The organism is Candidatus Poriferisocius sp., from assembly GCF_965204015.1.
GTDB lineage: Bacteria > Actinomycetota > Acidimicrobiia > Acidimicrobiales > Bin134 > Poriferisocius.
Map to the genome: position 1 here is coordinate 972,774 of NZ_OZ241965.1, position 57,671 is coordinate 1,030,444.

Below are 57,671 nucleotides of genomic sequence, written 5' to 3' on the forward strand. Positions count from 1 at the left end.
TGAGCCCGTCGGGGCCCTCGGCCCCGGGGGTGTGCATCACCTCGAAGGTGAGGTCGCCCACCTCGAGGGTGTGGGAGCGGTCCACCACGATGTCGACCTCGATGGGCGGGGTGGGCTCCACCCGGCCGGAATCGGTGCGGAGGTTCATGGCCGCCCCCCACAGGATCTTGGCCCGGTCTACCCGGAACTGGGTGAGCTGGCGGTACTGCTCATCGCGCTGAATGCACAGGCGGTGGGCCACCACTTGCGCCCCCTCGCGCGACCAGCGCCGGTAACCGCCGATGTGGTCTTCGTGGGCGTGGGTCAAAACGATGTAGCGCACCGGGTTCCCGGGGACCTCGGAGAGCTGGCGATGGAAGCGGCGGGCATCGCCGGCCAGGCCGGCGTCAATCATCACGCTGCCCTCGGGGGTGGCCACCTTGAAGGCGTTGGCCGTGCCCACCGCCATCCAGATCCGTTCGGCGACCTCTATCGCGGTTTCCGGCGCGTCGACCCCGATCAGATTGGAAATCCGCTCATCAGCCATCAGTCTTCAACCCACACCCAGCGGCCCGCCGGCGCCGGTACCCCCTCGGGCCGCACCTGGCACTGCACGTCCAAGTGAATGGGCAGAAGATGGCGGACGTAGAAAGCGTGGACAACCACGGTGGGCATCACCAGATCGTTGTAGCGCTTGATCTCGACCCGAGGGTCTTTCTCCTGCCAGGCGTCGCACTTGGCCAGCGCAGTGTCGACCTCTTCGCGCGTGTCGAACAGCAAGCCGAGATGGTCGAACGGCGGTGGGACCATGGGCTCCTTGTGCTCGGCCAGCAAGATGAACTGGCTGGTTGCGGGATCAGTGGACAACAGCAGCGCAGTCTGTTTGAGGATCTGGGTGTCGATGGCCGTCCAGCCGAACACATCGCCGTAGAACTCCCGCACTTCGGCCCGGTAGTCGTCGGTCAACGTCCCCAGCGGAAGCGTCAATTCCATATGGTTGAAGCGCATTTTGGGCATGCCGCAGCGTAGCCTGAGCCGATGATGCGATCCTCTGCCGTCAAACTGCTCTGGGCCCTGCTGCTGGTTATGGCCCTGATAGCCGGGGCCTGCGGCAACGACGACGGAGGAACCGCCGAACCGCCGGCAACGGCCGCCCCCACTGCCGAGGCCACCCCCGAGGCCACGGCGGCCCCCACCGCCGCGCCTACCGAAGGCCCTACTCCTGCCCCAACTGAGGCACCCGAACCAACCCCCGAGGCCACGGCTGCCCCCACCGAAGCGCCCACGCCCGAAGCCACCCCGGCACCCGAACCAACCGCCGCTCCAACCCCCGAGGCCACCCCGGCTCCCGAGCCCGAAACGCACCCGTCTGGGCTCGACGTGGCCGCGATCAACGCCGCAGCAGCCGACTGGATGGAAAAGGCCCGAATTCCTGGCCTGGTGCTGGCCGTGACCCAGGGTGGAGAGGAGCCGTGGACGTTCGCCTGGGGCGTGAGCGATCTCACCACCGAAGAACCCATCACAGCGGGCGACTACATCCGCATCGGCTCGGTGACCAAGCCGGTCACCACCGTCGCGGTGCTGTCGATGGTGGATGAAGGCCTCCTCGACTTGGACACTCCGGTCACCGCCTATCTGGGCGACGACTGGTACGGCAAATATGAGCACGGACCCCAAATCACCCTCCGGCATCTCATGGGACACACCACCGGGTTCGTGGAGTACGCCTTCGACCCGGGGTTCTTCGTACTGGGCTCCGCCCGACTGGGCGTGCCCATTGCCCCAGAGGAGATCGTTCGGTTCACCACCAACTACGGGCCGGTGGCCGAATTCGAAACCGAGTACAACTACAGCACCGCCGGACACGTCATCGCGGGGATGATCATCGAGGCGGTCACCGGCAATCCCGCCGACGTCGAGATCAGGTCCCGCGTGCTGGAGCCGCTGGGCTTGGAAAACACCTATCTGCCCCCCAATGAGCTTCCGCCTGTGCCGGTGATCGACAGCTACAACGGAGGGCTCTTGTACAGCGCATTCACATCTTTGACAAGAGTTCCCGACAGCGCCCGGCACAACTTCATGGGCACCGACTACCTCTCCACCGACGAGTATCCCCAGGAGTTCTTGCAAACCGCCGGCTGGACCGGCGGAGGCATTGAGACCCTCATCGGCGACGTCCCGACAATGTTCCGCGGACTTTTCACCGGCGGGGTGATCAGCGATGAGTCCTTGACTGAGATGACCACTGCGGGGGTCAACCCCGGATACGGCCTGGGCGTGGGGATAGACGACATCGGCGGCCGGCTGGCCTACAGCCATGGCGGCGGCACTCCGGCATTCCGCACCCGGGCGCTGTACATCCCCGAATTGGATCTGGCGCTAGCCGCAACCACCAACGTTTTGCCTCCTGACCCCGACCTCCAAGAATTCGTCGACGCCCTGCTCCCAATCGTGATGGAGAGCTGGGGGCTCAACTAACTGTGTCCCTCGCCGCCTGGAATGAGGCCGCGGCCCAGGTCACCGCGCCGGGCCAGCTCTTCTCCTGGTCGACGCAAGAGGTCAACGGCATCCCCATGCGGGTCTTCGACAACGCTCCCGGTTCGCTGCGGGACCTGTTCGCCGGCACCGCGGCCCACGGAGAGGCCGATTACCTGGTTTACCGGGACGAGCGCATGTCCTACGCCGAAGCGCACCGCCAAGTGCGGGCCCTGGCCGCGTGGTTGGCCGAGCACGGCGGGGTGGGTCCGGGCGACCGGGTGGCCATCTCCATGCGCAACTACCCCGAGTGGATCATCTCCTACTGGGCGGTGGTGTCGATGGGTGCGGTGGTAGTGGGCATGAACGCCTGGTGGACCGCAGCGGAAATGGCCTACGGCCTCGAAGACAGCGCGCCCAAAGTGCTGGTGATCGACGGCGAGCGCTGGGAGCGCCTGGCTTCACTCGAAGACCGACCAGAGATGCCGGTGGTGGTAACCCGGTGCGACGAGGAACTTCCACCCGAGGTAATCCGCTGGTCCGACACGGTGGCCGACCCCGACCCGCCTGGTCTGCCCGACGTGGCCATCGATCCCGACGACGACCTGTGCGTGTTCTACACCTCGGGAACCACCGGCTTCCCCAAGGGAGCGGTGATGACCCACCGGGCCGCGGTACACAACGTGATGAACATGGGCTTTTATTCGACGGCCCTGGGAATGATCAACCAAAAGGAGCCCATGGCCACAGACCAGCGTGATCAGCCGGCCGGACTGGTATGTGTGCCGCTATTCCACGTCACTGGTTGCAATTGCTACCTGCACCCCACCACCACGGTGGGCGGGAAGCTGGTGCTCATGTACCGCTGGGACGCCACCGAGGCCCTCAAGCTCATCGACGCCGAGCGGCCCAACACCCTGGCCGCAGTGCCGGCCATGTCCCGGGAGATAGTGCTGCATCCCGACTTCGACCGCTACGACACCTCCAGCCTGGGCTCGCTGGGGGGCGGGGGCTCGCCGCTTCACCCTGATCTGGTGGACAAGATCTCCCGGTCGATCCCCAGCGGCAACCCCGGCACCGGCTACGGCCTGACCGAGACCAGCGGCGTGGTCACCATGAACGTCGGCCCGATCTACAAGGGCAAGCCCACAACCGTGGGTCCGCCGCTGCCCACCGTCGAGGCCAAAGTGGTGGACGACAGCGGCACCGAGTTGCCACCCGGGCAGCCCGGGGAGCTGCTGGTGCGGTCCCCCATCGTCATCCGGGGCTACCTCAACAAGCCCGAGGCCACCGCCGAGGCCATTGTCGACGGCTGGCTGCATACCGGCGATATTGCGGTGATTGACGAGGACGGCTTCATCGCCATCGTGGACCGGGCCAAAGACCTGGTGATCCGGGGAGGCGAGAACATATCCTGCGCCGAGGTGGAAAATGCCATCTACCAGCACGACGCGGTGGCCGAAGCCATCGTGTTCGCCGTCCCCGACGAGCGCCTCGGCGAAGTCCCCGGCACCGCGGTGGTGCTGCGCCCCGGCCACCAGCTCGACGCCAACGGCCTACGAGCTCACCTCGACGGCCTAATCGCCCCCCACAAGATCCCCGCCCACATCTGGTTCCAAAAAACCCCTCTCCCCCGCAACGCCTCCGGCAAATATCTGAAACGCCAAGTCCGCGATGAACTGCTGTCGCCTTAGGCGATAGAACACGCTGGCCCGGTAGCCTCTAAATCGTGACTACCGCCACCGAAGATCGCTACACCATCATCTCTTCCGACTGCCACGCCGGAGCCAACCACAAGACGTATCGGGAGTACCTGGAGTCGAGTTGGCACGACGAGTTCGACGCCTGGCGGGGCAAGTACCGCAACCCGTTCCGCGACTTGCAAGACGACGGCCGGTCCCGCAACTGGGACAACGACCGCCGCATCTCCGAGCAGCACACCGACGGGGTGGTGGCCGAGATCACCTTTCCTAACACCGTGCCCCCGTTCTTCCCCACCGGCACGCTGATCGCCCCCCAGCCCACCGACAAGGACCTCCCCCGCCGCCTGGCCGGCATCCGGGCCCACAACCGCTGGCTGGCCGACTTCTGCGCCGAGTACCCCGAGCGCCGAGCGGGCATCGGCCAGATATTCCTCAATGACATCGACGAGGCCGTGGCCGATGTGAAGTGGATCGCCGAGCACAACCTGCGGGGCGGAGCGCTGATTCCCAGCATCGCCCCCAACTCCGACCTGCCCCCGCTGTTCCACCCCCGCTACGACCCGGTGTGGGCGGCGTGCGAGGAGCACGACGTGGTGATGACCCTGCACTCGGGCGGCACCGGGATGCCCGACTACGGCGACTCCCCCGCGGCCGGGCCGATGTTCGTGATCGAGACCCCGTTCTTCTCCAACCGCTCCATGTGGCACCTCATCATGGGCGGGGTGTTCGAGCGGTACCCCGGCCTCAAGGCGGTGTTCACCGAGCAGGGCTTCGGCTGGGTGCCCGACATCTTGCGCCGCCTCGACGGGCTCCACGCCCAGATGTCGATGACCGGCCGCACCGGCGAGTTGGGCTTCTCCGCCGACTCGGTGCTGCCCGAGAAGCCCAGCTTCTACTTCGAGCGCAACATCTGGATTGGGATCAGCTTCCCCGGTCCCAACGAGATGCGCCTGCTCGACCGGGTGGGCGACCACAAAGTGATGTGGGGATCGGACTACCCCCACGTGGAGGGCACCTACCCCTACAGCCGTGAGGGCATCCGCTTCGCCCTGCACGACCGCGACGAGGAGTCGATGCGCCGCATCCTGGCCGGCAACGCCGCCGAGGTGTACAACTTCGACCTCGACGCCCTGGCCCCCCTCGCCGCCGAGCACGGCCCCACGGTGGCCGAGATCGCCGAGCCCCTCAGCGACATCCCCAAAGACGCCACCTCCCCCGCCTTCTGGGGCAAGTAGGCAATCCACAGCATTCGCCACTTCTTCGGAAGGCCGATACAAGCTGTCACTCTCCACCCTTACCATGGGCGACCATGCACAAATCGCGAATGCCCAGGGTCTAAGGTGGACCAGTGGACCTGCTAGAGCAATCTTCAACCGATTCTCCTGTCCGCTTCGCCAGTTTTTTCGCTGGAATTGGTGGTTTTGACCTCGGATTCGAACGTGCAGGACTGGAAACCGTATGGCAATGCGAAATCAACAATTTCTGTCAGGATATTTTGGAGCAGCATTGGCCTCACGTCCCCCGTGTCTCAGATATAGAGGAAGTGGAAGCAAATGAAATCCCAGAAGCAGACGTTTGGGCTGGAGGATTCCCCTGTCAAGACGTCAGTCTCGCCAGAATGGGACCCCGAAAAGGCTTGCGCGGACGGCAATCAGGACTCTTCTATGTCTTTGCTCAACTCATTGAAGCACGTCGCCCCACTGTTGTCGTTATCGAAAACGTTGCGGCTCTTCTCTCTTCCAACAAGGGAAGAGATTTCGCGATCGTCGTACGGTCGTTGGCCGAACTCGGGTATGGCATCGCTTGGAGAGTGCTTGACAGTCGATACTTCGGCATCCCCCAATCACGATCAAGAGTCTTCATTGTCGGATCTCTTAGAGGAAGCTCCAGTGCCGGATCGGTACTTTTTGAGCCCGAACGCGGCGACAGGAATTCTGAGAAGAGCCGACAGAATGGGAAGAAACCTGTTTCCCCCTTTAAGATCCGCGCTGGAGATCCTGTCAAAGGATACGTCAAGAAATTAGCTCACTGCCTTTATGCGGAATCTGCTAGACACACGGGAACAGATTGGTCAAGAAATTATGTTTCATACCCTGAAGGTCGAGTTCGCCGTCTCACTCCTATAGAGACAGAGCGCCTGCAGGGGTTTCCAGACAATTGGACATTTCCAAAACGCCATGGTGGAGATACCGACAAGATCGACAGTGCACGTTACCATGCATGCGGGAATGCCGTTTCGGTGCCAGTAGCGAGATGGATTGGTGAGAGACTAGAATTAGCACTCTGAGCGAATTAATACCTCAGAATCGAACTGGGCCTCTAAGAAGTTAACTTTGATACATCAATATCAGTATTAAGTATGTTGATGTACTGCGAACTTGGGCGATTATCTACATTTAAAGGTAACCGACTCTCAGGTATAGGTCCAACTGTCTTTTGCAATTCACTTTGCGTTGAAGAATCAAACGACTCCATTCGAGGAGAGGACTCAACGAAATACTCGTCCCCAACACATCGCAAGGTCAATACTGCCTGATCAAATGCCCAGTGGTGAATCTTACAAAGACAAATTCCATTGTGAACCTTATCTAAGTCGTATTTGCTCCATGGCAAAATATGAGCGGCGTCAACTCCTGAGTCAAACTCCCCAGTACGTCCAGGCAACTTCAGGCCACAAAATGCACAAGTGTGTCTCCAAGCATTACGTACAGCAAGGGAAAAGTTCCTGGCCGAAGACGAACGCGCTCTGACTTGGCGCATTTCAGAAGTAGATTTCACACGCATAGGAATGTCATCTTCCTCTATTTCTTCTAAACCTAAAATTGAAGGATCTCCGGGAGTAATGTGGAATACCTCTTCGATAATCGGAATCACATCACCTTGTTCTTCAAGAAACCTATTTAATTCTTGCGAACACAAGACGATCCTTCGTGAGATATCGCGGGCGTCACAACTATCTTGGTGCTCTTGAAGAATGGATAACAGTTCCACATGATCTTGGTTGACCATATAGCTATCGTGTATCTTCTGCACTCTTTTCCACCGTGAATCAAATACTATGGTGTCACTTGTATCCTGATTCTCCACCACGACATAGGCTGGTTTTGCGACAAGCACTTTGCTGTCCTCGTCAAATTCGCTATCGCTCTTGAATCCTATCTTTGAAAGAAAGTACTTCCGGTCTCTAAGCACCGGAAAGGTAGAAGCAAGACTCCTTCTTTCTCTAACTGGCCTTGGAAGCAATAGGATAGCTGCGATCTGACGACCGACTTGTGGCCGCTCATTTGGCACTTTGCTACGAAGCCGGGGTTTTCCGCTTTCTCCAGGGTCTACCCAAATTCCCGTTTCGCATACACCGATTCCTGGCAAATCCCACTTCAATGTCCAACCAGCAAGATCTGCTGCTCTCAATGGTCCATGTTCACCGACAAGTTCAAACTCGCCGCGACCGCCTCCTGAAGTTCTGAAGCCAATGTGCATCCGAAGAGCATAGAAGAGCGTGGAAGAAATACACAATGCTACTTTTGCAATGTCCAGACCTCATGGCGGGCAAGGTCTAGTTGTTCAAATCATGAGCATTCGGAGAAAAAGCTCTCAAAGAGTCTAGCGACATCCCCAAGCCCTAGAGTTGCACCATGGTAAAAGACATCCGCGACGTGACCTCCGACCAGCATTGGGACACATTTGAGGAGATCTGGACGGGGCTGATGTCCTACCGATATCTCAACAAGACCACCCCGGCGCTGGACACTGGATTCGCCGACGACGAACTGGAATCGATGCCGCTGCGCCACGACATGCGCAACGCCCACGGCGGGATCATGGCCGCCCCCCTGGCCATCGGATGTCCCGAGCCCAGCTGGAACGACGATCTGGTGGTACCGGCCCCGGTCGTGTCGTTCACCCAGATCCTCGATGATGCCCGAGGCGTAGACCGGATCGAGGTGTACCGCGAGGTGATCAACTTTGGCCGCACAATGGGATTCACCCGCTCCAAAGTGGTGGATGCCGCCGATCACTCCCGAGTCATCTCCACCTCCGCGGGCATGGGGGTGAGCCTGGGGGATGTGCCCGACGGCTACGAGGCGGTGGACAACCCGCTCATCCCGGTGGAGGACTCCCCAGATATGCCCCGCCTCCACGAGGTGTTCGGCGTCACCAAGGGCGACGACGGCTGGTACCGGCTCCCCGAGCTCACCAAGGAGTTCTCCGCGCCCCACGCTGCGCTACACCTCGGCCCCATCCACATCGTGTTCGACATCACCGCCCACGAGCTGGCTGAACAGGCGGCCGGCACCGACCGTATCCAAGTGGAGACCTGGTATGTGATGTTCGTGAAGCCCGGCCTCATCGGTCCGTTCCGCTGCGAGGGCGAGGCCATTACCAGCCGCAGCAGCCAGATCAATGTCAACCTCACCCTGTTCGACGAGGGCCGCGACAACCGCACCATCACCACCGGTTCAGGAGTATTCAGGGTGGTCTGAGGCCGCGGCCACAATTGCGGAGCCACCCTGCGCCCCGCCCGGTACCGTGAAGGCCAAGCCCGGGTGGCGGAATAGGCAGACGCAGGGGGCTTAAACCCCCCAGCCCTCAAAGAGGGCGTGTGGGTTCGACTCCCACCCCGGGCACCATTTCGTCTGTATTGGTCTACCCGCAAAGGATGTCTGAGACCGCCCCGCACGCCGCAGCTACCTGGTTGCGAGCATCACCGTCAGTCTTAATGAGCGTGCGGACAGCCCGCTCGTACTGTTTCTTGTCCTTGTAGCCCAGACACGTCGCGACAGCCTGGGGGATGGTGCTTTTCCCAATCGGGAAGTCGGCCACGATGCCCTCTGCGTCCTGTCTTTCAACTAGCTCCGAGAGCGCCGATTGTTGGTCCGCTGGGAGTTCCTTCATGCTCTCAACGTTTTCAAGCACGGCATGTCGGGCCTTGGCCACCAGCTCCTCGCGAGGATCGCCCAGGTGGTCGCTTTGTCGGCTGGCGATAGCCTCCCGCATCTCCTTGCCGTAGTAGATCGACTCCACCGCCCGAAGAGGCAGGGCGAATATGCCCTGTGCCTCTAGGTCAGCGGTTTCCTCGGGAGTTCGGGTGTCCCCGTCAATCAGCCCATATACCTCTAACCAGTGAAGCTCGGACTCGGAGCGAACGTCCTCCACGGACCTGATTACCCACGTGCACGACCCCTTGGCCTTCACTGTCACTTCAGGGAACAGGGTCGAGTAGAGGCGCTCGTCAGCTCCCAGCGCATTGCCCTCGACATATAGGAGCTTTCGGCGAGCACCCCAAACGTCAACCTTGATGTCGTCATCAATTCCCACCTCTGGCGGCACCACATCGAATTGCCAGCTATTCGCGACGCCACCAGTATCAAATTCGCATCCACGAAGAATGAGGGCGGTTGCAGGCCCGCAATCCTCGGGGAGGAGCACCTCGTGAGTGGAGATGACGAAGTAGCAGTCCGCTCTCGCGGCGAAGAGCTCCGACAAAAGTGGCGAGATGATGCTTCGGTGAAGATGCCTCTCAGGCTCATCCAGGAGGAAGACCGTGTCCTTGTCTGCCGTGAGTGTCTCCGCGGCCAAGAGCAGGGCACTCCGCTCGCCGTCGGACAGCCTCTCAATCGTGTACATCTGATCTGTTGCCATGTGTCGAGCGACAATCGTGTCGGGATCATCGGGCTCGATGGATACGCGGACCCCAAGGTTCGAGGCTTCAAGCAGGCCGTTGATGATGTAAAACGGGTCTCGGTTGTCTTGGACATACTCCTCAGCCTCGTCGTTCTTTCCCTCGTCTAGGAGAGCGGTAGCGCTTCGGTCCCGCCCGCGCCGGTTCTGCATCAGTGCAGCAATACTCCGAATAGCGCGCAAGCCCCCGCTTTGTTCGGTGTAACGGCTCCGTGCGTCCCTGTCCCATCTGCGGATCTCTTCTGTAGCGCTCTTGTACTGACCGCCTGACAAATCTGGGGTGCCCGACTCAAAGTAGGTGTGCCGGTAGGCGGCCACTTTGTGTGCCCGCTGGGGATGTTGCTGGTGGATTTGATGCAAGAGTGCGGATTTGCCTGTGCCGTTCGCGCCGAGCACGAAGAGCTTGTTTTGATCCTCCGACAACTCGATGTCGATTGGTCCATCAGTCGTAGGGATCGAGACAGATAGCGCCATCTTGGGAATTCCTTTCTTGCCTGCCGGTGGTCAGAGGCAGGCAGCTAGCTGTTTCACGGCGAGTGTATTGGCGCACAGCGACAGTTTGAGATGTTGCTGCGAGGGGCTGCATGGACCGGCTGCCACCAAGTCGGGAGTGTGTTCAAGCAGGCCGCACCTGGAGTCGGCTGGCCAGATCGAACCCATCTCCTACCCCCATACGGATTTACCCATCCTGCTCATCGCCGTTACCAGTGGGCATTGACATCCATAGAAAATCGAAAGTGCCGCCCTCGATATGCGCTGCCAGTAGAAGTGACTACTCGGGGGCGCAGTCTCGTTGCGTGTTTCTCCATCGAGTATCTGGGTGACAGGCTTTGAAGTAGGACAGCAATGGACTCAGCCGGGAAATACCAGGTCTCAGCAAAATCAGGCTCCACCCTGGCTGGAAGTCCCCTATGGGTGAGTGGTGTTGGCGCATCTCTCAAGGGGATTCCATATCTGCGAGAAAGCATGAGTCGCACATCTTGAATCTGCACTGCTGCTTTTCCCCGGTTTGCGACCATCACCTTCAGAGCATTCTGCGGAAAGCCGTATTCGACTCTTATGGGACTGCGGACTTCTTCGACGGTCACTCGAATGCGCCAGCGATGGTAAAGCAGGTCTTTCATCACTCTGAGGGCGGCAAGCACGAACGGGCTGGGGTCCACCTCGCAACTCTATAGATAGGTCACCTCTCTGGATGAGCGTTGGGCTGTCGTGCGCTCCACGGACATGCAGCAGATTCAGTTGGCACTCGTCAGGGTCGGAAGCGGGCCAAGTCCGGTCGGGGTCAGGGTGGTTGCGGCCAAGGTGCGGCACGGCTCTCCTAGTGAACTTCGGGGTGGTTGGTGGCCATCGCCGCTTCCCAGACGAGGGGATGCGCTCGTCTTCTATTCAAATGCGCTGCTTCATTTGGGGCCAGCAATAGGCTTTGTGCGGTCTTGGGGCTGGTGATTCCCCGAACCCGATTCGCGGTGGCCTACTGGCCAGTCGGGCAGGTTGTTTGGAGGTGCAAGGTGAACATGCTGCAGCTACCTGGTAGCAGCAGAAAGCGGTCCTGGGTGAAGCCATGAGCTGGCGTTCGTGGAGGAGGAGGCGGGCCGGCTACAAGTTGATGTTCCCGCTGAGCCGAAGGCAGTACCACCGTCATCGGAAGAAACGGGGGTTGCCGGACTTGCCCGGTATCTGGAAGACTCCGAGGGAGTTCTACGGCATTGCCCGAGAGTATGTCACCGAGCATGAAGATGGATGGTTTGGGGAACTGGGTGATCCCGGCCACAGGTTCGTGGCTTGGGAAATGGCGGTCAGGTACGAAGCCGCCTGCAAAGAAATCCAACTGCATTACACCCAGCTATGCGACGGGCCAACCGAAGATGAATGGCAGGAGCGCATCAAGCGGATCACCGCCTGCCTCGGGGAGATGGAGAGACTGTCCAGGGTCGAGAGGGCAGCCCGCCCCTTGCTGTTGTACAGGCCAGACGGAGTGCCCCTATTGGCCGAGTGCCCGCAGCCGCGTTTCCAGGAACCCCCGCATAAGTCGCGTCTGGAGGAACTCGCCGCGGAACACCTTGATGACCTCCTGCCTCGCCTCCACCGAGTCATCGACCTTCAGAAGGCGCAGGCCCCATTCCGACCGGAGGTGGTGTCGCTCCTGTGTGAAGCAGACCAGTTGATACCAGGAGCGGGGATGCAGCACTACGTCTTCCTTGATCCCGTGAGCCATTGCTACCCGTTTGACGCTGAGTTCGAGGGGGTGTTGCGCCCATTGCGCTATTCCCTCTCAGAACTGGGGTCGGCGTACATGAACTTCACCACACCCGATATGCCGTCTACAACGCTGGAAGCCATCTGGAAGGATGTGTGAAGGCCCTGTGCGGGGAACGTCACCAGCACAAACCGCTCGGAACAATGTTGAGCAACGTCCCAAGCGTAAGAAAGATGCTCGGGGACACCATGACCGACTCAATGGTCTCGTTCTCGAGGTTGGCAGTGAACCCGGCCAAACACGACTACCGGAACGACCGAGGACCGATCCCGCTGTTCTTGTTCGAGGATGCCTTATACGCGCACTTTCTAGCCAGACGCTTCGGAGCCGAAGCCCTACGAGCGGCCTCCAAGATCGATCCCCTGCTCGCCGCGATTGAGAATGCGACCACGCAAGGCCACTACTTCAGAGGGGGACACTTGACAATCCCCTAATGGCGGGCTATTCCCCGCCTACAAGTGGAAAATCCCAACATGGAGGGTGTCACTCATATCACAGGGCTTCAGTCGGGAGGGCGCAATTCGCGGCGACGAGTGCCGCGAGGCGGCGCTTCATACGGGCCGATATCTCCTTTGAAAATCTTGGAGGACACCTCCCCGAGCAGGTCATCCTTCCATGCAGCTTCCCTCTCTCCTTCCTTGGGCTGTGCCTTCAAGGCGAGATCGTCGATGTAGGGGCGCAGTGACTTGAGCTGCAAGGAGAGTCCCAGCCATCGGGCGTGGTTATGGCGGTGGACTTTGGCAGCTCGGGTTTCACTGCTTGATAGGTAGACGAGGATGGCGACAGGGCCTCCCAGCAGCGGAGCCGAGATCAAGTGGCCATCCCAACCACTCGGCCCCACACCTGCCAGCTTGAGAATGACCACGGCCATAGCCCATACAACTGCACCCAGTTGCGCCCACCTCGCCGATTTCGTGTGCTGGTCCATGAGGGCCTTCTCCGCTTCGGCAGCGGCTTCGTGCGATCCGCCGAGAGTGGCTCCCACGGTGAACCCGTAGCGATCCTGCAGGTCCTCCAATAGCGATGTCAGTTGGGCCATTGCTTGGGACTGCTGTTCCTCGATCTCCCGCACAGCCCCGTCCATTGCATCCCGGCTTTGTCCGGCTTTGTCCTCTGTCTTCCGTACGGCGTCATCTATCGCGCTACGACTCTGCTGGGCTGCGCTTTCGACTGATCGCTTTGCGTCCCCAACTGCTCTGCGCCCTTTCTTCATGGCCTCGACGAGGGAGCTAGCAGCAGGAACCGGGTTCGTCTCAGCAGCAACAAGAAGTGGGCCACCTCGCGCAATCACTGCGTGGTTTTGAAGCGTGTAGAGGAGGGACTCGCGGTCTTGAGGGTAGGAACTCCTAACCGCGCCCAGGCAATTGGCCAACCGATGCCATTCCTGCGTCCCCAACATCGGCGATGCCTCGCTCAAGGCGTTTTCGATCACGGTTAGGACCACCTGGAGGATGTCACCGTCGGTGTCCGGGTCAGGTTGACCTGAGACCTCGCGCAGCCATTCAACGTCGGCCGAGAAACTGGGATAGCTGCTGAGAGCTTCCTTCACATGGTCGGGAACCGAAGTTTGTTGCAGGGGCATTAGGACCACCTTTCTTCTCATCCGCCGGTGATATGACAGCAGGCGGCTAGCTGTTTGGCGGCGAGCCTATTGGCGCGCAGTGACAGTTTGATGCGATGTCACAGGGAGCTGGCCTAGCTGAGCGCTCCTTGCAAGAAGCGCTCCCCAGAGCTGTGTTTGAAGGCCACCAGACGGGTTGAACCCGTCTCCCAAGGTGGTGCCACCGGCACGCACAACTGTCACTCCTGTCTGGATCATGGAGGACTGTTTTTCATTTCCTCTGATCGGGAGAAGCCCTGTGTCGGACTTCAAAGAGATGTTGCTGATCGACTGTGACGACGCTGCCGGAGAGGCGATCCGGTTGGGGTCGGAGCACGAACTGGCTGCCGTGGCGTGGGCCATTGTCAGTGATGGCGCTCTCGCCAATCTCACCATTGCAGAGTCCGAGGTTGTCAACGCAACGGAAGAGACTCCCGTGCCGGATACCGGCGAGCTTGTGTCGGCGATTCGGCAGGGGGGTGACCCGTTGGGGGATGCGTTTGTGCGGTTGCGATCCCCGAAGCAAAGGCGCCCTTTGGGGGCGGTGTATACGCCTCCGGGGATCGTGGAGGCGATGGTGGACTGGATCGTGGGCAGAGATCGGCCTGACCGGGTCGTCGATCCTGGCGCAGGGTCAGGGCGCTTTGTAATGCAAGCGGGACGGGTCTTTCCCGATGCTTCGCTGGTGGCTGTCGAGCTGGATCCTTTGGCCGCTCTGTTGTGTCGAGCCAATCTGTCCGCAGCGGGGTTTGATGATCGGTCCACCGTGATGGTGGAGGACTACCGAGAAGCCGATCTTGGCAGTTGCGATGGGGTGACGGCGTTTGTGGGCAATCCCCCTTATGTGCGCCACCACCAGATCGACTCTCGGTGGAAGCAATGGTTGACAAGTACTGCGGCAAGCCGTGACCTGCCGGTCAGCGCCCTCGCAGGGCTTCACGTCCACTTCTTTTTGGCGACGCTTCTCGCAGCCAAGCCAGGAGACATTGGAGCTTTCATCACCTCTGCGGAGTGGTTAGATGTCAACTACGGGAAGTTGCTGCGCGGGATGCTCACCGACGGCTTGGGCGGTGAGTCGATCCATGTCGTTGCTCCAGAATCGCTGGCATTTGAGGATGCGGCTACTACCGCATCGGTGACCTGCTTTCAGATCGGTTCGGAGGCCCGTTCTGTCAAAATGCGCCGGGTCGCGAAGGTCAGCGATCTTGCCGATCTCTCCAAGGGACGCCGAGTGAGCAAACAGCGACTCATACAAGAGAGGCGGTGGTCGCCGCTGCTGTCTCCCGCACCGCCGCCCCCGGATGGATTTGTCGAGCTGGGCGAGCTCTGCCGGGTACACAGGGGCGCGGTCACAGGGGCCAACGCAACTTGGATCACAACCGCCAACGACCCCGAACTGCCGACAAGGACGCTATTCCCATCGATCACCAAGGCACGAGAACTCTTTGACGCCAGCGACGGCGTGCTGTCGAGCCTTCACAGCCTTCGGGCAGTCATCGACCTGCCCGCCGATCTCGGCGAACTCGACGAAGACGACCGAGTGCTCGTGAAACGCTTTTTGCGTAACGCAGAGCGCAACGGTGCCCACTCCTCGTATATCGCCCGCCACCGGAATCCCTGGTGGTCAGTGGGCCTGCGGTCTCCTGCACCGATCTTGGCCACCTACATGGCCCGACGCCCTCCGGCCTTCGTCCGCAACCCTGCCGGGGCACGCCACATCAACGTCGCCCACGGGATCTACCCCCGAGACCCGCTGTCCGATGACGCTTTGGACACCCTGGCCACCTCGCTGAGGTCCAGCGTTTCTGTGGCACAGGGACGCACCTACGCCGGTGGACTCACAAAGTTCGAGCCTTCGGAGATGGAGCGCATCCCGGTTCCCAATCCCGCTCTGCTCATTGAAATGTCGTCGTGAGTCTCACAGATCCGCCTCGCTGGACCAGCGAGGAATTCGACGAGCAACGAGAACTCGCCAGACAGATCTTCCGCTCCCAACGGCTGAACGAGTCACAAGGGGTCCATTCCGAGATGTTTGCCCAGCACCTCGCCATCTTCTGGGCCCACAATCTGGATGCCCTGGTGAGTTTCATCCACGCCACGAAACCAAACGCCTAGGCGGTGTTTACCTATTCGGTGAGCACATCCCAAACGGCCATGGCCTCGGCGGGGTCCATGTCCAGGTCCCAGGCGAGCTTCACTTCCAGGGTGCGGGCCGCTAGGAATCTGCGCCCGTCGGCTGTAAGAGCGGTTCCGGCGCACGGGCCGGTGGCGATAGTGCCCGACCACTCGGCTAGATCGGATGCGCCCTTTGAGCGGTTCACGCAGTCCCGTGCGGCTGTGAGGTTGCGCCGGTCGGCTCCGAACTCCCGCCGCTTCGCCTCTGTCCACTGCGATGCTCCTGATTCCCATGCCTCGGCTGCGGAGACGATGTGGTCCACGTCGCAGGTGTCAGGCGTGAACGTCAGTCCGGCATTACTCTGACTTGATGGCGAACATCAACAATCCTGCCCAACCAGGCATGACCTCCGAACAGGCCGACCGGCTCATCGAAGCCACCCAGGAAATCAGCGGCCAACTCGAAATCCTCAACGAAATCCTGCTCTTCCACGGTCGCCTCGAAGTGGGGAAGATGTGGCGAACCGATCCTGATGATGTCGCCGAATACGAGGAGAAGCTGAGCAAGGTCGGTGTGATACTTGCCAAGGAGAAGGGGCGACGGGACGCCCGCAAAGAGTTACGATCCCATGAGGCCAAGCAAAAAGAGGCCGAACGGCAACGCGAGATAGCCGAAGCCCAGAGGGCAAGCGATATGGTTCATGGAACGGGGCCGTTCTAGAGCTGATTCAGCAGTGATTCATCGCCGGTTGGTAAACACCGCCTAATGTCAAGTGATCCCAATGGCGACCGGCGAGCAGCAACCTGGGCTGGCTATGCCGGGCGGCCCGATGGGCTTTAGCCAGAGATTCGGCTGGCTGGCTCTAGGCGGTGGACTCCGCGGGGCTTCCAGCTGAGGCCATCGGACTCGCTGAGGATGTCGGCGGCGAGATAGACGATCGAGAGCCACATTTCTGTGCCCTGGAGCCCGGGGACGCCGCCAGCCTCGAAAGCGAAGCCCTCTCCGTCCACCCAGTCATCCAGGATTCCCGGGAGAACACCGGCGACAGCCGAGCGGATCTCGGAGGCTCGGTAATCGGTCTGGCGACCGAGTAGCCACAGCGGGTGGACGACGTCGAGGACATTGCAGGCATTCCGCCCCTCGGTGGCGAACCACTCGTAGTCGCGGCAATGGGCCAGCACGGTGTCGATCGCCGCTTCAGGGTTGGGGACCGGGATGCCGAACTGGGCGTAGGTGCCGCGGGTGAGCCGGTAGAACCCGTTGACGGCCATGAGCCAGCGCAGGTTCATGTCGCCTGCCGGCTCGAGGTGTGTGCCCCACATGCCGGTGTGGGCGTGCTGGTTGGCGAGCAGCCACCCCCACAGCAACGCGCCGTCGTCCTTTGAGCCGTGGTGGCGGCGGTTGAGGCAAATGCCGGTGCCCCAGGCGTCGATCCACGCGCCTGAGGCCCAGGCGAGCCACCCCATGTCCAGCGCCTCGAGCCGCGCTCGCAGTTCGTCGTCGGACGTGTTGGCAATGGCGTGAATGGGATGTTCCGGCCCCGACCCGAGCACCTCGAGCGCGCAGCCGGTGGACAACAGGCCGTACATCTGCCACCTGTTCGAGAGATCGAAAGCCACCGGATCCTCGCTGAGGCCAACCGCCGGGTCGACGAAAATGCCCGTGTCCGGGTCTTGCTGGGCCCGCAGGCGCTCAACCCACTCGTCGCACTCGGCGCCGGGGGCGATCTCGCCGAAGGCGGCTGCTATCTCGATGGCGTCGTTCTGGGCCCGCGGCACCCAGTCGTCGCCCGGAACATCGACGTAGCTGTCCCCGGTCTCGTGAACGCCGCGACAGCGCGCCAACACGTCAGGCCACTGAGCCTCGACCGTCTTGGAGAACGAAGCCAGCGGATCCGACGGCAGCCCCGTGGGGTCGAGCCGACTCCGGATGACCCGGGCGGGAACGCCCCCCACGATGCTCCATGGAGGGACATCCTTGGTCACGACCGCGCCCCCAGCTATGACAGAGTGAGCGCCGACGGTCACGCCATCGAGGATGGTTACGTTGGTGCCGATCCACACGTCGTCTTCAATGACGAGCCCCTCGCTGGTGGAGCCCTGATGCCAAATGGGCTTCTCGTTGTCCTCGAAGACGTGGTTGAAGCCGACGAGCACAACTCCGCTGGCGATCCGCACGTCGTTGCCAATGGTGACCTTTCCCATCGCGGTCGCACCAGCGTTGAAGGTGCAGTTGTCGCCGAAAGAGACGTCGCCCCGCACCAGGCAACCCGAAGCAATCAAGCTCAACTCCCCAAGACGCAGGCGCCGGGCAATGACATGGGCCCCCCTGGCGACGAAGGCCCGTTCGTGGATCTCGTAGCCGGGCCGAGCATTGAGCTCCGCTAGTCGTTCGGCCTGGCCTGGCCAGTTCTCATCTCGGTAGATGACGCGCCACGGCTCGTGTTCCACGGCCTCGTCCGTGGTCTCATCCCAGTGGTCCTCACCCATGGTCCCGATACTATAGAGCGAAATGTGAAGGCAACCTCACATATTGCCGTCTCGGACTCAAACCCACCTCACGTTCTAATGTGGTGCGCAATATGAGCATCTTCCTGGGCCACGGGAGCACTTGAGTTGCAAGACCACTCGGAGTGGAAGGTCCCGGTCCAGGAGCGGTCGAAACGGCGGTTTGACGCCATCCTCGACGCGGCCGGCGCCGAGCTGAACGAGGTTGGCTGGCACAGATTCACCATGGAGTCTGTGGCCCTGCGGGCCAACGGCTCCATCGGTTCGGTCTATCGCTACTTCCCGAACAAGCTGAGCCTGATCGCGGCTCTCATCGACAGCCAGAACAAGCAATTGCTTCGCGTGTTCGATAGTCGCGACGACGGTGATGAGCCCTTCGAGGACCTTGTTCTAGACATGATCGACAGGTACGCAGCCGCGGTGCGCAAGTCTCCGGGGCTGCGCGCTGTGGGCATCGCCGCACAATTCGACCACGAAGCCCATGAGCTATTTCGGCACGCCATTTATCCGGCACGACAATGGATGACCGCGGCCTTGCGCCACCGACTGCCGAAGGTCGAAACCACCCGTTTAGAGGGCATTGCCGCAATCCTCGTTCTCACATTCGAGTCGCTGATGCTCTTCTCCAATCAGCTTGCAACCCCGAGTCGGGAAGTCATTCTTCGAGAGATGAGACTCGTCCTCCGGGGATACATGAAGGAGCTCGCCCAAGAAGTGACTTAGCCAGCCTTCCCTGTCCATTTCTTGACAGACGGCCCGATTTCGACTTCACTCGCCAGTAAACCTGAGACCACACTCAGGTTTTGTGAAGGTCTGGCCGAACAAGTCCAGAGGGGAATTCGATGGCTGAACCCACCGAGACCGGGCTCTCGGACGCCGCAGCCGATCCGCTCGACGCCGGTGCCCTGAGCGATCAGATCGTGGCCGCGGAAGCCGAGCGCCAGGCCGACCTGGCCGCGGAACCGGAGATTCTCGACGACAACGAGCTTCCCGGCGTCGGCACCGAGGATGTCTCCTTGCGAGACGCCATCGCAATCGGGGGCGTGTCCACCATCGTGCTGTTGGGTGCACTCGACGCCACCGATGCCCTGGGGACCACTGCGCTGGGGCTCCTCGGACCTGACATCCAAGAGTCGCTCGGGGTGAGCGACGCCGTGCTGGGCACCATCACCGCGGGGGGCAACTTGTTCATCGTGGCCGGCGGGCTCTTGCTGTCGCGCATCGCGGACACCGGCAATCGCACCAAGCTGGTGGCCCTCGCCACCGTCTTCTGGTCGGCGATGACCCTGCTGCTCGGCTTCGTGCCCACCGCGTTCTGGTTCTTCATTGTGAACTGCGCCATCTCGTTCGGCCGGTCGCAGACCCATCCGGTGCAGGGCGCCATCATGGCCGACAGCTATCCCGTCGAGGCCCGAGCCCGGGTGTACGCGGCCAAAGACGTGGCGGGGCGAACGGGCGCGTTCATCGCGCCGCTAGCCGTCGGCGGGCTGGTCTCTTTGATCGGCGGGGACGACGCCTGGCGCTGGGGGTTCATCGCGGTGTCGATACCCACGCTGTTCATTGGCATGGCCATCTTCCTCCTCAAAGACCCACCCCGGGGACAATTCGAACAGCGCGCCACCATCGGCGAGGCTCTGACCGACTTGAAGCCGGGACCCATATCGCTCGGTGCCGCCTTCCAGCGGCTCTTCAAGGTGCGGACCATCAAGTGGGCGTTCATGGCCGCGGTGGCCATCGGGTTCAGCCTCATCTCCGACGGGATCTTCCTCAACCTCTACCTCGACGAGCGCTTCGACCTCGGCCCGTTCGAGCGAGCCCTGGCCAACAGCACCCCCGGGGTGATCGCGCTGTTCATGATCCCCTACGCGGCCAAGTGGTACGACGGCTTGTACCGCCGCACCCCTCCGCAGGCCATGGCACTGCTGGGCGCGCTGTTCTTCCCGATGGCGCTGTTCAGCGTTCTCCAGCTCCTGATGCCGTCACCGGTGACCTTTGGGGTGATGACCGGGCTCAGGGCGCTGTTCGCCGCCCCGGCCCTCTCGCTTTTGGGGCCCACTCTGGCCCACATCAACCCATACCGCATGCGGGCGCTGGGCTCGGCCATCGGAACGTCACTGGTATTCGGCGTCGGCGGCCTCGGAGGGGCCATTCTGATGGGCCTCATCTCCGACGCCACCTCGCCCCGCACCGCTCTGTTGGCCGTGGTCCCCGTGGCCATGGTGGCGGGGGGCCTGTTCGCCATCAACGGCGCCCGGCACATCCGATCCGACCTCTCGCTGGTGGTTGAGGAGATCAAGGAGGAGAAGGCCGAGCGAGACCGCATACAGGCCGACCCCTCCGACATCCCGGTACTCCAGCTTCGCAACGTCGACTTTTCCTACGGCCCGGTTCAGGTCCTGTTCGACGTCGACTTGGAAGTGGCCCGCGGCGAGACGCTGGCCCTCCTCGGCACCAACGGCGCCGGCAAGTCCACGGCCCTGAGAGTTGCCGCCGGCCTGGCCATCCCCTCCCGGGGCGTGGTGCGGCTCAACGGCCGGAATATGACCTTGGCCTCGCCCGAGCAGCGGGTGAGGGAGGGCATCTTCATGCTGCCGGGCGGCAAGGGGGTGTTCGCCGACTTGACGGTGCAGGAGAACCTGGAGACCGCGGCCGTCGTCATGCGCAGCGGGGCCGACACCAAGCCCGACGTGCCCGCCAGGCTGGATCGGGCCTACGAGCTGTTCCCCGAGCTCGGCCGCCGGCCCAAGACAAGGGGTCAAGACCTCAGTGGCGGGCAGCAACAGATGCTGGCACTGGCCCGAGTCATCATGCACGACCCCGAGGTGCTCATCATCGACGAGCTTTCCCTCGGCCTCGCCCCTGTCGTTGTACAGGAGCTTCTGGCCATCGTCGGGCGACTCCGCGACGCCGGCCAGACGATGATCATCGTGGAGCAGTCGCTCAACATCGCTTTGACGCTGGCCAGCCGGGCGGTGTTCATGGAGAAGGGCCATGTGCGATTCACCGGATCAGCCCAGCACCTCCTCGAGCGCGACGACCTGGCCCGAGCAGTGTTCTTGGGCCGTGGCAGGGCCGATGACACGGCGCCGGATCAGGGCGAAAGCTGATGCTGGCCGTAACGCTCACCAACCAGATCGTGTACCTGGGGTTGATAGACGGCCTGCTCATCGGCTTGTTGGCTCTGGGGATCGTCTTGATCTACCGGGCCAGCGGTGTCATCAACTTCGCAGTGGGATCGCTCGGCGTGCTGTCGGCCAGCCTGCTGGCGCTGCTCGTGCTCACCTACGACTGGCCGTTCTGGCCGGCGGCAATCGTCTCGGTGGTGGTGGGCGGCCTGATCGCCGGCGCCCTAGAGATCACCGTGATCACCCGGCTGTTCCGCGCCCCGAGGGTCATCCTCCTGGTGGCCACCATCGGGATCGCACAACTCTGCGAACTGCTACAGATCGCCCTGCCCGACATCGAGGCGTCGATGTCCGATCGGTATCCGGTGGCGGTCTCCGGCCAGTGGGAGCCGCTGGGCATCCGGATGCGAGGTGCCGAGCTGGTCGTGATCATCGCCGTTCCCGTGCTGACCGCGGCGCTCACCTACTATCTTCAGCGCACGGCCCAGGGCCGGGCCATCCGGGCGGCCGCGGTCAACCCCGACCTGGCTCGGCTCACCGCCATCAGCCCCAAGATCATCTCCACGATCACCTGGATTATTGCCGGTCTTTTGGCCGCGGTGGCGCTGATCATGGTGGCGGGGATCAACGGACAGCCCAGCGGGTTCCGGTCACTGGGCCCGGCCACTCTGGTCCAAGTGCTGGCCGCGTCCCTCATCGGGCGGTTCCGCAACTTCCCTGTGGCCCTGCTCTCCGGGGTGGGCCTTGGAATCCTCCGGTCGGTGCTGGTGTTCAACTGGCCGACCACGTCGGGGCTCTACGACGGGGCGCTCTTCCTCGTCGTCATCGTCGCCACCCTGATGGCCAGCCGACGGCAGTCCAGCAGCGACGAGTCGTTCTCATTCGTGCCCACAACCCGCCCGCTTCCCCACGCGGTGGCCGGGCTCTGGTGGGTGCGCAACTCAGGCCGCATCGGCATCGGCTTGCTCATCGCCGCCGGGGCGATCCTCCCCTTCGTGCTGACCCAGGCCTCGCGCCAGCTCCTGTTCAGCGAAGTGCTGCTCTTTGCCCTGATCGGGCTGTCGTTGGTGGTGCTGTCTGGTTGGACCGGGCAGATCTCGCTGGGACAGGCCGCCCTGGCCGGCATCGGCGGCCTAACGGCCGCCGCCCTGGCCGCCGGTCGCGACATCGGGATCGGCGTTGGCGGGGCACATTTCACCCTGGGGCTGCCCGAGATCCACTTCTATGCGGCTGTGCTGATTGCGGCGGCAGCCACAGGAGTTGTCGCCGTGATTGTCGGATTGGGCGCCCTGCGGGTCCGCGGCTTTCACCTGGCCATCGCCACCCTGGCGCTGGCCCTGTTGGGACAGCAGTTCCTGTGGCGGCGGCCGTTCTTGTCCGGCGGCTCCTACTCTGTCTCGCTTCCCCGAGCCGAGGGGCCCATCGACCTGGCTCAACAACGCACCTACTACTACCTCGTGCTGGTGGTTCTGGCCGCGGTGATAATCCTTGTGGCCAGGATGCGGGCCACCGGAGTGGGACGCCGATGGCTGGCGGTGCGGGACAACAGCACCGCAGCGGCGGCGTACACGATCTCCCCCTCCCGAGCCGGAATCCAGGCCTTTGCCGTCTCTGGGGTGATCGCCGGGCTGGCCGGCGGGCTGATGGCCGGTTTGTACGTCTCCATCGGGCTGACCGAACAGTTCCAGCTCCAAGACTCCATCAAGGTGGTCGCCATCGCGGTCATCGGGGGTGCCGGCACCGTCGTCGGGCCGATTCTCGGCGCCCTCTGGATTGTCGGGCTCCCCGCCGTCTGGCCGACCAACGCCCTCGTGCCGCTTTTGACCACTTCGCTCGGGCTGCTGGGTCTGCTGATGTACTTCCCCGGCGGATTCGCCCAAGTGGTGTTCACCGCACGCGACCGCTTCCTCGATTGGTACGCGGCTCGGCTTCCCGAGCCCGAGCCGGTGCCCAAACGCGATGTGACCAGCGTGGTGTCCCGAGCTGATGCCGCCCCCGCCGCCGGTCCGGTGCTCATCGCCAACGAGGTCACGGTTACCTTCGGCGGCCTCGTGGCGGTCCACAATGCTGCGATCCAGGTTCACGCCGGCGAGGTCGTGGGATTGATCGGCACCAACGGGGCCGGCAAGTCCACGCTGATGAACGCCATCAGCGGGTTCGTCCCCTGCACCGGTCGAATCGAGTTCGAGGGACATCCCATCGAGAAATTGCCCGCCGACCGGCGAGCCTCACTCGGCCTGGGCCGGACGTTCCAGCAGGCCCGGCTGTTCCCCGACCTGACCGTCCTGGAGACCCTGGCGGTGGCCTCCGAATCGCGCCAGCGCACCTCTTTCACCGCCGCGGTCGCCCACTTGCCCAATGGGTACGGCCGCGATCGCGCCCAGCGGGCCCATGCCCAAGACATCGCCGACTTCCTCGGGCTCGGCGCCTATACCGACCGATTCACCTCCGAGCTGTCCACCGGGACTCGCCGCATAGTCGAGCTCGGATGTCTTCTGGCCTTGGAAGCCCGGATGCTGTGCCTCGACGAGCCGACCGGGGGCGTGGCCCAAAGAGAGGTCGAGGCCTTCGCCCCGCTGCTCTTGGCCATCAAAGACCATTTGGGCGCCGCCATGCTGGTGATCGAGCACGACATGCCCATGATCATGAACATAAGCGACCGGATCTACTGCCTGGAAGCCGGCGATGTCATCGCGGAGGGCCCGCCCGCCGAGGTTCGCAACGACCCCGCGGTCATCGCCTCCTACCTCGGCACCGACGAACGGGCCATCCAACGGTCGGGGGACGCCGCTTCAGCCGACATATCGCCTACCTCAGACCCACCCAATGCCCCACTCGGGGAGGAAACATGAAGAAGCTATCCATTCTATGCGCCGTATTCGGCCTGCTTGCCGCCGCCTGCGGGGGCGGCGACTCGGGAAACGGAGACGGTCCTACCGGCCAAGGGCCATCTCCGACTCCAGTCGCCGCCCCCCCGACGATCGAGGGCGATAGCGCACCCGATGATTCTGCGTCCCATGGCGCGGTCGACGACTCCCAGCCCGAGACCGAAGATGCAGCCGGTGACCAGGCAACTGCTGCGCCTGATAGCACGGCGCCCTCCGACGGCGACATACCTGAAACAGAGGAAGTGGCAGCCACCCATCCCATCTTCCAGCCTCCGTGCGCAGGGGAGGGCGAGCTCGGTGCCACCGCCACCGGGGTTACCGAGGACACCATCAAGGTCGGCGCGCCCCAAGTGGACTTCGAGGAGCTGGGGAATCTGGGCATCGCTCAAATCGAGCGAGGCGACTATGAGGTGATTCTGCAAGCTCTAGCCGATGAAGTGAACGACAACGGGGGGATCTGCGGCCGCATGGTTGAGCCGATCATCTACAAGTTTTTACCCTTCGGCACCGACACTTCGCTGGCCGGATGCGTCTACTTCACCGAGGACGAGCAGGTGTTCGCCGTGCTGGGCGAATTCACCAGAGTGCCCGCCGGAAACCTCTGCGTGACCGAGAGCCACAGCACCGCCCTCCTCGGCGCTCCCTACACCGCCGACGATCTGGCCCGCGCCAATGCGCCCTGGGTGGCTCTGGAGATTGCCGACGACCGGCTGATGTCGGTGTTTGTGTCCGCGTTGGACCAAGCCGGCCTGCTGGCCGATGTCGGCCGGGTTGCCGTGCACTCCGATATAGAACGAAAAGATAGGGTCGACAACGTCCTCGTCCCCGCCCTTGAGGCCGCCGGAGTGGACATCGTCGCCCGGACGGTGTCCGACGCGCCTCCCGGCGACATCCAAGCTGGAGCGTCGATCTGGCGCACATTCCTGGAGATCTACCGCAATGCCGACGTGGACACCGTGTTCCTTGAGGGCGACACCAACGTATCGGTCGAGCAGATCATCCAGGGAGGACTTGAAGTCGACGTGTTCAGCGTTGACCACGGTCCATTCGGATTCGGGCTGAGAGACTCCAGCGACCCCAGCTATTTCGACGCGTACTCGATCGGATCGCCCTACTCCGGAGATGAGACCAACCGGCGAACGGATGACTGCATTGACATATTCGAACGCCGAACGGGAATCCAAGTGATCTCCCCGTCACTGGTGCCAGACGACGGGATCAACTGGCATACCCCGGTGCTCGGGGGCTGCCGTATCATGGACCTCTTCGCGCAACTCGCCGCCGCGGCCGGCCCGAACCTCACCAACGAGACCCTGCAAGCGGCAATCGACGGCTTCGGGTCGATCGAGTTGCCCAACGAGGCCTTCGCCTCGCTGGGGGTTGACAAGTACGACGCCCGAGACGGTGTCGTGCTGATGAAGTGGGATCACGAGGCCGACGAAGGTGAAGGCAATTTCGTCGTCATCTCCGAACTGATCGACACTTCCGGCTGACGAAGCCCAGAACCGTCCAGGAGCTCCTAGGCCACCGCCCACGAACTTCTGGGTCAGGCCGGCGCCAGGGTCCTAGTGCCTGCCTTTCTCCACTGGTGGTAGGCGGCCCAGGTCACCAGCATGGGAGGCAAGACCACCACCGCCGCGATCAGGGAGTAGACGACGGTGATGGCGGTGAGCAGTCCGAATTGGCCCATGGGCGGAATCGGACTGAACACCAGCACACTGAAGCCCAGCGCAGTGGTTAGGGCTGATCCGATGAGCGCGCCTCCGGTGGTGTGCATGGTGCTGCTGATGGCCTCTTTGATCGACTTGCCATGGTGCTCGTGCTCTTCGACGAAGCGATGGGTGATGTGGATGGTGTAGTCCACACCGATGCCGACCGACAGAGCGGTGATAAGCGCGGTGACCACGTTGTAGCTGAAGCCGAGCAGCACCATCGTGCCCAGAACCCATACCAGCACCAGCAAGATGGGCAGCACCGCCAGCACCGCCAGCATGGGGCGGAACTCGGTGACCCAGAAGAACAGCACGAGCACGATCAGCGCGGCCACGATGGTGAGCGCGATGGCGGAGGTCTGGCTGTCGATGAGGCTGTCGGTGATCTCCAGCGAGGTGATCTCGGTGGCCACCGGAGTTATGTCCTCGTCGTCTCCAAACCACAGGCCGTCCACATCGGCAAATAGGTCGCGGGTCCGATCGGGATCGCCGGTCAGCGCGCTGAACTGGAGAATGGTCCGGTCATCGTCGCCAAACGGGTCCAACGCCACCACTGCGTCAAACGCAGCAGGGTCGTGCGATCGTATGAGCTCCAGCGTGTCGTCGATCACCGAGCTGTCGATCGCCAGGGGGTGGGGGCGGCTCAAGGCCAGATCGCTTTCAATCTGCGATCGGATCTCCGGGGGCAGCGACCGGGCATAGTTTCCCAGCGACAAGGTGATTCCGCTGCTCACCGCCTCCGGTTTCTGGAGGGGGTCTTCGATTGCCGCGGCAAAGTCCAGGAGGTTGCGTATGGTGCGGTCGTTGGACAGGTCCGACTCCACCAAAACGGTAACCGGCTCGCTGTTGCCGCCGAAGTTCTCCGTCAGGAACACCACGTCTTCTTTGCTCTCGGTGCCGTCGGGAAGGAGATCGGTGGAGTTGAACGACGCCCCCAGGCCGGCAGCCGTCGTCCCCAAGAAAAGCGTCGCGAATCCGGCCAGCACCAGAATCGCCGCCGGCCTTTTGACCGTGAGGCCGCCGATGGCCTCCACCACGTGGCCCGCGCCGGGAATGGACTGGTCGATGGGAACGATCTTGGGCTGCTTGCCCTTGGCCTGAGCCCGCCGGTCGAGCAGCACCCGGGTGGCGGGCACCGCGGTGAGGAACACGAACAGCCCGCAGGCCACTCCCCCGCCGGCCACCACGCCGAAGTCGGCGAGGCCGGATATCTCGCCGAACAGATTGGTCAAGAAGCTGACGATGGTGGTCACCCCGGCCAAGCCCAGCGGCAGCATCACGAAGGCCACCGATTTCGAGATGCCCGCCGACGGCTCGGCGCCTTGCGCCCTGATCTCCCGGTAGCGGGATGTGTACTGGATGCCGTAGTCCACGCAGAGCCCGATGAGCATCACCGGCACCATCTGGGCCAAGGCGCTGGGCGCCCCGATAAGACCCAGCCCCTTCGGGCCCACCAGTCCCTGGAAGCCCAAGGCCCACACGATGGTGAGAATCAGCCCGCCCAAGCTCAAGAGCACGTCGCTGAACCTGCGGAAGAACAAGGCCAACAAAACGGCGATCACCACGAACGCCAGAATCATCAGCAGGGCCTGCGAGGACGACGAGGACTCGTCCGACTCCTTTGAGACCTTGCCCGGCGACAGAGTCCGGGCCGACTCGAGCTCGGCGAGCTCCAGCGCCTTCACCGCCTCGTCAACAGAAATTTGGGCGTCGGCCAGACCCTCGAAGTCGTCGTGGGCGTTCACCGTCACGATGCCGATGCCACCCACCACATCGCCGCTTTGGTCGCGGGCGACCAACTCGTTGAGCACCGACACCAGCCCGGCATTGGCCTCGTCGGCAATGGCGGCATCGACCTCGGCCTGAGGCACAGACGCCAAGTCGATCGTGCCTGGGTCGCCTCCTGGTCCCGCGAGGATGGCCGACAAGACATGGCCTGGCGACGTCGGGGGCCTTGCCGCAAACAAATAGTCCGACAATTCCGGGTGGGTTGCGGCGATTGCCGTGGCAGCCCTCGCATCGGAGGCCCCTGCGGAACTCAGTACATTGCCCCGCAGCACTACCTGCACGGATTGAAGCTGGGCCGATTCCGGAAAGCTCTCCGCCAGCTTGTCGCGGGCCGCCACCAGCTCACTGCCATCGGGGAGGAATGCCCCCTGCTCGCTGTCATCGCTCGCCGTCAAGCCAAGGCCCACCACCGCTACCACGGTGAGAACCAGCACCACTCCCAGTGCGGTCCGCGGTCGATAGCCCACCCATCGGCCATAGGCGCGAAAAAACTCGGTCACACCTGCCTCATTCCCGAAGTAATTCTCGGGCTGCTGTCGGTTTTATTCCTCAACAAACACGAGGTTATCCTCACTTTTGTTGGAAGCGCAACGTATGTCCTGCACTCTCTTCAAGCTCTGATCAGCAGAAGTCCTCCGTCAGTTTTGGAGCGACTAGGTCTAGGCTCGTTGTGGGAGATTGGCTGACTAGTGACTGCCGATAGCGGCGAACAGCCCATCCGATTTGAGCCAGAGGAATCGTGTCCTCCGGCGATCGCGTTGCTGGTGGGCTTTCAGGGCGCGGCGCTGGTGGTCGCTCCGACGGTGCTGAACGTAGCGATCGCCATTCGCTCTTCGGGACTCGACGACAGCTATCTGACGTGGAGCGTGTTCTCCGCCATGGTGATCTGTGGCGGCATAACGGCATTGCAAGCGTCCCGGTTCCAGCGTTTCGGCGCCGGCCATGTCGTGCTCGCCTGGCCAGCGGCGATGTTCATCGCCATCATGGTGGCGACGGTCACCGCGGCCGGGCTGGCGACATTCGCCAGCCTGATGATCGTTTGCAGCTTGATGCAGGTCGCGCTGGCCTGGTGGCTGCCGGCACTGAGGCGAATCGTCACCCCGACTGTGTCGGGCACGGTGACGATGCTGATCGCCGTCAGCGTGCTGCCCATCGCGTTCGACACCGTCGAAGACCTGCCGGCCGACGCCCCAACCTCGGCGGGCCCGGTGATCGCCGGAGCGACGCTGCTGGTCTCGGTGATCGTGGCGCTGAAGACCAGCGGACGCTGGCGCCTGGTAGCGCCGTTCAGCAGCATCTTGGCCGGATGCGCGGTCGCGGCGGCATTCGGCGTGCTCGACGGCGACCGGATCACCAGCGCCGGTTGGTTCGGCATCCCCGATGTACCGTCCCTCAGCGTCGATCTCACCCCGAGCAAGGAGTTCTGGGTGCTCTTGCCCTCGTTCGCCATTCTCACCCTGGTGCTCGGTCTCAAGACGATCAGCGATGGAGTGGTGATTCAGCAGGGCTCCCGTCGACAGCCGCGGGCCATCGAATTCCGTCAGATCCAGGGCATGGTCAGCGTCAACGGCGTCGGCATGCTGCTCTCTGGGCTTACCGGCACGCTGCCGACGATGGCCAACTCCTCATACAGCCTGTCGCTGATCAACCTCACCGGCGTCGCCGCCCGCCGAGTGGGCATCGGCGTGGCCACCGCCACCGTGTTTCTGGCCTTGTTCTCCAAGTTCACCGCGGTGTTGTTGACCATTCCCGGACCGGTGTTGGGCGCCTACCTCATGCTCGCCATGGGCATGCTCTTCGTCAGCGGCTGTCAAACGGTGCTGCGCGACGGCTTGGACTCCCGGCGCATGCTGGTGGTGGCGCTCGCCAGTGCGTTGGGCCTGGGACTGCACGGACACCCCATAACCCGTGACATCTTTGGCGATGACTATGGCGAGCTGCTGGGAAGCGGCGTCACCATCGGCGCCATTGCTGCGATCGCCATGACCCTGCTACTCGAAGCGATGAGCACGCGCCGGTCGCGCCTCGAGGTAACCCTTGACTCAGCTTCGATTCCGGTGATCGACGAATTCCTTATTCGGTTGGCATCCCGGCTCGGATGGAACGAGGCATCCACGCTGCGGCTGCGATCGGCCGGTGAAGAGACCCTGGCCAGCCTGCTAGCCCAAGAAGACGGCGCTGAGGACACAGAGCAGCCGCGCCTGAACATCACGGCGCGACCGCAGGGCACGACGGTGGAACTGGAGTTCGTTGCCACCACACGCCAGGAGAACATCGAGGATCAGCTGGCGTTTCTGACCGACGAGGTCGCCGTGCCATCAGCCGACGATCTCTCGCTGCGACTGTTGCGCTTCCACGCCTCTGCGGTGCGCCACCAGAAGTACCACGGCGTAGACATCGTGACGGTGCAGGTCGAGGGCAGCGGCTGATGTCTGGTCGAGTAGACAGCCGCCCGGCCTTGGGCACGCCTGTGGGGTCAGCTGGTGATGGAGCCGCCAGCTAAGGGGATGGTCTGGGCGGTCATCCAGGAGGCTTCCTCGGAAGCGAGGTAGGCACACAGGGCGGCGACGTCTTCGGGGGTGCCCAGTCGCCGGGTGGGGATGGCCCTGGCCAACTGATCGGTGACACCAGTGTCGCCGGTGTTCGACATCAGCCCTAGGGCTATGGAGTTCACGGTGACCCCCGTTCGGGCCACCTCGAGCGCCACCGAGCGGAGCAGCCCGGCTGCGCCGCCCTTGCCGGCCGAGTAGGCCGCCACGCCGATGTTCACGCCCACGGTCCCCGCCCCCGACACCACGCCGATGACCCGGCCCCAGCCCCGCTCGATCATCCCGGGCAGAACGGCGTGGGTGCAGTTCATGACTCCATCGAGGTTGACGGCCAGTGGTCCGGCCCAGTCTGTGGGCTCGGTCTCGGCGAAGGGCTTGACCTGCATTAATTCGGCCCCCCCATTGCCGGCATTGTTGACCAAAATGTCGATGGGCCGATCAGCAATCGCCGCCCGCACCGCATCGCCGTCGGTCACGTCGAAGGGCAGCGCCTCAGCGGAGTGGCTGGCAGACGCGATCTCATCGGACACTTCACCGGCCCGGTCGGCAACGATGTCGTTGACCAGCACGTGGGCCCCCTGAGACGCCAGCGTGTGGGCCACCCCCGCGCCGACATTCTGCCCCGCGCCCGTGACCAGCGCGGTTTTGCCGTCAAGATTGAACATGGATGTCGCTCCCTTTCTTCCCAGCTATCTGGGGACGTCCTGCCAGGCTAGGGCGTGGTAGGGGTCGGGCTCACGGGGGAGGCCGAGCACTTTCTCGCCGATCACGTTCTTGTTGACCTCAGTGGTGCCCCCCTCGATGGTATTGGCCCTGCTTCGCAGCATGCCCTTGGAGGCATAGGGCATGTGAGCAGCCCAGGCTTCGATAGAATCTTGCTCTTCGGACGGATCGCCGGGCATCCAGGCCACCGATCCCATGCCCGCCAGATCCGCAGCGGCCAGCTGGAGTGCCTGGTTGATCTGGCTTTGTTGCACCTTGCCGATCGACGCCGCCGGCCCTGGCGTGCCTCCGGCCTTGATCGTGGCTCGAACGCGGTCGTTGGTCCACGCCCGAATCTTCTCCTCGGAATAGAGCCGCATGAGGCGGTCGCGCTCCACCGGGCCGATGCCATCCTGTTGTGCCTGATTTAGGAGGCTGTCGATTCCCCCGCCGCCTATGCGGTCGACGCCGCCCGAGCCAGCCCCGGCCACCATCTGGCGCTCGCCGGCCAGGGTGGCCCCGGCCACCCGCCACCCGTCGCCCGCAGTGCCCACCCGGTAGAAGTCGGGCACCCGGACCTCCTCAAGCCACACCTCGTTGAAGTCGATCTCACCACCGATGTGGCGCAGGGGACGCACCTCGACCCCGGGCGACGACAAGTCGACCAGGAAGTAGGTAATCCCCCGGCGCTTGGGGACGGTGGGATCGGTGCGGGCCAGACAGATGGCGAACTCCGACTCGTGGGCCCACGTGCTCCACACCTTCTGGCCGGTGAGAATCCACTCATCTCCGTCTCGTTCAGCCCGCATGGCCAGCGAGGCCAGATCGGAGCCAGCGCCGGGTTCGCTGAACATCTGGCACCACCGCTCTTGGTTGGCCACCATGGGGGGAAGAAAGCGCAGGCGCTGCTCCTCGGTGCCGTGGGCGAACAGCGCCGGGGCCGTGTTGTGCAATCCGAGCGGATTCAGTCGCCCCAGGTTGAGCGGGGCAATCACTGCTTCGGCCACCCGGGCCTTGGCCGGCGGCAAGTCGAGGCCCCCGTATTCCACCGGCCAGGTGGTCACCGCCAGCCCGGAAGCGGCAAACGTGGGGTACCAGGCCTCGTAGTCCTTCCGTGGCCTTACTTCCCGGATGGCCCGCCGCCCACCGGGGGCGGCGTCACGCCACGATTGGGGGACGTGCTCGGCCACCCAATCGGCGACCGCGGCGCGGATCTCATCATCGCTGCTCGATGAGTCGATCGGCAGCCGCTCGGAGTTCATTCTGCCGACATCGCCTCGAACCGCTCGACGAGCGCATCCAGCGTCTCCGCTGCGGTGGTCGCCCCTCCCGGCGGCGTGGGCAACCTCACCGGACCGTGCTCCCGGCTCGGCAAAAGGATCGTGGCGTGACCCGGGCAGGTGACCTCACCCCGCTGGTTCTCGCCGTAGATGTCGAGGTCGACGGCGGGGACGCCTTCGTCGTTGCGGTACTTGCGGGTAACCGTGCCCCGCATCCAGTGGGTGTCGCCCACATAGTTGAACCGGCGGAACTCCACGTCGAGGGAGGCCAGCCAGGCGTCGTCGCCCATCCAGTCGGTGCACAGATGCACCAGCCAGGTCTCGCGCATCCGGCCGTAGTCGTAGATGGCCGGGTTGCCCGCCCGCCGGGCCCACTCGGGATCCCAGTGGACCCGCTGTTGGACATCGGGAATGTTGAGGTCGTCCGGCCGGAAGAACCCCGGCACCCGCTGGCGCTGCTGCACTCCGAGCCGCAGTGCCTTGACCCCGTAGAGGCCCATGCCCATGCCGGTGTGCCACACCACCATGTCGGTGACCCGCATCGGCCCCTTGACCAGCGGCGGCAGCTCGTCGCCCTCCTCCACGTCTTCCCACCAGCGAGGCTCAGCCCCTCGCCGGCGCTCGGGCTCGGTGCTCACCGCCTCGGTGATCTCGGCGATCTGCTCATCGGTGTAGGGCTCGATCTCGATGTCGCTGTACTTCCCCTTGCCCTCGTCGGCCTTGCGCTCCACCGCCCGGCGGTCGGTGCGGATCATCAGCCGATACTGGGCCGACAGCACCGCCCCCTGGGTGGCAAACACCTCCGCCGTCCACTCGTGCACGGTGCGGGCCGCGAACTCGCTGGACTTGTCGTGCACGCCCACCAGGGCATTTCGCCGGGTGACCCGCATCCCTGGGCGCAGCGGCCCCCACCACTCCCGATAGCTGCCCGAGTAATAGGCGTGGGCGCCCTTGAGCGGGTCGCCCTTGAGCAGCGCCTTGGTGTCGGAGTCGAGCTTATCAACCTCGTTCTCCCCGATGAGCGTGTCGCCGCCATTCATGTTGGGCGACGAGATCGGCCCGCCCCACACGGTGCCTGCCCCATAGTCGGGATCGCACCACAGCGGGTTGTCGTCGCCGAAAGCTTCCGCCACCTGGCGAAACGCGTCGGTATTGGGCTCGCGATACCAAGGAGGCTGAGGATGCGGCTGAGCAATCCCAATCCGAGCCCGCAGCCGAGCAATGGCCTCGTCGGTTATCGCACCCCCATCCGACACGGACCGGACTGTACCCGACGACCCACAAAAAATGCTGTTGCCGTAGTTTGTACGCTTTGTACAATCTGGGGTCATGGCTTCCGATTACACCGGTCAAACCGACTCATCGAAATTCGCAATCGAGGTGCTCAGCGTTCCGGTAAGCAAGTTCCGGGCCAACCTCGCCGAACTCCTCGACGAACTCGGCGAGCAGTACAAAGAAATCACGCTCACCAAGAACGGCAAAGTGGTGGCCCATATCCTGCCGCCCAAATACCTGGTGCCGTCGTTCGAGGGCCGCTACGCAGACATCATTCAAATTCCCGACGGAGTCGACATCGACAACCTCGGCGCCTGTGACGACGACTGGGAGGAGCAGATGGACGCCAGCTGGGAGCGCTCAGTGAACTACAGCAAGTACATGGCCGAGAGCGGTGACCGACAGACATGATCATCCTGGACACCAATGTGGTCCTGCGCGTCACTTACGAGTTGGGCACAGAAGAGGTCTCTCGGAGCACCCGAGATTTTGTTGTCGATTCGCAGCGGCGAGGTGAGGCTGCCATCAGCGCGGCCACAATCTGGGAAATCGGGGAGCAAGCCGACAAGGGGAAGCTCCAAACGGATCTTGCCTTGTTCATGGATCGTCTTGCGGAAGACCAGGTGATCATCATCCCCATTGACGGAAATATCGCCACCCGCGCCGTTCAGCTTCGTAGGGAATGGGACGAAAAGGACCCCGCCGACCGGTTCATCATGGCCACCGCCATACTCACAAACAGCCAACTGGTCACCACAGATGCCCAGATGATCGCGTGGAACGGCCCCGCCCGAGTCGTGGACGCCCGCCAAAGATAGACACCACTCCTGTTCAGCCAGCCTCGACAAGTTTCTCCAGAGCGTCGGCCATGTCGTGGACGGAGGCGGGTTCTACCGGTGAGAAGGGGTAGAGGATGGCTAGGTCTAGGCCGGCGGCTTTGAACTGCTCGGCTTGGGTGATGACGTTGTCGATGGGGTCTTCGGCTCGGTAGATGAGGTGGGTGGAGGTGGTGATCTCGGCGGGGTCGCGGCCGATCTCCTCGCAGCACTCGACCAGTCGGGCCTTGACCTCGGCGAACTTCGCCACCTCGCCGCCGGGGAAGTTCCAGTGGTCGGCCCACTTTGCCACTAAAGGCATGGTCCGGCGGGGGCCGGCACCGCCGATGACGATGGGAGGGGTGGGCTGCTGGGGGCCTTTGGGCTCATTGCGGGCGTTGGTGAGGGTGTAGTAGCGGCCATCGAAGTTGGTGATCGGCTGGCCGAGCAGCGAGACCACGCACTCCAGATACTCCTCGAACCGGTCGAAACGCTCGGCGAGGCTGATCCCATACGCCCCGGCCTCCACCTCGTTCCAGCCGGCGCCGAGCCCCAGGTCCAGCCGGCCGCCCGACACGATGTCGAGCGACGAGGCCATGGCCGCGCAAAGCCCGGGATGCCGGTAGGGGGCGGCGTTGACCATCGACCCGATCCGGATGCGTTCGGTGGCCTGGGCCAGCGCGCTCAGGGTCACCCACGCCTCCAGACATGGGCCCTCCTCGCCGCCGTAGATGGGATAGAAGTGATCGAATACCCAGGCCGACTCGTAACGGGGATCGGCGTCGAGCTCCCGCCAGGTCTCCAACATGACCGACCACTCGATGTTCTGGGGCATGGTCTTGAACGCGAGCTTCATGGGGTACCTCCGATGCTTCTTTCTATCGCTCTCGGGCCGCTTAGAGTGAGCGGGAGCTTGAGGAAGGGTCCACCATGACTAATGAAGTAGCCGCACGCGAGCGCTTGATGACCGGTGAGGCGTGGAACGACTTCTGCGACACGCTGCGAGCCGCGGGCCAAGTGGTGGTCGAACGCACTCCCGACGCCAACGAACAAGACCGGGTGGAGGGATTCCGCTACCTGACCCGCATGTCGTTGATGGCCTATATGCGCTGCATCGAGAGCCTCCCCCCGATGGAGAAGACGTCGATTTGGATCATCCCAGCCCCCATGAAAGGCGGCCAGGGGGTCCAGTCGCCCGACCAGGATCATGTGGTCCAGCACATCGACTCCACCAAGCAGTACCGGGTCACCGGCCAGCGGGGCTCGGCCCCCTACGTCCACATGTCGGCATGGACGCCGAAGGTGCCCGACTGGGTCGGGGTGGAATCAGTGGGCGAGCGGGCTGTCGCCGTGCTGGAGGAGTTCAACCCGAGCTGGTCGCAAACGCCGTTCACCGCCCTGCTCGACGAGTTCACCGACGGCGCCGGAAACGTCGATTTCGTGCTTTCGGTGGACGATCCCGGCGTCGACAACTGGATGGCTGTTGCGCCGGAGACCCGAGAGCTGATGATGCGAATCGTCTACGACGACCGCGACGCTCAGTCGGCGCCTCGGCTGATGATCGAGCCCCTCGAACCCACCCCGGTGATTCACACGCCGGACGCGGCCGAGATGTCGAAACGGCTGGCCATCGCGGCCCAGATGGTGCTCTCGGTGCAGTCCGACTACTCCGACTGGACCGACACGCTGCTCAAGGAAGAGAACCAGTTACAGCTCACCACCGAGCACTATCTCCGGGTGGGCGGCTCCCCCGACGACCGCCACTTCGAGTTCGGCTATTGGCGCATCGGCGAGGGCGAGGCGCTGATAGTGGAGTTCAAGCCCCCGGTGTGCCGCCAGTGGAACTTCCAGCTGTGCAACCACTGGATGGAGAATCTGGCCAACTACTTCACCGGCCAGGGCTACGCATCGTCCCAAGACGTCGAGTCCGACGCCGACGGAGTGGTGCGGCTGGTGGTGGCGGCTGAGAAGCCGGCGTCGGGCGTCTGGGTCGACCCCGCGGACCGCGACCATGGCGTGATGGGGCTGCGATTCGTGGAGCACGAGTCGATCCCGGAGATCACCACAAAGCTGGTGCGCCTCTCCGATCTGGGCTGACGCCAAAGCGGAGGCTGATCAGTAGTCGAACACCGAGGGCAGCGCGTCCATGGGGCGGGCCTCGGGGTAGTGCTCGGCGATCGTGGCCGCGTGGTCGGGATCGTCGTCGATGCGGTTGGGGTCGAAGCGAGCGTCGATCCCCCGCTCCTCCAGGTCGGCGTTGAAGCGGGCGGCGATGTCGTCGCGGCTCAGGGGATTGGAGGCCAGTCTGTTCTTGTGGTCGGCGTCGATGTACACATCGGCCTTCCACAGCACGCTGATCCGGACGTCGGCCAGCGGCGTGCGGTAGACCTCCTCGCCGTGGTCGGTGACCACCCAGTCGCCGTCGGGGCTGCCCGCCGGGGCAAACTCAGCCATCGGAGTGACCATGGGCGTGCCGATATCGAACGGGCCGATGGCGTTGACCTGGTGGAACATGCCGTGGTTGTCGCCCATGAGCGCGGTGTTGGCCATGTTGCCCACATGCTCCTCGGGCGGTTGGTCGGGACCGTAGGGCCAGTAGCGGATACCGCCACCGTCCACATCGTTGAGCCACCAAATGGCGGTGGCCTGCGGGAACGACAGGTCTTCGAACAGGCCCGACCACAGCATGGCCCTGAGCAGCCACATCGGGGTATTGGTGCGGTCGCGGCCCGCGAAGCGGGGGTTGTCGGTATGAGCCGGCCCTGCTTGGGGAATGGCCATCATCTGGTTCACGTACACGCTGTGGGGTTCCACGATCTCGGCGCGGTAGAACGCCTTGGCCGAGTCGATGTAGGCCGGATTGTCCAAAAACACCTCCGACCCCGGCACGGCGATGGTCTCGTTCACCCAGTCGTCCCGGAACCAAAGCGGACGGGTGCGAGCGTGGGGATCAGCCCCAGGGTTGTACCAACCTCCCAACGGCACATAGGGGGCCTCTTGGGCCAGCAGCTTGATCGCAGCCCCGACATCGTCGAGCACATCAGTCAGCAGAATCGGCGGGTCAGAAACATGCATCGCCCTCGACGGTACCATTCGATGTGATGTCGTCGCGTAAGCCGCATCCACGAGCTGGGCTTGACCGCGATGAGATCGTGGCCGAAGCCATTCGCATCGTCGAGTCAGAAGGTCCCGCGGCACTCACCATGCGACAGCTGAGCGCGAGGCTCGGGGTGAACCCGAACACCGTCTACTGGCACGTCGGAAATCGCGAGAGCCTTTTGTCCGCGATGGTCGCGCAGAAGGCGGAAGAGATCGCAGGGGTCCAGCTCAAGGGCAGTACACCTCGCGCTCGGGTGGCCGATGGAGTCCATCGAGCGCGGGCGGCCATCGCCAAGAGCGCATCGGTTGCCATCCTCGCGTTCGAGATCGGGGCCGAGCACCAGTTGGTCCGTCCGCTCGCGGTGGCGATCGCATCGGAGATGGAGGCCGCAGGCGTGGACGGTATTGACGCCGGCGTCGCCACCGTCTCGTTCCTCGCGGTGGTCTCAGGCTTCACCACGGTAGAAATGCGACGACCGGAGAGAGCAGCCGACGGGCTGGCTCCAGATGCTCTGTCGGAAGGTGCGTGGCGAGGGCTGACGGACTTCGATCACCATGACGCCGCGTTCCACATGGCGATCAACGCGATCCTCGACGCCGTTTTCCCTTCTGGCTAGCGGCCGGCTCGCGACCTCACGACGACGCAGCTGGCCGGGCCGGCCACACGGCCGCCGTCGACCACGGAGCCGCTTCTTCCAGCTGCCGTGATACAGCCAAGACCAGGTCTTCGCGGCCGAAGGGTGCCGCGACCTGAACGCCCAGCGGCACACCGGCCTCGTCATAGCCCATGGGCACCGACGCCGCCGGCTGCCCGCCGACATTGAAGACAGCGGTCTCGCTCGCGGGCGTTGAGGCGATCGGCAGCAACGCGTCGACGTTGCTCGTGTCATATACGCCGAGCTCGGGAACGACCGTTCTGATGGTCGGCGACAGGAAGATGTCGAACCGCTCGAAGTAGGTTGCCGCCTTGCGTCCGATCAGCTCGGCGGACTGAAGTCCTCGGATGACATCAGCGCCGTCGAATCCAATCGCGAGGTCGTATAAGTAGCGAGTGAACGGCTCAAGGTCGTCGTCTTCGAGCCCGCGGCCGAGCTCGGCGAGCCGGTCGTCGATCATCACCTTGGTCGCGGCGGCCATCAACCCGCCCAAGGTCGCCAGAAGGCCGGGCTCTACCGGCAAGTCTGCTACTTCCAAGTGGTGACCCATCCCCTCCAGGCATCCGGCCGCACGCTGGAGGGCCGCAGCACACATCGGGTGGAATGCAGGCCCTTCCATCGAGTGGCTGGCAACGCCGATCCGCAGCGGACCAGTCTCCGCCTCGACCGACGACAGCCACGATTCCGTCGGCGAGGAGATCTCATAGGGGTCGCCCGGAACCGGCCCCGCCGTCAGGTCGAGTACATGGGCCGAATCCCGAACCGAGCGCGTCAGCACATGGTCGATCCCCATCGGATACGACATCATCGTGGGCCCAGGATGTCCTGTCACCCGACCCCTGCTCGGCTTCAATCCAAAGAGACCGCACGCGGCCGACGGCACGCGGATCGACCCGCCGCCATCGTTGCCGTGGCCGATGGGCACCATGCCCGACGCCACCGCGGCGCCCGTGCCCCCCGACGAACCGCCCGGCGACCTGCCGAGATTGTACGGGTTGCGTGTCGGTCCATAGGCGGCCGGCTCCGTTGTGCCCATCTTGCCCATCTCCGGCATGTTCGTGACCCCGAGAATCACAAACCCCGCCGCCCGATAACGCTTGGTCAACTCACTGTCCTCGTCGGGAACAGCGCCCGTCATCAACCTCGAACCCCACGTCTCGGGAACGCCGGCCAGTTGGGCTCGACAGTCCTTCACTACAAACGGAACGCCCGCGAACGGCGCATCCCGATCCACGTTGCGGGCGCTGTCCAACGCCGCGTCGTAACACTTGGCGATCACCGCATTGATCTCAGGATTTCGCTCCTCGATCCGTCCAATCGCGGCTTCTGCCAATTCGACCGGATCCACAGCTCCGCTCCGGACGGTTGCCGCGATCTCCGTGGCGTCCGCCGAATCCAGCAAGATCCCAATCTCAGTCATCGCCGATCCTTTCCGTCAAAGTGCGTTCTGCCAGTCATCGGTAACCGTCTGCGGTGCCGTCGCGTAGGTCGCGGCCACGATGGCCTCGAATTCGCTGGCAATGGTCGCATGTTCGTTGATCACGTTGTGCCCCTCCCGGGCATCTGCGTTGCAGTCGGCCAGGAACGCGTCAAACTCGTCTGGTGGGAGCGTCTTACCGTCCCGCCGGGTGGAGCGGTCGTAGCGCCAACGGCTGGTGCGGACACAGAAGCGCTGCGGCCAGCCGCCACCGCCGGTCCAGTAGCCCACGCCGATGGCAGCCATTGCGGCCATTCCCGGGAGTCCGTACCCGATGGCCGAAATGAGGTGATCCGGCTCGTCACCGGATACCAGCGACCGCCCGTCGCCCACCCGGGCTTCGAGGCCGCACAGGTCCAGCAGCGTCGGACCGAGGTCAACCCCGGAAGCGAGCTCTCGATTCACCCCGCCTGCATCCAGCTCGCCGGGCCACGACAACAGGAAGGGAACGCGGTGCGACCAAGGCGAGAACATCTGCTTTGAGTAGGCCCCGCCGAGCTCGCCCAGGTGTGCGCCGTGGTCGCTGCTGAACACAACGATCGTGTCCCCTCGCAGCCCCTGGCGGTGCAGCGCCGTCAAGATCTCTCCGATCTGGTCGTCGATCCAGTTCACAAGGCCGTGGTAGCGGGACTGGGCGGCGACGATCTGTTCCGGTGTGAGGTCGCGGGGTGGAACCTGCCCGAAGACCCGCTCGAATTCCGAGAGCCCCTCCGTTGGGCCAAATGCGTCGAACGAGTCGGGCCAGGGTGCGTCGTCGTACCTCGACGCCCACGGTTCCGGCACGACAACCGGCGTATGGGGTTGGAGGAAGCTAACTCGCAGCAGCCAGGGCTGGTCGGTCGGTCTTTCCTGCTCAAGCCAGTTCAACGCATTGTCGGTGAGACGCCGCGCCGGGAAGGCTAGATCGTCTGGCCAGGTCGCGGCGTTCATGCTCACCCCCTCGGTAATCAGCCCGAGCCGGTCGCGGTTCTCACCGGTGGCGATCATCAGCTCAAACTGGTCGGCGCCGTCGTACTCTGATCGTTCGAACCCGAGGAGAGTGTCGGGGACGTGCTCCTTGCCGAGGTTGACCGTGTGGTAGCCGGCCCGCGTGAAGACTTCGGTGAACGACTCGACCGGGACCGCGGCCCCGAGGCCTCGACCGTGGTTGTGGTAGATCCCAGTGGTCGTCGGCAACAGCCCGGACTTGTACGCCGACCGGGCCGACACGCAAACCGGCGAGTCGACGTAGAACCGATCGAATCGCACACCTGCCTCGGCGATCGAGTCGATGTTGGGTGTCTCGATCGGCGCGTATTCGTTGCCGTAAACCCCGACCGCGTCTGAGCGCAGTTCGTCGCACATGATCCACAACACGTTCGGCTGCCTGGGGCTCATGATTCTCCTTGAGGCCACCAAATGCTGTCTGACGAGGCGCCTCATCAACTATTATACAGTGTACAACAACTTTGGCCCTATCATCGGGGATCTGGAGTCCGCGAGCCGCCGACCGAACTGAGGAGTCCCGGATGCCGCGACGAGTCGGCAGAAAGCAGACACACTCTGGAATTACAGGGGACCACGCCGACCCATCCGAAGCGAGTGGCCTGAGCGATCAGATCCTGGCCGCGGAGGCCGAACGCCAGGCGGAGCTGGCCTCGGAACCGGTGATTCTGGACGACAGCGAGCTTCCCGGCGTCGGCGCCAAGGAACTCTCGCTGCGAGAGGCTGTCGCAGCCGGGGGTGTGTCCACCATCGTCATGCTGGGGGCACTTGACGCTGCCGATGCCCTTGGAATCAGCGCACTGGGCCTCCTCGGCCCCGACGTCCAGGAATCGCTCGGGGTGAGCGACGCAGTGCTGGGCACCATCACCGCCGGAGGCAACGTGTTCATCGTGGCCGGCGGTCTGCTGCTGTCCCGGATCGCCGACAACAGCAACCGGACGAAATTGGTGGCCCTGGCCACCATCTTCTGGTCGGCCATGACCCTCCTGCTGGGGTTCGTGCCCACCGCGCTCTGGTTCTTCATAGTGAACTGCGCCATCGCCTTCGGGCGGTCGCAGACCCATCCGGTGCAGGGCGCAATCATGGCCGACAGCTACCCGGTCGAGGCTCGGGCCCGGGTGTATGCCGCCAAGGACGTGGCCGGACGATCGGGCGCATTCATCGCGCCACTGGCCGTCGGCGGGTTGGTTTCGCTGATAGGCGGCGACGACGCCTGGCGCTGGGGTTTTATTGCCGCGTCCTTTCCGACGCTGATCATCGGCGCAGCCATCTTGTTCCTCACCGACCCGCCCCGGGGCCAATTCGAGCAGCGCGCCACCGTCGGCGAAGCGCTGACCGACTTGAAGCCGGGGCCCATATCGCTCGGTGCCGCCTTCCAACGGCTCTTCAAGGTGCGCACGCTCAAATGGGCGTTCGTGGGCGCAGTGGCCATCGGCTTCAGCTTGATCTCCGACGGGCTATTCCTGAACCTCTACCTCGACGAACGCTTCGACCTCGGCCCGTTTGAGCGGGCCCTGGCCAACAACACTCCCGGCGTGATCGCCCTGTTCATGATCCCGTTCGTGGCCAAGTGGTACGACACCTTCTACCGCCGCACCCCGCCGCGGGCAATGGCCCTGCTGGGGATGCTTTTCTTCCCGATGGCGTTCTTCACTGTGCTCCAGCTGCTGATGCCATCACCGGCCACATTCGCAGTGATGGCCGGACTCAAAGCGCTGTTTGCCGCTCCGGCCCTCTCGCTGCTGGGGCCAACCCTGGCCCACATCAACCCCTATCGCATGCGGGCGCTGGGCTCAGCCATCGGCATGTCGCTGGTCTTCGGGGTTGGGGGCCTCGGGGGAGCGATCTTGATGGGCCTGATCTCCGATGCCACCTCGCCCCGCACCGCCCTGCTGGCCGTGGTTCCCGCGGGCATGGTCATCGGCGGTTTGTTCATGATCAACGGATCCCGGCACATCCGGGCCGACCTAACGCTGGTGGTCGAGGAGATCAGAGAGGAGAAGGCCGAGAGCGACCGCATGAAGGCCGATCCCCACTCCATCCCTGTGCTCTCGCTTCACAACATCGACTTCTCCTACGGGCCGGTGCAGGTGCTCTTCGACGTGAACCTCGAAGTGGCCCGGGGTGAGACACTGGCGTTGCTCGGCACCAACGGGGCGGGCAAGTCAACGGCCCTGCGGGTGGCCGCCGGTTTGGGCATCCCCTCCCGGGGCGTCGTGCGGCTCAACGGTCGCAACATGACATTGGCGTCGCCCGAGCAGCGGGTAAGGGAGGGCATCTTCTTGCTGCCGGGCGGCCAAGGAGTGTTTCCCCACCTCACAGTGCTCGAGAACCTCGAGACATCGGCGGCGGTCATCCGCAGCGACGCCGGCACCAAGCCCGACATCGCCGGGCGGCTGGATCGGGCATTCGAGCTGTTCCCGGTGCTCGCCCAGCGGCCCAAGGCGTTGGCTCACGACCTCAGCGGCGGGCAGAAGCAGATGCTGGCCCTGGCCCGGGTGATCATGCACGACCCGGAGGTGCTCATCATCGACGAGCTCTCCCTTGGCCTTGCTCCCGTCGTGGTCCAAGACCTGCTGGCGGTGGTCGAGCGTCTCCGCGACGCCGGTCAGACGATGATCATCGTGGAGCAGTCGCTCAATGTCGCCCTGACATTGGCCGATCGTGCAGTGTTCATGGAGAAGGGCCATGTGCGGTTCACCGGTTCGGCCCAGACTCTCCTGGAGCGTGACGACTTGGTCCGCGCCGTGTTCTTGGGCCGCGACGCGGCTACCAGTCCGCAATCTGATCTGGACGAAAGCTGATGCTGGCCTTCACCCTCACCAGCCAGATCGTCTACTTCGGTGTGATCGACGGCTTGCTCATCGGCTTGCTGGCCTTGGGCATTGTGCTGATCTACCGGGCCAGCGGGGTCATCAACTTTGCGGTGGGATCGCTCGGGGTGCTGTCGGCCAGCCTGCTGGCCCTGTTGGTGCTCACCTACGGTTGGCCGTTCTGGCCCGCGGCCATCATCTCGGTGGTGGCGGGCGGCCTGATCGCCGCCGCGCTGGAGCTCACCGTGATCACCCGATTGTTCCGCGCCCCGAGGGTCATCCTCCTGGTGGCCACCATCGGAATCGCCCAGCTCTGCGAACTGCTGCAAGTGGCGCTGCCCGACATCGACGTGTCGATGGCGAACCGATACCCAGTGGCGTTATCCGGCGATTGGGAGAGATTCGGACTCCGGGTGCGAGGCGTCGAGGTGATCGTGATCATTGTTGTTCCCGTCCTCACCGTGGCCCTGACCTACTACCTCCAGCGCACGGCCCAAGGACGGGCGATTCGGGCCGCAGCATCCAACCCCGACCTGGCCCGGCTCACCGCCATCAGCCCCAAGATCATCTCGACCATCACCTGGATCATCGCGGGCCTGCTGGCCGCGGTGGCGTTGATCTTGGTGGCGGGAATCAACGGTCAGCCCAGCGGCTTCCGATCACTGGGGCCGGCCACCTTGGTCCAGGTCCTGGCCGCGGCCCTCATCGGGCGGCTTCGCAATTTCCCAGTGGCGATGATCGCCGGAGTGGCCCTGGGGCTGCTCCGATCGCTCCTGGTTTTCAACTGGCCGACCACCGCGGGGCTCTACGACGGATCGCTCTTCCTGATCGTCATCGCCACCACGCTGGTGGCCACCCGGCGTCCCACAGGCAGTGACGAGTCGTTCTCGTTCGTGCCCACCACCCGCCCGCTTCCCCACGCGGTGGCCCGCCTCTGGTGGGTCCGCCACTCTTCCCGCATCGGAATTGGCCTGCTCATTGCGGGCGCGGCCATTCTCCCCTTCCTGATAACGCTGGCATCGCGCCAGCTCCTGTTCAGCGAAGTGCTGCTTTTCGCCCTGATCGGGATCTCGTTGGTAGTGCTCTCCGGGTGGACCGGTCAGATCTCACTGGGGCAGGCTGCGCTGGCCGGCATCGGCGGACTGACCACCGCCGCTCTGGTCGCCGGGCGCGATATCGGGGTCGGCCTGGGCGGGGCATCGTTCACGCTGGCCCTGCCCGACATCCACTTCTTGTTGGCCCTGCTGGTGGGCGCGGCGGCAACGGGCGTCATCGCAGTGGTCATCGGGTTGGGCGCGTTGCGGATTCGGGGCTTCCACCTCGCCATCGCCACCCTGGCGTTGGCCTTGTTGGGACAGCAATTTCTCTGGCGGCGACCATTTTTCTCGGGGGGTTCCTACACCGTTTCTCTCCCCCGAACCACCGGTCCTATCGATCTAACCGACCAACGCAGGTACTACTTCTTCTCGCTGATTGCCCTGGTGGTGGTTATTGTTCTGGTGGCCAGAATGCGAGCCACCGGGGTTGGGCGCCGATGGCTGGCGGTGCGAGACAACAGCACTGCTGCGTCGGCCTACACGATCTCGCCGTCTCGGGCGGGAATCCAGGCGTTTGTGGTATCGGGAGTTATCGCCGGACTCGGCGGTGGGCTGTTGGCCGGGCTGTACGTGACCGTGGGGCTGACCGAGAAGTTCCAGCTCGAACACTCCATCCAGGTTGTCGCCATTGCGGTGATCGGCGGCGCCGGAACCGTCGTCGGACCGATTCTCGGCGCCCTATGGATTGTGGGCCTTCCCGCCGTCTGGCCCGCCAACGACTTGGTGCCGCTCTTGACGTCCTCCATCGGGCTGCTGGTCCTCTTGATGTACTTCCCGGGCGGATTCGCCCAAGTGGTGCTTACCGGACGCGACCGTTTCCTGGGCTGGTACGCGGCCCGGCTTCCCGAACCCGAGCCGCCACCGAAACGCCAGGTGGCCAGCGTCGTGTCCCGGTCTGGCGCTGCTGCCACCACCACCGGGCCGGTGCTAGTCGCAGAAGAGGTGACGGTGGCATTCGGAGGCCTGACCGCGGTCGACAACGCATCGATCCGAGTCCACGCCGGAGAGGTGGTGGGCCTCATCGGTACCAACGGGGCGGGCAAGACCACCCTTATGAACGCCATAAGCGGGTTCGTCCCGTGCTCTGGTCGAATCGAGCTCGAAGGCCGTCCCATCCACAAGATGGCTGCCGACCGGCGAGCGACGCTCGGTTTGGGCCGGGCGTTTCAGCAGTCTCGGCTTTTCCCCGACCTGACCGTGCTCGAGACCCTGGCAGTGGCGGCGGAATCGCGCCGGCGAACCTCGTTCACCACCGCGGTAGCCCATTTGCCCAACGGCTATCGCCGCGACCGGGCCCAGCGAGCCCACGCCCACGACATCGCCGACTTCCTCGGCCTCGGCCCCTACGCCGACAAGTTCACCTCGGAGCTCTCCACCGGCACCCGTCGCATCGTCGAACTTGGCTGCCTGCTGGCTCTGGAGGCCCGAGTGCTGTGCCTGGACGAGCCCACTGGAGGGGTGGCCCAGCGCGAAGTCGAGTCGTTTGCCCCCCTGCTGTTGTCGATCAAAGACCAACTGGGCGCCGCCATGCTTGTGATTGAGCACGACATGCCCATGATCATGCAGATCAGCCACCGGATCTACTGTCTGGAAGCAGGCCGCGTGATCGCGATGGGGTCGCCCGCTGAGGTTCGTGCCGATCCCGCGGTCATCGCCTCCTACTTAGGCACCGACGAACGGGCCATCCGCCGGTCAGGGGCAACCGCTTCAGCCGAAGAAGCCCATTTCCCCACGCCGACTACTGTTCTCAACGAGGGGGAAACATGAAAAAGCTGCTCACTTTCTTCGCAGTTTTCGGCCTGCTCCTTGCGGCCTGCGCTGGGGGCGACTCCGGCCATGAGGCCAGCAATCGGGATAGCGCCGCCCCCGACACGCCACCCCCGACTCAGGCTGCCGAGGCCCCCGCGCCCGAAGACACCGGCACAGCCGAAGACGGTGGCATCAGCGATGACGGCGACACAACTGAACCCACAGAAAGCGACGCAGAGGACGAAGCCACCGAAGACACCGCCAGTCCAGAGACCTCGGACGGCGCTCTAGCGGACGAGGAACCGGCGGCCATCTCCGATCCCATCTTCCAGCCGACGTGCCAGGGAGAAGGCGAACTCAGCGCCACCGCCACCGGGGTCACCGCGGACTCCATCAAGGTCGGTGCCCCCCAGATCGACTACGCGGAACTGAGCAATCTGGGGCTCGTTCAGCTCGACCGAGGCGACAATGAGGTGATTCTCCAGGCCCTGGCCCAGGAGGTGAACGACAACGGGGGGATCTGCGGTCGCATAGTGGAGACGGTGACCTACAAGTTCCTGCCCTTCGGTACCGACACCTCGCTGGCCGGCTGCGTTTACTTCACCGAGGACGAGCAGGTGTTTGCGGTTTTGGGACCTTTCACCCGGGTGCCGGCGGGAAACATCTGTGTGACCGAAACCCACAGCACTGCGCTCCTCGGGGCCCCGTTCAACGCTGAAGATCGGGCCCGGGCCAATGCTCCCTGGGTACACCTGGAAATCGCCACCGACCGGGTGCTGGAGGTATTTGTGGCCGCATTGGACAAGGCCGGCCTGCTCACCGATCTCGGAAATGTGGCCGTACACTCCGGTGCCGGACGCCAGGATTTGGTGGACAACGTGCTCGTCCCCGCCCTTGAAGCCGCCGGGGTGGAAATCGCCGAGCGGACGGTGATCGATGTGCCGTCCGGCGACACCCAAGCCGGGGCGGCGGTGTGGCGGACCTTCGCGGAGATCTACCGGAACGCCGACATCAACACCGTCTTTATCGATGGCGACAACGTCTTCGGGGTGGAACAGCTCATCCAGAACGGCCTCGACGTGAAGCTGTTCAATGCGGAATTCTCCACGTTCTCCTACGGGCTGGGAGGCTCGAGCGACCCCAGCTTTTTCGAGGCCTACACCCTCGGCTCGCCATACGCCGGCGATGACGTCAACCAGCGGACGGAAGACTGCATTGACGCCTTCGAGCGCCAATCGGGAATCGAGGTGATCCCCACCGAGCAGCTTCCGGAGGACGAAACCGACTGGTTTACGCCGGTACGCGGCTATTGCCGCGTATTCGACCTCTTCGTGCAACTGGCTGCCGCGGCCGGACCGAACCTGACCAACGAGACCTTGCAGGCGGCGATCGACGGATTCGGACCCATCGAACTTCCCAATGAGGCGTTCGCCTCGCTGGGTGTCGGGAAATACGACGCCCGAGACGGCGTTGTCCTCATGAAATGGGACCCCGATGCCGGAGAAGACAACGCAGGCGACTTCGTCGTCATCTCCGACTTGATCGACACCGGAAGCTGAGAGGCGGCAAAGCCAAGCATCCGGCCCACAACCACAGGGTCCGGCTTCGTCGGCACCGGACCCCGATTGCGATCAGGCGTTCGCCATCATCCCAACCGACCCCAAGGTGAACGCCGGGGAGTAGCTGTCGGTCGGATAGTCCTCAGCCCCAATGGGCCGGGCGACTTCTTCCACCCTGGGGCCGACTTCTGAGGCCAACGGCGCCAGTGCTTCGAGGTCGAATCCGTAGAGGTCGGCGGCATTGGTGGACACCATCTGGGCCACATCGGCGGCCTCGCGCCCCGCGAAGGCCACCCGCAAAGCCTCCATGGAGTGAGGCCACGTGCCCTCGTTGTGGGGATAGTCGTTCCCCCACATGATGTGGTGGACCGCGTCATCGCCCAACGATGCGATCTCTCCGGCGCTGGGGAAGCTAGCGCCAAATCGCACCTGCTCTCGGAAGGTCTGCCGCGGGGACCGCTCCAGATGGTCGGCACCGGCGGCGTCGTGCTTGAGCCGCACCTGCTTGGCAAACCAGCCGATCATGGGGAGGTCGGAATTGATCCAGCTCACCCCTTGCTCGGTTAGCACCACTTTGAGGTTTCGATGGCGATCGAGGATGCCACCGAGCAAGAACTGGGTGAGCGACCGCCTGGACCAATATCCGACCTCGGCCAGCTGAATGGCGACCTTGCCGGGACCGGCTCCGTAAACCGGCTCGTTTCCCCCATGGGTGGTGATCGGATTCCCCACCTCGGCGGCGGCAGCCCACACCGGTTCCCAGTGCTCCTCATAGAGCTGGGGGAAGGCACCGTCGGGTGTCGAGACCTTTACCAGCACACCGCCGGTCATCACTCCGCTCTCCGCCGCCGCCCGGATTTCGGCCGCCGACTCCTCAGGTAGAAACGGGCTGGTCTGCAGCACCCCGCGCAGGCGGTCCGGATCTTCAGCACAGTGGTCGGCCATCCATCGGTTGTGAGCCTTGAGGCCCTCCCAGTGGAGCTCAACGGCTTGGCGATCGTGACCCCGCTCGAACACATTGAATGCGAACGGTGTATCGGTGTTGGGCAGGACGACCCCGGCCACCACGCCATCGGCAAACTGCTCGGTCCGACGCTGTATGTGGTCGAAGTTGTTCGAGTTGGTCTGGTCACCATCGGGCAGCTTCTCCGCAACCCAGGCATCGAAGTCGTCATGCAATGACGCCGGGAGATAGGGCCGGTAGTCGGCGAGCGGTGCCCCGCCATGGGTATCGGCACTCACCACGATGTACCGCCCATTGTCGGTGATGCCGCGGATTGAAAATGTACTGCTCATTGCCATGCCCCTTGGAATGTGAGGGTATTCTCATGTTCAACGAAAACATGCTCCAAGACCATGTCTCAGTGTAGGAAACAAGAATGAGCACGCGCCCCAACATTGTGTGGGTGTCGTTTGAGGACTGCTCGCCGAGGTTCGGCTGCTACGGCGACCCCGTGGCCCGCACTCCCAACCTCGATCGGCTGGCCTCAGAGGGCGGCCTTTGGACCAAGGCATTCACCACCGCGCCAGTGTGCGCGCCGTCGCGCAGCGCGGTGATCACCGGTATGCACCCGGTGACGCTCGGCACCCACCACATGCGCACCAACAGCGGTCCCCATCACGGCGGTAAGGGCATTCCCCGCTACGAGGCGGTTGTCCCCCACTACGTGCGCTGCTTCCCCGAATACCTGCGGGCAGCCGGCTACTTCTGCACCAACCGGAACAAGACCGACTACCAGTTCATCCCGCCTATCACCACCTGGGACTTGCCGGGCGGCCACTGGCGCGACCGTCCCGACCCCGACCAGCCGTTCTTCTCGGTGTTCAACCTGGACGAAACCCATGAGATAGCGGGATGGGAGGGGAGCTTCCCCAGCAACAACGACATCGACCTCGACACCATCGAGGTGCCGCCCTATTTCCCCGACACTCGGGTCGTGCGGGAGTCGCTGGCCCGGGTGTACACCGCCATCGAGCATTGCGACCGCTTGCTGGGCGACCTTCTCACTGAACTCGACGAGGACGGGTTGGCCGACTCCACCGCGGTGTTCGTCTGGACTGACCACGGCCCCTTGCCGCGGGGCAAGCGGTGGCCCTACGACAGCGGCACCCACAGCCCGCTCATCGTCCGCTGGCCGGGGATGATCGAGCCGGGAACGGTCAGCGACGAGTTGGTGAGCACCATGGACTTGGGACCGACGGTGCTGTCGATTTGCGGCGCCGAAGTCCCCCGACACCTTCATGGCCGTCCATTTCTGGGCCCCGATGCCCTCGGTGGGCGTAACTATGTCTTCGCCTCCCGGGATCGCTACGACGAGATGTACGACACCGTGCGGGCCAGTCGGGACCAGCGATTCAAGTACATCCGTCACTATGACCCCGCCCGGCCCTACATGATGTGGAACTCCTTCCGGAACAACCACCCGATCATGCAGGAGATGTGGCGGCTGTACGCGGCGGGCGAACTGGAAGGCCCTCCGGCGCAGGCCATGGCCGACCAACGCCCGGCCGAGGAGCTGTACGACACCGAAGCCGATCCCCATGAAATTGAGAACCTGGCTGGCGACCCGGCCTATCGCGAAGTGCTGGAGCGCCACCGGACGGCGCTAGAGCAGTGGCAGCGCGAGGTGGGCGATCTGGGAATGGTGCCCGAGGACATGATGGTGGCCCAAATGTGGCCGGGAGGCGTGCAGCCAACCACCGACGCCCCCAAGTTCATCGTGTTGGGCGCCGAGCACCACGGCACCGAGGCCAGCCCCGAGGGCGGAACCTTCAAGGGCCCGGCCATCCTCCAGCTGCAAAGCAGCACTCAAGGGGCATCCATCGCCTACACATTCGAAGAGGACCCCTTGCCCGACCCGCCAGCCGATCTCGACGCGCAGTTTGCTGCCGCTCTGGGCCACGATCCCCGCGGCGGCGATCCCCCTCGCCGCCTGCTGTACCACGAACCGCTGCGGCTTCCGGTCGGCGAAACCACGATCAGAGCCGTCGCCCACCGCATCGGCTACCGGCGCAGCTCCGAATCAGTGGCCACGTTCTTCGTCGAATAAATGGCCCATACTGGAAGCACCTGGCGAAAGAATCACACTTATGCGAATCCTCTACATCGATATCGACACTCTGCGGGCTGATCACCTGGGGTGTGCGGGGTATCACCGCAACACCACCCCGAACATCGACGCGCTGGCCGCTGAAGGGGTGCGGTTCTCCAACGTCTATGCGTCGGACGTCCCCTGTCTGCCGAGCCGCACCGCCTTGATCACCGGCATGTTCGGGATTCGCAACGGGGTGGCCAACCATGGGGGGATGGCCGCCGACTTGCGGCCCCAGGGGGCGGAGCGCAGCTTCTTTTCCGGCATCGCGGCCAATTCCTGGGCGTCTCGCTTCTATTGGTCGGGATACCACACCGCGTCGATTTCCAGCTTTCCGTTCCGCCACTCGGCCACTTGGTGGAACAGCGGTTTCATGGAGTCGATGAATCTGATGCGGGGCTTCGGCGGTGAGCGGGCCGACCAGGTGCTGCCCGGAGCGCTGCGCTGGCTCAACGACAACGCCGCCCAGGAAGACTGGTTCCTCCACGTACACCTGTGGGATCCGCACACCCCCTACAACACCCCCGAAGAGTACGGGAACCCGTTCGAATCCGATCCGGCACCGGCCTGGCACACCGAGGAGGTGCGGGCCCGAAATTGGCCGCTGGCCGGCCCGCACTCCGCCCAGGAGCCTTGGGGGTTCAAGCCCGACGAGTGGGGCCCTCCCCCTCCCCGCCATCCCTGGAACCTGTCGACCATGGATGAGGTGAAGCAGACCTTCGACGGCTACGACACCGGGATCCGCTACGCCGACGACGCGGTGGGAACGCTGGTCAACACACTGGCCGACCACGGCGTGCTCGACGACACCGCCATCCTGGTCTCTTCCGACCACGGCGAGGCCTTCGGCGAGCTGGGGGTGTACGCCGACCACCAGGGGGCCGACGAAGCCACCTGCCACATTCCCTCGGTGCTGCGCTGGCCGGGAATCGAGCCCCAAGTCCACGAGGGGCTGCTTTACCACCTCGACATCGGCGCCACCGTGGTCGACCTGGCCGGCATCGACATCCCCTTCCTGTGGGACGGCCAGTCGGTAGCCGAAGACATCCGCACCGGCACTCACGGCGGGCGGGACTACCTGGTGCTCTCACAGGGGGCGTGGTCGGTACAGCGGGGGGTCCGCTGGGGCGACCACCTCTACCTGCGGACCTGGCACGACGGCTACCACGCCGCTTGGAACGAGGAGATGCTGTTCGACATCGCCGCCGACCCCCACGAGACCACCGACCTGGCCGACCAGGCTCCCTCGGTGCTGGCCGACGGCCGAGACCAACTGAAGTCGTGGACCGACGACCAGATGACCCGCAGCTACTCCCCCGTCGATCCCCTCAAGATCGTGCTGGCCGAAGGCGGCCCCTTCCACTGCAAAGGACACCTGCCCGAGTACCTGGAGCGCCTCGAAGCCACCGGTCGGTCCGACGCGGCGGCAATCCTGCGAGACCGCCATCCAGTCGACAACACATCCACCGGCCTGTCTGGGATCCCCAAAGATGTGCTGGAGCGCCTTGGGGTCGACAACTAATGCAGGTTTTGCCCGGTCGGGCCATCACCGGGATGTCGGCCATACTGCTGCCCCACCTCAGCCCGACAACGGTGGACTGGGCCTCGCTGGATGCCCATATCGCCCGCACCCACGAAGCGGGACTCACCCCGGCGGTGAACATGGACACCGGCTACGTCCAACTGCTCGACGCCGACACCCGGGTGCAGGTGCTCGAGCGAGCCGAGGCAATCACCGGTGGCGATTTCGTGGCTGGCGCGTTCGTGGCCGACGAGCCGGGGGCGGCGTTCGACCTCGGCGCATATCGGCAAGCCGCCGAGGAGATCACCTCCCGGGGCGGCCTGCCGGTGATCTTTCCGTCGCACGGATTGAACGACCATGGCGACACCGCCTGGCTAGACGCCCACGGCCAGATCGCCACCCACCTGGAACGATTCATCGGGTTCGAGCTCGGCTCCATGTTCGTGCCCTACGGCCGCATCGTGTCGCTGGACACCTATCGGGGGCTGCTGGAAATCCCCCAGTGCATCGGGGCCAAGCACTCGTCGCTCAGTCGGGAGCTGGAATGGGACCGGCTGGCGCTGCGCAACGAGGTGCGCCCCGATTTCTTGGTGCTCACCGGCAATGACTTGGCCATCGACATGGTCATCTACGGCTCCGATTACCTGCTGGGCCTCTCCACCTTCGCGCCCGACAAGTTCGCCGAGCGCGACCGCCTGTGGGCCAAAGGCGACCCCGGCTTTCACCAACTCAACGACGTTCTCCAATATCTGGGCCACTTCACGTTCCGTCCTCCGGTGCCTGCCTATCGCCACAGTGCGGCCATGTTCCTCAAGATGCGGGGTTGGGCTGAGAACTCGGCAGTGCCCATTGGAGCGCCCACTCGCCCCGACAGCGACCAAGACGTCCTGCGCGACATCGGCGAACGGTTGGGAGTGCTGTAGCTGATGCCCCGGTTCAAGCAGGTGAAGAACCTGGCCAGCCTGGCCGCGTTGCGCGACTACCTGGGGGATCTCGGAATCGAGATTCCAATCGACGACGAGGTGGACCCCGCAGGGGTGCTGGCCCAGCCGATGGAGATCGCCGACGGTTCAGCCGGCGCCCACACCGCGCCCAACCGCTGGGCGGTGCTGCCCATGGAAGGCTGGGACGGCGAGGAAGACGGGCGGCCGTCTGATCTGGTCCGCCGCCGCTGGGACCGGTTCGCGGCCAGCGAGGCCGGGCTGGTGTGGGGCGAGGCCACCGCGGTCCGCCCCGACGGCCGGGCCAACCCCCGCCAACTGGTGCTCAACGACACCACCGTCAACGAATTCGCCGCCCTGCGAGCCCGGCTCGACCCGTCGCAGGTAACCCTGCTCCAGCTCACCCACTCCGGCCGCTATGCCCGCCCTACCGATGCCGGACCGGCCCCCAAAACGGTGTATGAGCACCCCCTGCTGGATGCCCGGGTGGCTTCAGGACCAGCCGAAGTCCTCACCGACGACGAGCTCGAAGAGCTGGTCGAGCAGTTCATCCACCGGTCGGTGCTGGCCCACCAGGCTGGGTTCGACTTCGTCGACATCAAGGCCTGCCACGGCTATCTGGGCCACGAATTCCTCTCCGCCATCGACCGTCCCGGCCCCTACGGCGGTGACCTGGAGGGCCGCACCCGCTTCCTGCGATCCATCATCACCGGCATCCGCACCAAAGCCCCCACCCTGGGGGTGGCTGTGCGTCTGTCGCTGTTCGACTTCGTCCCCCACACCGCGGGCACAGGCGGCATCGGCACTCCCGAGAATTCCGGCCCCTATCCACTGGCCTTCGGGGGCGACGGCTCGGGGGTGGGCATCGACCTAACCGAAACCCACCAGGTACTCGACATGTTGAGCGAGCTGGGTGTCGGGCTGCTGTGCGCCTCCGCGGGCAGCCCGTACTACGTACCCCACATCCAGCGGCCCGCCTACTTCCCCCCCTCCGACGGCTACCAGCCCCCCGAGGATCCCCTAGTCGGAGTGGCTCGCCTGATTGCGGCCACCGACGAGATCTCTCGGCGACATCCCCAGTTGCGGGTAGTAGGGGCGGGTCTGTCGTACCTCCAAGATTGGCTGCCCAACGTCGGCCAAGCCCTCGTGGCCCGGGGCACGGCCCACGCCATCGGCCTGGGCCGAATGATCCTGTCGTATCCGCGCATGCCCGCCGATGTCCTTGCCGGACGAGACCTCGACCGGCGTCTCATCTGCCGCACATTCTCCGACTGCACCACCGCGCCCCGCGGCGGCCTCATATCGGGGTGCTATCCACTCGACGACTTCTACAACCAGCGGGAAGAGCGCATCCAGCTCGCCGCCTTCAAGAAAGAGGCCAGGGCCCGCCTGCGCTGAACTGACCTTACGCGGGTGGAGGCCGGAGCGCGCCCAGGCAAAAGCCCCAAAGCCCATCGAACCGGGTGTGAGTGGAGCCCACTCGACCGAGAGCAAAAATATGGGCGGCCAACGAGACATCGAAGAAGAGATCGGACAGTTGCTCCACCTCGATGTCCGATCGGACTGACCCGTCGGCCACTCCGTCGGCGATGATTCCGGATATGAGCTGCCGCAGGGGATCCCAGGCCAGCCGCAGTCCTTCGGGCCGCGTGGCGGCCAATTGGTTGTGGAGCGTGGCCATGGAGCGGACAATCTTCGCGGGAGGCGCATCTTGGCCTCGAATAAAGTCCCACAGGGTCCGGACACAAGTCTCTAGCCTTACGAGCGGAGGGGCTCCAGCTTGAACGGTGGCGGGGATGTGCTCCACAAGCTGGGTGATCAGCTCCTCGAATAGCGCCAAGACGAGGTCATCCTTGGAAGAGAACAGCTGGTAGAAGCGTCGGAGGGAGCCTCCCGAGCGCTGCACCACGTCTTGCACGGTGAAGTCGACCGATCCCTCCTCTTCAAGCAGGGCCAACGCGGCGTGGACGAACTCGCCGCTGCGAGCCAAGGCCTGAACCCGAGCGCTGTCCAACGACCGCTCAAGCATGCGCTGCTCCCAGGGGCTGAGCGCAGCCAGCTCGGAATCTGCGTTCTCTACTTGGATATCTGTGTTCTCAGCACTGACATCTTTGTTCTCAACGTCGATATCTATGTTCTCAGGCATGTCTTTCCTGTTCTCATAGTTGATATTTTAGTTCTTGCGTGTAAGAATGGCATTCTCACCGAGGAGAAGCGGGTTATGTCACCCTCCACACTAGCCACCGCGATCGACCTGACTGACATGGACTTGTTCGCAGCACGCGAGCCCTACGAGCTGTATGACGAACTGCGAGCCCACTCTCCCATCTGGCTTCATCCCGAAACCGCCGACCAACCGGAGCCATTCTGGCTGGTCACCTCCCATGAGCTTCTCACCAAAGCCCACAGGATGGGCCCGGTGCTTTCCCATCAGACCGGGCCGGGGCGCGACGGTGCCGGTGGGATCACCCTCACTGACGTGGATATGGGCCCCGGAATCATGATGATCATGACCGACCCACCCGACCACACCCGGTACCGAAAGCTAGTTAGCAGGGGGTTCACACCCCGGATGGTGCGCAAGCTGGAGGACTGGCTCCGCACCAGTAGCCATTTCATCATCGACTCGCTCGACGGGCGTACCGAAGGCGACTTTGTGGTCGACTTGGCCTCCGAGCTGCCGCTGGTGGTCATCGCCGAAATCATCGGCGTCCCCCAAGAAGACCGCTACAAGCTGTTCGAATGGACCAACTCCGCCATCGGGCGCTTCGATCCCGAGTTTCAGGACGATACCGATCCATACTCGCCAGCAAACGCGTCGATGGACGCCATCAACATGTCCATGTACGCCCTGCAGCTCACCGAGCAGAAGCGCCGCTGCCCGGGCGAAGACATGATGACCAAGCTGGCGCAGGCCAAGGTGACCATGGCCGACGGGACGGAAACCGAGCTCGATGACTTGGAGATTTCGCTCTTTTTCACCCTGCTTGTCATCGCCGGCAATGAGACCACCCGCAATGCCATCACCCACGGCCTGCTCGCCTTCCACGAGTTTCCCGACCAATGGGAGTTGCTCCGCCGTCATCCCGAGCTCATGCCCAGCGCAGTAGAGGAGATTCTGCGGTTCTCCTCTCCGGTTCGGTACTTTCGCCGTACCGCGACCGAAGACCTTGAATTGGGCGGGGTACACATTGCCGCTGGAGAGAAAGTCGCCTTGTGGTACTTGGCGGCCAACCGCGACCCTGAGGTATTCCACGACCCCCACCGCTTCGACATCACCCGTACGCCGAATCCCCACCTGGCCTTCGGCGCCGGCGGCGCCCACTATTGCCTAGGAGCCAATCTGGCCAAGCTGGAGCTGGAGGTCTTTTTCGAAGTGCTGATAAACCGCCTCCCCGAAATCGAGGTGGTCGGTCAGCCCGAGCGGCTACGAGACCTCCAAGTCCACGGCATCAAGCACCTGCCGGTGCGCTACGGGCCGGTAGCCAGAGCCGACGCCGCCTAGCTCTTCAACTCCCTTCCCCCGATACTGTGGGGGCCGAATTCGGCAATGAAACTGGCGAGGGAGCTGATCAGTGCCCGACCTCCACGTAGAAAAGCGCGACCACGTCGTCACCGTCACCATCGACCGCCCCCCGGTCAATGCGGTCACCACCGCCACGATGGCCGAGATCCGAGATGTGTTCTCCACCCTGGGAGACGACCGGGATGTGCGGGTCGCCATCTTTACCGGGGCCGGTGACAAGGCGTTCGTGGCGGGCGTCGATCTGAAGACCTCCGGGAACGAGCCCCGCGACCAGCGGCCCCCCACGGAGCTGACCGATCCCGGCTTGGTGGCCCGAGAGGCCATGTGGGCCATCATCGACTGCGCCGTCCCGGTTATCGGGGCCATCAACGGCTACGCGCTGGGCGCGGGCCTGGCCTATGCCGCCTGCTGCGACATGCTGGTGGCCTCGGAGAACGCCACCTTCAGCACTCCGGAGATCAACGTCGGGCTGCTCGGGGCCAGCGCCCACCTCTCGTTGATGATGGGCCGTCACAAGGCTCGGGAGATGTTCTTCACCGGCGAGCAGGTGTCGGCCCAGGAGATGTACCGCATCGGTGCCGTCCGCGAGGTGACCTCCCCCGACAAACTCATGGACACCGCGCTTGAGCTGGCCCAAGAGCTGGCCGCCAAGAGCCCGATCGCGCTCCGCATGGCCAAGGAGTCGATGAACCGGATCGAG

Annotated in this window: 44 protein-coding genes and 1 tRNA gene (2 of these 45 cut by a window edge); 28 read left to right on the forward strand and 17 right to left on the reverse strand. The window is 63.8% G+C overall.

All coding sequences use genetic code 11. From position 1 onward, the window contains the following. Positions 1-526 carry the 5' portion of an MBL fold metallo-hydrolase gene (locus tag ACOGJC_RS04510; protein ID WP_419847316.1) on the reverse strand. It extends 716 nt beyond the left edge of the window, so 526 of the gene's 1,242 nt are visible here — the first part of the coding sequence; its start codon is at positions 524-526; the stop codon falls past the left edge of the window. Then, the gene (locus ACOGJC_RS04515) at positions 526-972 is read right to left on the reverse strand and encodes a VOC family protein (RefSeq protein WP_419847317.1); all 447 of its coding nucleotides are present in this window, start codon (positions 970-972) and stop codon (positions 526-528) included. The genes ACOGJC_RS04510 and ACOGJC_RS04515 overlap by 1 nt, the downstream gene beginning before the upstream one ends. Positions 973-1,017: 45 nt before the next feature. On the opposite strand from ACOGJC_RS04515, the gene ACOGJC_RS04520 reads away from it, so the two are divergent. The 4 genes from ACOGJC_RS04520 to ACOGJC_RS04535 all read left to right on the forward strand — a co-directional run bounded on the left by ACOGJC_RS04520 (position 1,018) and on the right by ACOGJC_RS04535 (position 6,444). Next, complete coding sequence (locus ACOGJC_RS04520; RefSeq protein WP_419847318.1) at positions 1,018-2,457, forward strand: serine hydrolase; 1,440 nt, start codon at positions 1,018-1,020, stop codon at positions 2,455-2,457. 2 nt (positions 2,458-2,459) lie between these two features. Further along, a complete protein-coding gene (locus ACOGJC_RS04525) occupies positions 2,460-4,148 on the forward strand; it encodes a class I adenylate-forming enzyme family protein (protein ID WP_419847319.1) in 1,689 nt (562 codons plus the stop codon). A 35-nt stretch (positions 4,149-4,183) separates the two neighbouring features. Continuing rightward, complete coding sequence (locus tag ACOGJC_RS04530) at positions 4,184-5,392, forward strand: amidohydrolase family protein (RefSeq protein ID WP_419847320.1); 1,209 nt, start codon at positions 4,184-4,186, stop codon at positions 5,390-5,392. 113 nt (positions 5,393-5,505) lie between these two features. After that, positions 5,506-6,444: a DNA cytosine methyltransferase gene (locus ACOGJC_RS04535; protein ID WP_419847321.1), complete on the forward strand. Its 939-nt coding sequence runs from the start codon at positions 5,506-5,508 to the stop codon at positions 6,442-6,444. Between the two features lie 32 nt (positions 6,445-6,476). Here the strand turns inward: ACOGJC_RS04535 and ACOGJC_RS04540 are convergent, their stop codons facing one another. Continuing rightward, on the reverse strand, positions 6,477-7,637 hold the full coding sequence (locus ACOGJC_RS04540) for an HNH endonuclease (protein WP_419847322.1): 1,161 nt from the start codon (positions 7,635-7,637) through the stop codon (positions 6,477-6,479). Between the two features lie 155 nt (positions 7,638-7,792). Between ACOGJC_RS04540 and ACOGJC_RS04545 the strand changes: the two genes are divergently transcribed. Together ACOGJC_RS04545 and ACOGJC_RS04550 are read left to right on the forward strand one after the other, a co-directional pair. Then, positions 7,793-8,641, forward strand: coding sequence for a hypothetical protein (locus ACOGJC_RS04545; RefSeq protein WP_419847323.1), 849 nt, complete (start codon positions 7,793-7,795; stop codon positions 8,639-8,641). 57 nt (positions 8,642-8,698) lie between these two features. Further along, positions 8,699-8,788 (forward strand) — tRNA-Leu (locus tag ACOGJC_RS04550). 16 nt (positions 8,789-8,804) lie between these two features. On the opposite strand, the gene ACOGJC_RS04555 is transcribed toward ACOGJC_RS04550, so the two are convergent. Next, complete coding sequence (locus ACOGJC_RS04555; RefSeq protein WP_419847324.1) at positions 8,805-10,313, reverse strand: AAA family ATPase; 1,509 nt, start codon at positions 10,311-10,313, stop codon at positions 8,805-8,807. 1,090 nt (positions 10,314-11,403) lie between these two features. Between ACOGJC_RS04555 and ACOGJC_RS04560 the strand changes: the two genes are divergently transcribed. Next, positions 11,404-12,198 (forward strand): hypothetical protein, encoded by a 795-nt coding sequence (locus tag ACOGJC_RS04560; protein WP_419847325.1) that lies wholly within the window; start codon positions 11,404-11,406, stop codon positions 12,196-12,198. Positions 12,199-12,601: 403 nt separating this feature from the next. On the opposite strand, the gene ACOGJC_RS04565 is transcribed toward ACOGJC_RS04560, so the two are convergent. Then, positions 12,602-13,681 carry a hypothetical protein gene (locus ACOGJC_RS04565; protein ID WP_419847326.1) on the reverse strand — a complete coding sequence of 360 codons (1,080 nt, stop codon included), beginning with the start codon at positions 13,679-13,681 and terminating at the stop codon, positions 12,602-12,604. Positions 13,682-13,976: 295 nt separating this feature from the next. Between ACOGJC_RS04565 and ACOGJC_RS04570 the strand changes: the two genes are divergently transcribed. After that, complete coding sequence (locus ACOGJC_RS04570; protein ID WP_419848195.1) at positions 13,977-15,614, forward strand: N-6 DNA methylase; 1,638 nt, start codon at positions 13,977-13,979, stop codon at positions 15,612-15,614. After that, entirely contained in the window at positions 15,611-15,814 is a 204-nt protein-coding gene (locus ACOGJC_RS04575; RefSeq protein ID WP_419847327.1) for a hypothetical protein, read from the forward strand. The genes ACOGJC_RS04570 and ACOGJC_RS04575 overlap by 4 nt, the downstream gene beginning before the upstream one ends. 11 nt (positions 15,815-15,825) lie before the next feature. Here the strand turns inward: ACOGJC_RS04575 and ACOGJC_RS04580 are convergent, their stop codons facing one another. After that, the gene (locus ACOGJC_RS04580; protein ID WP_419848196.1) at positions 15,826-16,164 is read right to left on the reverse strand and encodes a GmrSD restriction endonuclease domain-containing protein; all 339 of its coding nucleotides are present in this window, start codon (positions 16,162-16,164) and stop codon (positions 15,826-15,828) included. Between the two features lie 20 nt (positions 16,165-16,184). On the opposite strand from ACOGJC_RS04580, the gene ACOGJC_RS04585 reads away from it, so the two are divergent. After that, the gene (locus ACOGJC_RS04585; protein WP_419847328.1) at positions 16,185-16,535 is read left to right on the forward strand and encodes a hypothetical protein; all 351 of its coding nucleotides are present in this window, start codon (positions 16,185-16,187) and stop codon (positions 16,533-16,535) included. A 116-nt stretch (positions 16,536-16,651) separates the two neighbouring features. Here the strand turns inward: ACOGJC_RS04585 and ACOGJC_RS04590 are convergent, their stop codons facing one another. Continuing rightward, on the reverse strand, positions 16,652-18,304 hold the full coding sequence (locus ACOGJC_RS04590) for an acyltransferase (RefSeq protein WP_419847329.1): 1,653 nt from the start codon (positions 18,302-18,304) through the stop codon (positions 16,652-16,654). A 126-nt stretch (positions 18,305-18,430) separates the two neighbouring features. Here ACOGJC_RS04590 and ACOGJC_RS04595 point away from each other — a divergent pair, with 126 nt between their 5' ends. The 4 genes from ACOGJC_RS04595 to ACOGJC_RS04610 all read left to right on the forward strand — a co-directional run bounded on the left by ACOGJC_RS04595 (position 18,431) and on the right by ACOGJC_RS04610 (position 25,828). Next, complete coding sequence (locus ACOGJC_RS04595; protein ID WP_419847330.1) at positions 18,431-19,045, forward strand: TetR/AcrR family transcriptional regulator; 615 nt, start codon at positions 18,431-18,433, stop codon at positions 19,043-19,045. Between the two features lie 119 nt (positions 19,046-19,164). Next, entirely contained in the window at positions 19,165-21,429 is a 2,265-nt protein-coding gene (locus ACOGJC_RS04600; protein WP_419847331.1) for an ATP-binding protein, read from the forward strand. Continuing rightward, positions 21,429-24,299, forward strand: coding sequence for an ABC transporter permease subunit (locus tag ACOGJC_RS04605; protein ID WP_419847332.1), 2,871 nt, complete (start codon positions 21,429-21,431; stop codon positions 24,297-24,299). The genes ACOGJC_RS04600 and ACOGJC_RS04605 overlap by 1 nt, the downstream gene beginning before the upstream one ends. Then, entirely contained in the window at positions 24,296-25,828 is a 1,533-nt protein-coding gene (locus tag ACOGJC_RS04610) for a hypothetical protein (protein WP_419847333.1), read from the forward strand. Before ACOGJC_RS04605 ends, ACOGJC_RS04610 begins: the two co-directional genes overlap by 4 nt. Before the next feature lie 53 nt (positions 25,829-25,881). Here the strand turns inward: ACOGJC_RS04610 and ACOGJC_RS04615 are convergent, their stop codons facing one another. Next, positions 25,882-28,335: an efflux RND transporter permease subunit gene (locus ACOGJC_RS04615; RefSeq protein WP_419847334.1), complete on the reverse strand. Its 2,454-nt coding sequence runs from the start codon at positions 28,333-28,335 to the stop codon at positions 25,882-25,884. A 189-nt stretch (positions 28,336-28,524) separates the two neighbouring features. Between ACOGJC_RS04615 and ACOGJC_RS04620 the strand changes: the two genes are divergently transcribed. Beyond that, on the forward strand, positions 28,525-30,264 hold the full coding sequence (locus ACOGJC_RS04620) for a uracil-xanthine permease family protein (RefSeq protein ID WP_419847335.1): 1,740 nt from the start codon (positions 28,525-28,527) through the stop codon (positions 30,262-30,264). 47 nt (positions 30,265-30,311) lie between these two features. Here ACOGJC_RS04620 and ACOGJC_RS04625 read toward each other — a convergent pair whose 3' ends face one another. Genes ACOGJC_RS04625 through ACOGJC_RS04635 form a run of 3 tightly spaced genes read right to left on the reverse strand, consistent with a single transcriptional unit; the run spans position 30,312 to position 33,622 of the window. Then, a complete protein-coding gene (locus tag ACOGJC_RS04625; RefSeq protein WP_419847336.1) occupies positions 30,312-31,049 on the reverse strand; it encodes an SDR family NAD(P)-dependent oxidoreductase in 738 nt (245 codons plus the stop codon). Between the two features lie 24 nt (positions 31,050-31,073). Further along, on the reverse strand, positions 31,074-32,348 hold the full coding sequence (locus ACOGJC_RS04630; RefSeq protein WP_419847337.1) for an acyl-CoA dehydrogenase family protein: 1,275 nt from the start codon (positions 32,346-32,348) through the stop codon (positions 31,074-31,076). After that, on the reverse strand, positions 32,345-33,622 hold the full coding sequence (locus ACOGJC_RS04635) for a hypothetical protein (protein WP_419847338.1): 1,278 nt from the start codon (positions 33,620-33,622) through the stop codon (positions 32,345-32,347). Before ACOGJC_RS04635 ends, ACOGJC_RS04630 begins: the two co-directional genes overlap by 4 nt. Before the next feature lie 73 nt (positions 33,623-33,695). On the opposite strand from ACOGJC_RS04635, the gene ACOGJC_RS04640 reads away from it, so the two are divergent. Next, positions 33,696-34,052: a type II toxin-antitoxin system Phd/YefM family antitoxin gene (locus ACOGJC_RS04640; RefSeq protein WP_419847339.1), complete on the forward strand. Its 357-nt coding sequence runs from the start codon at positions 33,696-33,698 to the stop codon at positions 34,050-34,052. Then, positions 34,049-34,459: a PIN domain-containing protein gene (locus tag ACOGJC_RS04645; RefSeq protein WP_419847340.1), complete on the forward strand. Its 411-nt coding sequence runs from the start codon at positions 34,049-34,051 to the stop codon at positions 34,457-34,459. Before ACOGJC_RS04640 ends, ACOGJC_RS04645 begins: the two co-directional genes overlap by 4 nt. A 13-nt stretch (positions 34,460-34,472) precedes the next feature. On the opposite strand, the gene ACOGJC_RS04650 is transcribed toward ACOGJC_RS04645, so the two are convergent. Beyond that, on the reverse strand, positions 34,473-35,312 hold the full coding sequence (locus ACOGJC_RS04650) for a TIGR03560 family F420-dependent LLM class oxidoreductase (protein ID WP_419847341.1): 840 nt from the start codon (positions 35,310-35,312) through the stop codon (positions 34,473-34,475). Between the two features lie 74 nt (positions 35,313-35,386). Between ACOGJC_RS04650 and ACOGJC_RS04655 the strand changes: the two genes are divergently transcribed. Next, positions 35,387-36,553 (forward strand): hypothetical protein, encoded by a 1,167-nt coding sequence (locus ACOGJC_RS04655; RefSeq protein ID WP_419847342.1) that lies wholly within the window; start codon positions 35,387-35,389, stop codon positions 36,551-36,553. An 18-nt stretch (positions 36,554-36,571) separates the two neighbouring features. Here ACOGJC_RS04655 and ACOGJC_RS04660 read toward each other — a convergent pair whose 3' ends face one another. Continuing rightward, positions 36,572-37,531, reverse strand: coding sequence for a hypothetical protein (locus tag ACOGJC_RS04660; protein WP_419847343.1), 960 nt, complete (start codon positions 37,529-37,531; stop codon positions 36,572-36,574). A gap of 77 nt (positions 37,532-37,608) precedes the next feature. On the opposite strand from ACOGJC_RS04660, the gene ACOGJC_RS04665 reads away from it, so the two are divergent. After that, on the forward strand, positions 37,609-38,172 hold the full coding sequence (locus ACOGJC_RS04665; RefSeq protein WP_419847344.1) for a TetR/AcrR family transcriptional regulator: 564 nt from the start codon (positions 37,609-37,611) through the stop codon (positions 38,170-38,172). Positions 38,173-38,188: 16 nt separating this feature from the next. Here the strand turns inward: ACOGJC_RS04665 and ACOGJC_RS04670 are convergent, their stop codons facing one another. Together ACOGJC_RS04670 and ACOGJC_RS04675 are read right to left on the reverse strand one after the other, a co-directional pair. Beyond that, positions 38,189-39,631, reverse strand: a complete 1,443-nt coding sequence (locus ACOGJC_RS04670; RefSeq protein WP_419847345.1) for an amidase — start codon at positions 39,629-39,631, stop codon at positions 38,189-38,191. A 15-nt stretch (positions 39,632-39,646) separates the two neighbouring features. Next, positions 39,647-41,065, reverse strand: coding sequence for a sulfatase (locus ACOGJC_RS04675; protein ID WP_419847346.1), 1,419 nt, complete (start codon positions 41,063-41,065; stop codon positions 39,647-39,649). Positions 41,066-41,196: 131 nt separating this feature from the next. On the opposite strand from ACOGJC_RS04675, the gene ACOGJC_RS04680 reads away from it, so the two are divergent. The 3 genes from ACOGJC_RS04680 to ACOGJC_RS04690 are packed head-to-tail and all read left to right on the forward strand — an operon-like array spanning position 41,197 to position 47,890. Further along, positions 41,197-43,476 (forward strand): ATP-binding protein, encoded by a 2,280-nt coding sequence (locus tag ACOGJC_RS04680; protein ID WP_419847347.1) that lies wholly within the window; start codon positions 41,197-41,199, stop codon positions 43,474-43,476. Beyond that, positions 43,476-46,349 carry an ABC transporter permease subunit gene (locus ACOGJC_RS04685; RefSeq protein WP_419847348.1) on the forward strand — a complete coding sequence of 958 codons (2,874 nt, stop codon included), beginning with the start codon at positions 43,476-43,478 and terminating at the stop codon, positions 46,347-46,349. The genes ACOGJC_RS04680 and ACOGJC_RS04685 overlap by 1 nt, the downstream gene beginning before the upstream one ends. After that, complete coding sequence (locus ACOGJC_RS04690) at positions 46,346-47,890, forward strand: hypothetical protein (RefSeq protein ID WP_419847349.1); 1,545 nt, start codon at positions 46,346-46,348, stop codon at positions 47,888-47,890. The genes ACOGJC_RS04685 and ACOGJC_RS04690 overlap by 4 nt, the downstream gene beginning before the upstream one ends. A 72-nt stretch (positions 47,891-47,962) precedes the next feature. Here ACOGJC_RS04690 and ACOGJC_RS04695 read toward each other — a convergent pair whose 3' ends face one another. Then, positions 47,963-49,186 (reverse strand): amidohydrolase family protein, encoded by a 1,224-nt coding sequence (locus ACOGJC_RS04695; RefSeq protein ID WP_419847350.1) that lies wholly within the window; start codon positions 49,184-49,186, stop codon positions 47,963-47,965. An 83-nt stretch (positions 49,187-49,269) separates the two neighbouring features. Between ACOGJC_RS04695 and ACOGJC_RS04700 the strand changes: the two genes are divergently transcribed. The 4 genes from ACOGJC_RS04700 to ACOGJC_RS04715 are packed head-to-tail and all read left to right on the forward strand — an operon-like array spanning position 49,270 to position 54,843. After that, positions 49,270-50,940: a sulfatase-like hydrolase/transferase gene (locus ACOGJC_RS04700; protein ID WP_419847351.1), complete on the forward strand. Its 1,671-nt coding sequence runs from the start codon at positions 49,270-49,272 to the stop codon at positions 50,938-50,940. Between the two features lie 40 nt (positions 50,941-50,980). Further along, entirely contained in the window at positions 50,981-52,504 is a 1,524-nt protein-coding gene (locus tag ACOGJC_RS04705) for a sulfatase (protein ID WP_419847352.1), read from the forward strand. Then, complete coding sequence (locus ACOGJC_RS04710; protein WP_419847353.1) at positions 52,504-53,427, forward strand: dihydrodipicolinate synthase family protein; 924 nt, start codon at positions 52,504-52,506, stop codon at positions 53,425-53,427. The genes ACOGJC_RS04705 and ACOGJC_RS04710 overlap by 1 nt, the downstream gene beginning before the upstream one ends. Before the next feature lie 3 nt (positions 53,428-53,430). Continuing rightward, entirely contained in the window at positions 53,431-54,843 is a 1,413-nt protein-coding gene (locus tag ACOGJC_RS04715) for an NADH:flavin oxidoreductase (RefSeq protein ID WP_419847354.1), read from the forward strand. 7 nt (positions 54,844-54,850) lie between these two features. Here ACOGJC_RS04715 and ACOGJC_RS04720 read toward each other — a convergent pair whose 3' ends face one another. Then, complete coding sequence (locus tag ACOGJC_RS04720; RefSeq protein WP_419847355.1) at positions 54,851-55,591, reverse strand: TetR/AcrR family transcriptional regulator; 741 nt, start codon at positions 55,589-55,591, stop codon at positions 54,851-54,853. Positions 55,592-55,666: 75 nt separating this feature from the next. Here ACOGJC_RS04720 and ACOGJC_RS04725 point away from each other — a divergent pair, with 75 nt between their 5' ends. Beyond that, positions 55,667-56,950, forward strand: a complete 1,284-nt coding sequence (locus tag ACOGJC_RS04725) for a cytochrome P450 (RefSeq protein ID WP_419847356.1) — start codon at positions 55,667-55,669, stop codon at positions 56,948-56,950. Positions 56,951-57,020: 70 nt separating this feature from the next. Then, positions 57,021-57,671, forward strand: partial view of an enoyl-CoA hydratase-related protein gene (locus ACOGJC_RS04730; protein ID WP_419847357.1) — the 5' portion only. It continues 129 nt past the right edge of the window; 651 of the gene's 780 nt are visible here — the first part of the coding sequence; it begins with the start codon at positions 57,021-57,023; its stop codon lies beyond the right edge, outside the window.

Excerpts from the sequence above, each read along its gene's own strand:
- ACOGJC_RS04690 (WP_419847349.1), top strand. The coding sequence starts at position 46,346 with ATGAAAAAGCTGCTCACTTTCTTCGCAGTTTTCGGCCTGCTCCTTGCG.
- ACOGJC_RS04680 (WP_419847347.1), top strand. The coding sequence starts at position 41,197 with ATGCCGCGACGAGTCGGCAGAAAGCAGACACACTCTGGAATTACAGGG.
- ACOGJC_RS04645 (WP_419847340.1), top strand. The coding sequence starts at position 34,049 with ATGATCATCCTGGACACCAATGTGGTCCTGCGCGTCACTTACGAGTTG.
- ACOGJC_RS04605 (WP_419847332.1), top strand. The coding sequence starts at position 21,429 with ATGCTGGCCGTAACGCTCACCAACCAGATCGTGTACCTGGGGTTGATA.
- ACOGJC_RS04660 (WP_419847343.1), bottom strand. The coding sequence starts at position 37,531 with ATGCATGTTTCTGACCCGCCGATTCTGCTGACTGATGTGCTCGACGAT.
- ACOGJC_RS04705 (WP_419847352.1), top strand. The coding sequence starts at position 50,981 with ATGCGAATCCTCTACATCGATATCGACACTCTGCGGGCTGATCACCTG.
- ACOGJC_RS04600 (WP_419847331.1), top strand. The coding sequence starts at position 19,165 with ATGGCTGAACCCACCGAGACCGGGCTCTCGGACGCCGCAGCCGATCCG.
- ACOGJC_RS04625 (WP_419847336.1), bottom strand. The coding sequence starts at position 31,049 with ATGTTCAATCTTGACGGCAAAACCGCGCTGGTCACGGGCGCGGGGCAG.
- ACOGJC_RS04700 (WP_419847351.1), top strand. The coding sequence starts at position 49,270 with ATGAGCACGCGCCCCAACATTGTGTGGGTGTCGTTTGAGGACTGCTCG.
- ACOGJC_RS04640 (WP_419847339.1), top strand. The coding sequence starts at position 33,696 with ATGGCTTCCGATTACACCGGTCAAACCGACTCATCGAAATTCGCAATC.
- ACOGJC_RS04590 (WP_419847329.1), bottom strand. The coding sequence starts at position 18,304 with ATGGGTGAGGACCACTGGGATGAGACCACGGACGAGGCCGTGGAACAC.
- ACOGJC_RS04520 (WP_419847318.1), top strand. The coding sequence starts at position 1,018 with ATGATGCGATCCTCTGCCGTCAAACTGCTCTGGGCCCTGCTGCTGGTT.
- ACOGJC_RS04655 (WP_419847342.1), top strand. The coding sequence starts at position 35,387 with ATGACTAATGAAGTAGCCGCACGCGAGCGCTTGATGACCGGTGAGGCG.
- ACOGJC_RS04650 (WP_419847341.1), bottom strand. The coding sequence starts at position 35,312 with ATGAAGCTCGCGTTCAAGACCATGCCCCAGAACATCGAGTGGTCGGTC.
- ACOGJC_RS04610 (WP_419847333.1), top strand. The coding sequence starts at position 24,296 with ATGAAGAAGCTATCCATTCTATGCGCCGTATTCGGCCTGCTTGCCGCC.
- ACOGJC_RS04555 (WP_419847324.1), bottom strand. The coding sequence starts at position 10,313 with ATGGCGCTATCTGTCTCGATCCCTACGACTGATGGACCAATCGACATC.
- ACOGJC_RS04540 (WP_419847322.1), bottom strand. The coding sequence starts at position 7,637 with ATGCACATTGGCTTCAGAACTTCAGGAGGCGGTCGCGGCGAGTTTGAA.
- ACOGJC_RS04545 (WP_419847323.1), top strand. The coding sequence starts at position 7,793 with ATGGTAAAAGACATCCGCGACGTGACCTCCGACCAGCATTGGGACACA.
- ACOGJC_RS04685 (WP_419847348.1), top strand. The coding sequence starts at position 43,476 with ATGCTGGCCTTCACCCTCACCAGCCAGATCGTCTACTTCGGTGTGATC.
- ACOGJC_RS04565 (WP_419847326.1), bottom strand. The coding sequence starts at position 13,681 with ATGCCCCTGCAACAAACTTCGGTTCCCGACCATGTGAAGGAAGCTCTC.
- ACOGJC_RS04670 (WP_419847345.1), bottom strand. The coding sequence starts at position 39,631 with ATGACTGAGATTGGGATCTTGCTGGATTCGGCGGACGCCACGGAGATC.
- ACOGJC_RS04570 (WP_419848195.1), top strand. The coding sequence starts at position 13,977 with ATGTTGCTGATCGACTGTGACGACGCTGCCGGAGAGGCGATCCGGTTG.
- ACOGJC_RS04715 (WP_419847354.1), top strand. The coding sequence starts at position 53,431 with ATGCCCCGGTTCAAGCAGGTGAAGAACCTGGCCAGCCTGGCCGCGTTG.
- ACOGJC_RS04515 (WP_419847317.1), bottom strand. The coding sequence starts at position 972 with ATGGAATTGACGCTTCCGCTGGGGACGTTGACCGACGACTACCGGGCC.
- ACOGJC_RS04710 (WP_419847353.1), top strand. The coding sequence starts at position 52,504 with ATGCAGGTTTTGCCCGGTCGGGCCATCACCGGGATGTCGGCCATACTG.
- ACOGJC_RS04585 (WP_419847328.1), top strand. The coding sequence starts at position 16,185 with ATGGCGAACATCAACAATCCTGCCCAACCAGGCATGACCTCCGAACAG.
- ACOGJC_RS04560 (WP_419847325.1), top strand. The coding sequence starts at position 11,404 with ATGAGCTGGCGTTCGTGGAGGAGGAGGCGGGCCGGCTACAAGTTGATG.
- ACOGJC_RS04675 (WP_419847346.1), bottom strand. The coding sequence starts at position 41,065 with ATGAGCCCCAGGCAGCCGAACGTGTTGTGGATCATGTGCGACGAACTG.
- ACOGJC_RS04725 (WP_419847356.1), top strand. The coding sequence starts at position 55,667 with ATGTCACCCTCCACACTAGCCACCGCGATCGACCTGACTGACATGGAC.
- ACOGJC_RS04720 (WP_419847355.1), bottom strand. The coding sequence starts at position 55,591 with ATGCCTGAGAACATAGATATCGACGTTGAGAACAAAGATGTCAGTGCT.
- ACOGJC_RS04695 (WP_419847350.1), bottom strand. The coding sequence starts at position 49,186 with ATGAGCAGTACATTTTCAATCCGCGGCATCACCGACAATGGGCGGTAC.
- ACOGJC_RS04630 (WP_419847337.1), bottom strand. The coding sequence starts at position 32,348 with ATGAACTCCGAGCGGCTGCCGATCGACTCATCGAGCAGCGATGATGAG.